The organism is Chloroflexota bacterium (assembly GCA_016875875.1).
Taxonomy (GTDB): domain Bacteria; phylum Chloroflexota; class Dehalococcoidia; order GIF9; family UBA5629; genus 9FT-COMBO-48-23.
Genome location: VGOP01000007.1, coordinates 57672 through 115342, shown reverse-complemented (window position 1 = coordinate 115342; position 57671 = coordinate 57672). Strand labels below are relative to the sequence as shown.

47 protein-coding genes, 2 tRNA genes and 1 pseudogene (2 of these 50 cut by a window edge) are annotated in these 57671 nt (G+C 48.2%); 31 read left to right on the top strand and 19 right to left on the bottom strand.

The window, feature by feature from the left end; genetic code table 11:
• On the bottom strand, positions 1-180 hold the 5' end (the start) of the coding sequence (locus FJ023_06660; GenBank protein MBM4447016.1) for a hypothetical protein. 735 nt of this gene lie to the left of the window's left edge; the window shows 180 of its 915 coding nt (coding positions 1-180); its start codon is at positions 178-180; its stop codon lies off the left edge, out of view.
• A 257-nt stretch (positions 181-437) separates the two neighbouring features.
• On the bottom strand, positions 438-965 hold the full coding sequence (locus FJ023_06655) for a hypothetical protein (protein MBM4447015.1): 528 nt from the start codon (positions 963-965) through the stop codon (positions 438-440).
• Positions 966-1151: 186 nt separating this feature from the next.
• Here FJ023_06655 and FJ023_06650 point away from each other — a divergent pair, with 186 nt between their 5' ends.
• The 3 genes from FJ023_06650 (at position 1152) to FJ023_06640 (ending at position 4089) form a co-directional block, all read left to right on the top strand.
• Positions 1152-1739: a hypothetical protein gene (locus FJ023_06650; GenBank protein MBM4447014.1), complete on the top strand. Its 588-nt coding sequence runs from the start codon at positions 1152-1154 to the stop codon at positions 1737-1739.
• A 133-nt stretch (positions 1740-1872) separates the two neighbouring features.
• Entirely contained in the window at positions 1873-3372 is a 1500-nt protein-coding gene (locus FJ023_06645) for a leucyl aminopeptidase (GenBank protein MBM4447013.1), read from the top strand.
• 21 nt (positions 3373-3393) lie between these two features.
• Positions 3394-4089 (top strand): MBL fold metallo-hydrolase, encoded by a 696-nt coding sequence (locus FJ023_06640; protein MBM4447012.1) that lies wholly within the window; start codon positions 3394-3396, stop codon positions 4087-4089.
• 28 nt (positions 4090-4117) lie between these two features.
• On the opposite strand, the gene rnc is transcribed toward FJ023_06640, so the two are convergent.
• Positions 4118-4810: a ribonuclease III gene (gene rnc, locus FJ023_06635; GenBank protein MBM4447011.1), complete on the bottom strand. Its 693-nt coding sequence runs from the start codon at positions 4808-4810 to the stop codon at positions 4118-4120.
• A 79-nt stretch (positions 4811-4889) separates the two neighbouring features.
• Between rnc and FJ023_06630 the strand changes: the two genes are divergently transcribed.
• The 3 genes from FJ023_06630 (at position 4890) to FJ023_06620 (ending at position 6237) form a co-directional block, all read left to right on the top strand.
• Positions 4890-4963 (top strand) — tRNA-Gln (locus FJ023_06630).
• Positions 4964-4985: 22 nt separating this feature from the next.
• Positions 4986-5062 (top strand) — tRNA-Glu (locus FJ023_06625).
• 368 nt (positions 5063-5430) lie between these two features.
• Positions 5431-6237, top strand: a complete 807-nt coding sequence (locus tag FJ023_06620) for a class I SAM-dependent methyltransferase (protein ID MBM4447010.1) — start codon at positions 5431-5433, stop codon at positions 6235-6237.
• Between the two features lie 1067 nt (positions 6238-7304).
• Here FJ023_06620 and FJ023_06615 read toward each other — a convergent pair.
• The 3 genes and pseudogenes from FJ023_06615 to FJ023_06605 form a co-directional block, all read right to left on the bottom strand.
• Positions 7305-7349, bottom strand: a pseudogene (locus FJ023_06615) (hypothetical protein).
• Positions 7350-8230: 881 nt separating this feature from the next.
• Positions 8231-11782 (bottom strand): hypothetical protein, encoded by a 3552-nt coding sequence (locus FJ023_06610; GenBank protein MBM4447009.1) that lies wholly within the window; start codon positions 11780-11782, stop codon positions 8231-8233.
• 27 nt (positions 11783-11809) lie between these two features.
• Positions 11810-12031 carry a helix-turn-helix domain-containing protein gene (locus tag FJ023_06605; protein MBM4447008.1) on the bottom strand — a complete coding sequence of 74 codons (222 nt, stop codon included), beginning with the start codon at positions 12029-12031 and terminating at the stop codon, positions 11810-11812.
• Positions 12032-12448: 417 nt separating this feature from the next.
• On the opposite strand from FJ023_06605, the gene FJ023_06600 reads away from it, so the two are divergent.
• From FJ023_06600 to FJ023_06535, 14 genes are all read left to right on the top strand, one after another.
• On the top strand, positions 12449-13810 hold the full coding sequence (locus FJ023_06600) for a hypothetical protein (GenBank protein MBM4447007.1): 1362 nt from the start codon (positions 12449-12451) through the stop codon (positions 13808-13810).
• A 482-nt stretch (positions 13811-14292) separates the two neighbouring features.
• Positions 14293-14718, top strand: coding sequence for a hypothetical protein (locus tag FJ023_06595; GenBank protein MBM4447006.1), 426 nt, complete (start codon positions 14293-14295; stop codon positions 14716-14718).
• A 204-nt stretch (positions 14719-14922) separates the two neighbouring features.
• Positions 14923-15363 carry a hypothetical protein gene (locus FJ023_06590; GenBank protein ID MBM4447005.1) on the top strand — a complete coding sequence of 147 codons (441 nt, stop codon included), beginning with the start codon at positions 14923-14925 and terminating at the stop codon, positions 15361-15363.
• A 266-nt stretch (positions 15364-15629) separates the two neighbouring features.
• Complete coding sequence (locus FJ023_06585) at positions 15630-16055, top strand: hypothetical protein (protein ID MBM4447004.1); 426 nt, start codon at positions 15630-15632, stop codon at positions 16053-16055.
• A 106-nt stretch (positions 16056-16161) separates the two neighbouring features.
• On the top strand, positions 16162-18555 hold the full coding sequence (locus FJ023_06580; protein ID MBM4447003.1) for a type II/IV secretion system protein: 2394 nt from the start codon (positions 16162-16164) through the stop codon (positions 18553-18555).
• A gap of 307 nt (positions 18556-18862) precedes the next feature.
• A complete protein-coding gene (locus FJ023_06575; GenBank protein ID MBM4447002.1) occupies positions 18863-20068 on the top strand; it encodes a type II secretion system F family protein in 1206 nt (401 codons plus the stop codon).
• 8 nt (positions 20069-20076) lie between these two features.
• Positions 20077-20514 (top strand): type II secretion system protein, encoded by a 438-nt coding sequence (locus tag FJ023_06570; protein ID MBM4447001.1) that lies wholly within the window; start codon positions 20077-20079, stop codon positions 20512-20514.
• A 204-nt stretch (positions 20515-20718) separates the two neighbouring features.
• Positions 20719-21231 carry a type II secretion system protein gene (locus tag FJ023_06565; protein MBM4447000.1) on the top strand — a complete coding sequence of 171 codons (513 nt, stop codon included), beginning with the start codon at positions 20719-20721 and terminating at the stop codon, positions 21229-21231.
• 30 nt (positions 21232-21261) lie between these two features.
• Positions 21262-21444 (top strand): hypothetical protein, encoded by a 183-nt coding sequence (locus FJ023_06560; GenBank protein ID MBM4446999.1) that lies wholly within the window; start codon positions 21262-21264, stop codon positions 21442-21444.
• A gap of 214 nt (positions 21445-21658) precedes the next feature.
• Entirely contained in the window at positions 21659-23323 is a 1665-nt protein-coding gene (locus FJ023_06555; GenBank protein MBM4446998.1) for a hypothetical protein, read from the top strand.
• Positions 23324-23641: 318 nt separating this feature from the next.
• The gene (locus FJ023_06550; GenBank protein ID MBM4446997.1) at positions 23642-23830 is read left to right on the top strand and encodes a hypothetical protein; all 189 of its coding nucleotides are present in this window, start codon (positions 23642-23644) and stop codon (positions 23828-23830) included.
• A complete protein-coding gene (locus tag FJ023_06545; protein MBM4446996.1) occupies positions 23823-24080 on the top strand; it encodes a type II toxin-antitoxin system RelE/ParE family toxin in 258 nt (85 codons plus the stop codon). Before FJ023_06550 ends, FJ023_06545 begins: the two co-directional genes overlap by 8 nt.
• A gap of 6 nt (positions 24081-24086) precedes the next feature.
• On the top strand, positions 24087-24653 hold the full coding sequence (locus tag FJ023_06540) for a hypothetical protein (protein MBM4446995.1): 567 nt from the start codon (positions 24087-24089) through the stop codon (positions 24651-24653).
• Between the two features lie 129 nt (positions 24654-24782).
• Positions 24783-26180 carry a hypothetical protein gene (locus FJ023_06535; protein ID MBM4446994.1) on the top strand — a complete coding sequence of 466 codons (1398 nt, stop codon included), beginning with the start codon at positions 24783-24785 and terminating at the stop codon, positions 26178-26180.
• Positions 26181-26458: 278 nt separating this feature from the next.
• Here FJ023_06535 and FJ023_06530 read toward each other — a convergent pair whose 3' ends face one another.
• Complete coding sequence (locus tag FJ023_06530) at positions 26459-26818, bottom strand: prepilin-type N-terminal cleavage/methylation domain-containing protein (GenBank protein MBM4446993.1); 360 nt, start codon at positions 26816-26818, stop codon at positions 26459-26461.
• Between the two features lie 432 nt (positions 26819-27250).
• Here FJ023_06530 and FJ023_06525 point away from each other — a divergent pair, with 432 nt between their 5' ends.
• Together FJ023_06525 and FJ023_06520 are read left to right on the top strand one after the other, a co-directional pair.
• Positions 27251-29740 carry a hypothetical protein gene (locus FJ023_06525; GenBank protein MBM4446992.1) on the top strand — a complete coding sequence of 830 codons (2490 nt, stop codon included), beginning with the start codon at positions 27251-27253 and terminating at the stop codon, positions 29738-29740.
• Between the two features lie 260 nt (positions 29741-30000).
• Entirely contained in the window at positions 30001-31203 is a 1203-nt protein-coding gene (locus FJ023_06520; GenBank protein ID MBM4446991.1) for a zinc-binding dehydrogenase, read from the top strand.
• A 320-nt stretch (positions 31204-31523) separates the two neighbouring features.
• Here the strand turns inward: FJ023_06520 and FJ023_06515 are convergent, their stop codons facing one another.
• The 12 genes from FJ023_06515 to FJ023_06460 all read right to left on the bottom strand — a co-directional run bounded on the left by FJ023_06515 (position 31524) and on the right by FJ023_06460 (position 48799).
• Complete coding sequence (locus FJ023_06515; protein ID MBM4446990.1) at positions 31524-32630, bottom strand: hypothetical protein; 1107 nt, start codon at positions 32628-32630, stop codon at positions 31524-31526.
• Between the two features lie 250 nt (positions 32631-32880).
• Positions 32881-34572 (bottom strand): long-chain fatty acid--CoA ligase, encoded by a 1692-nt coding sequence (locus FJ023_06510; GenBank protein ID MBM4446989.1) that lies wholly within the window; start codon positions 34570-34572, stop codon positions 32881-32883.
• 208 nt (positions 34573-34780) lie between these two features.
• A complete protein-coding gene (locus FJ023_06505; GenBank protein MBM4446988.1) occupies positions 34781-36637 on the bottom strand; it encodes an aldehyde ferredoxin oxidoreductase family protein in 1857 nt (618 codons plus the stop codon).
• A gap of 112 nt (positions 36638-36749) precedes the next feature.
• The gene (locus FJ023_06500; protein MBM4446987.1) at positions 36750-37916 is read right to left on the bottom strand and encodes an iron-containing alcohol dehydrogenase; all 1167 of its coding nucleotides are present in this window, start codon (positions 37914-37916) and stop codon (positions 36750-36752) included.
• A 102-nt stretch (positions 37917-38018) separates the two neighbouring features.
• Entirely contained in the window at positions 38019-38429 is a 411-nt protein-coding gene (locus tag FJ023_06495) for a hypothetical protein (GenBank protein MBM4446986.1), read from the bottom strand.
• A 139-nt stretch (positions 38430-38568) separates the two neighbouring features.
• Positions 38569-38937 carry an SCP2 sterol-binding domain-containing protein gene (locus FJ023_06490; protein MBM4446985.1) on the bottom strand — a complete coding sequence of 123 codons (369 nt, stop codon included), beginning with the start codon at positions 38935-38937 and terminating at the stop codon, positions 38569-38571.
• Between the two features lie 42 nt (positions 38938-38979).
• Positions 38980-41631 (bottom strand): FAD-dependent oxidoreductase, encoded by a 2652-nt coding sequence (locus FJ023_06485; GenBank protein ID MBM4446984.1) that lies wholly within the window; start codon positions 41629-41631, stop codon positions 38980-38982.
• 47 nt (positions 41632-41678) lie between these two features.
• Positions 41679-42497: an enoyl-CoA hydratase/isomerase family protein gene (locus FJ023_06480; protein ID MBM4446983.1), complete on the bottom strand. Its 819-nt coding sequence runs from the start codon at positions 42495-42497 to the stop codon at positions 41679-41681.
• Positions 42498-42945: 448 nt separating this feature from the next.
• Positions 42946-44019: a hypothetical protein gene (locus tag FJ023_06475; protein MBM4446982.1), complete on the bottom strand. Its 1074-nt coding sequence runs from the start codon at positions 44017-44019 to the stop codon at positions 42946-42948.
• A 32-nt stretch (positions 44020-44051) separates the two neighbouring features.
• Positions 44052-45293 (bottom strand): hypothetical protein, encoded by a 1242-nt coding sequence (locus tag FJ023_06470; protein ID MBM4446981.1) that lies wholly within the window; start codon positions 45291-45293, stop codon positions 44052-44054.
• 152 nt (positions 45294-45445) lie between these two features.
• Positions 45446-46375 carry a glycyl-radical enzyme activating protein gene (locus FJ023_06465; protein ID MBM4446980.1) on the bottom strand — a complete coding sequence of 310 codons (930 nt, stop codon included), beginning with the start codon at positions 46373-46375 and terminating at the stop codon, positions 45446-45448.
• A gap of 27 nt (positions 46376-46402) precedes the next feature.
• Positions 46403-48799: a hypothetical protein gene (locus FJ023_06460; protein MBM4446979.1), complete on the bottom strand. Its 2397-nt coding sequence runs from the start codon at positions 48797-48799 to the stop codon at positions 46403-46405.
• Positions 48800-49067: 268 nt separating this feature from the next.
• On the opposite strand from FJ023_06460, the gene FJ023_06455 reads away from it, so the two are divergent.
• The 9 genes from FJ023_06455 to FJ023_06415 form a co-directional block, all read left to right on the top strand.
• Entirely contained in the window at positions 49068-49580 is a 513-nt protein-coding gene (locus FJ023_06455; protein ID MBM4446978.1) for a MarR family transcriptional regulator, read from the top strand.
• A gap of 180 nt (positions 49581-49760) precedes the next feature.
• On the top strand, positions 49761-50903 hold the full coding sequence (locus FJ023_06450; protein ID MBM4446977.1) for a nitronate monooxygenase: 1143 nt from the start codon (positions 49761-49763) through the stop codon (positions 50901-50903).
• 43 nt (positions 50904-50946) lie between these two features.
• Positions 50947-52869 (top strand): hypothetical protein, encoded by a 1923-nt coding sequence (locus tag FJ023_06445; protein MBM4446976.1) that lies wholly within the window; start codon positions 50947-50949, stop codon positions 52867-52869.
• Between the two features lie 34 nt (positions 52870-52903).
• Positions 52904-53641, top strand: coding sequence for an enoyl-CoA hydratase/isomerase family protein (locus tag FJ023_06440; protein ID MBM4446975.1), 738 nt, complete (start codon positions 52904-52906; stop codon positions 53639-53641).
• Between the two features lie 247 nt (positions 53642-53888).
• Positions 53889-54629: a HesA/MoeB/ThiF family protein gene (locus FJ023_06435; protein ID MBM4446974.1), complete on the top strand. Its 741-nt coding sequence runs from the start codon at positions 53889-53891 to the stop codon at positions 54627-54629.
• 5 nt (positions 54630-54634) lie between these two features.
• Entirely contained in the window at positions 54635-54919 is a 285-nt protein-coding gene (locus tag FJ023_06430; GenBank protein MBM4446973.1) for a hypothetical protein, read from the top strand.
• Between the two features lie 14 nt (positions 54920-54933).
• On the top strand, positions 54934-55734 hold the full coding sequence (locus FJ023_06425; GenBank protein ID MBM4446972.1) for a prepilin peptidase: 801 nt from the start codon (positions 54934-54936) through the stop codon (positions 55732-55734).
• Between the two features lie 227 nt (positions 55735-55961).
• A complete protein-coding gene (locus FJ023_06420) occupies positions 55962-56837 on the top strand; it encodes an alpha/beta fold hydrolase (protein ID MBM4446971.1) in 876 nt (291 codons plus the stop codon).
• Positions 56838-56855: 18 nt separating this feature from the next.
• On the top strand, positions 56856-57671 hold the 5' portion of the coding sequence (locus FJ023_06415) for an NAD(P)-dependent oxidoreductase (GenBank protein MBM4446970.1). The gene runs 141 nt beyond the window's last position; 816 of the gene's 957 nt are visible here — the first part of the coding sequence; the start codon lies at positions 56856-56858; the stop codon falls past the right edge of the window.

Genomic DNA, 57671 nt, shown 5'->3' with positions numbered 1-57671 from the left:
GCGTATCGAATTGGGAACTATCCACAAAGGTTTCTCATCAGTTTTTTTCAGGCCAATATTAAATACGGTCTTTAGTATGTCACTTTTGAAATTACCGTCGACAGAAGTAAGCGGGTGACACTCATTTACCCTGGCGAGAACCTCACTGCTGTCAAAGCCTGGTACCGGGGTCCCGCTCACGGAATAGCCATCTTGGCATACGCTTAACACGGATGTGTACGCCGCGATTCTTACATCTCTTAAGGAGATTCCATGCCCGCTATGCATTTCGTTACGAAAACATATTATACTTCCGTAACATATATTTTAGAACAGACACACTCCCAAGTCAACAAGGTCTAAGCAGAACAGCAATCGCCAGGACGATGAGAGAGCCAGAAGTATTATGTGTGGTGATGGGGTTCCTCATCAAACGCACATCCTCAATGCATATACATCTAGTCGCTGAAAAGGAACTCGAACGCTCCGCGACAATAACCCTTTTCGTGCATCATACACTTCCAAATCGTCGGATAAGTGTTGAATTTAATTCCCAAATGCTCAAACCAGCATTCAATTCTATAAATTACACCACACTCATAGCCATCTAAAAGTTCCATTCGCTTCATGCCTTTGTAGGCAAAACACTCTTCGTTTTCCCACTCCCACCGTAAGACACTTCTCGGATGGACAGTTAAACTAAATTTACTGAAAACTGAAACCGGCAAGGTCATTTCCATGCCGTTAAGCATCAACTTCTTGATTTCGTCCAGGTTTTTTACCGGTTGCTCTATCCCTAGAATTTTTATCAGCCTTTCCACTTCAAACACAGACATAGATTTTATAGCAGCCCGATTTAGTTCATTGGCTTTGTCAATGCCGAATTCTTTTGCGGTTTGATAGAACCACATTCCATCGTGTGTCAGCCATCCCTTACCAAGTAGGTCTCGTATTTCCTCTTTTTTAATGCTTTTCATTGTTCTCATAGCTAATCTCCACTTAAACCAAACAGTTTCGTGAACCTAAGCGGTTTGCCTGCATGGGTACACAGGCAATTATAGCTCTCTCTTGCTCGGCATTTCCAATACAAGCAGGTATAAAGATTGATTGGAAACTAAGAGAACCACACAATAGCACGAATTCAAGAAATATCATATAATTCCTGAAGCTACATGGAGCAAAACCAACTTAACCAGGATTTGGCAAAACTCATAGAAAGTTTAGGTCAGCTTCCCGAAGCGGTGACTAATCCTGGTTTCGTAGTTGTTAGCGGTTTACCGGGAACAGGCAAAACCTTCTTCTGCCGCAAACTGGCTGAGAAACAACCTTTCTGTATCCTCGAGAGCGATGCAATACGTAAAGCTTTATTCCCCTCTCCTGATTACAGCATTGCCGAAAGTGCTCGCCTCTTCGCTGTATGTCATAGCCTTATCGAATGGCTGCTAAAAAATGGGATACCTGTCATCTTCGATGCTACCAACCTATCGGAACGCGACCGCGAGCATCTTTATCGCATTGGTGACAGAACTAGAGCTAGGCTGGTTTTGATACGTGTTGAAGCGCCGCCAGCGGTAGCCTACCAGCGTCTCCAAGCACGAAAAAACGGAGCTATTCCAGAGGATAAATCCGACGCTGACTGGGAGGTATACAGGAGGATGAAGTTGAGAACGGAAAAAATACTGCGCAACCACTTTGCAGTTGATACCTCACGGGATATCACCCCTGTGATTGACAAAATAATACACACGATAAATCGTTGAAATCGCAGAGACGGATGAATCAAAGGCAGGTATTCCTTTCAACGGTAGGATGGGATAAAATAGATGGCAGCCGAGCCCGTGAAAGTCTAAAAGTCCAGAATTAAGCAGAGTTTTGAATACTCAGGAGGCAAAGTTGGAAGTAAAGGTAATCACCGGCGATATCACAAGTGTTGAAGCTGATGCCATTGTGGTAAATCTTTTTGAAGGCGTAGAACATCCTGGGGGGGCAACAAGTGCTGTGGATAAGGCTCTGGATGGGGCTATCACTAAACTTATTGAGCAAGGTGAGATCAAGGGAAAACTTACTGAAATCAGCATTATCCACAGCCTCGGCAAGATTCCAGCGCGAATTGTGGCTGTTATTGGACTGGGCAAACAGTCCGAGTTGTCACTCGATAAGATTCGTGCTTTAGCTGCGGAATTCTGCCGCTCTTTAAGAAGACTAAATTGCCGACGAATAGCCACCGTCGTCCACGGTGCTGGCGCGGGTGGAAGCAAGACTGAGGCAAGCTCTCAAGCCATAACCGAGGGTAGTCTCCTCGGACTATACAGATTCCGCGAGCACATAACTAAAGAGCCTGAAAATCAAAATGTAGCAGAACTTCTAATTGTAGAAAGAGATGCGACCAAATTACCAGCCCTGGAACAGGGCTGCAAAAAGGGAAGGATGATTGCGGAAGCTACCAATTTGGCTCGAGATCTGATAAATGAGCCGGCCAATTACATGACACCGAGCGATATGGCAAAGGTGGCAAAAAAATTGGCGAAAGCCTATGGCCTTGAGTTAACTATATTAGACCGCGAACAGATGGAAAAAGAAGGAATGGGGTCACTTTTGGGAGTAGCTCGAGGAAGCCTCCAGCCGCCAAAGCTGATAATATTAAGTTACAGAGGTAATAAGACGTCCTCTGATACCTTGGGCTTTGTTGGTAAAGGTATAACCTTCGATTCTGGGGGTATATCTATCAAGCCATCCGAGAGTATGTGGGAGATGAAAGGCGATATGGCTGGAGCAGCTGCTGCTATGGCATCCGTTAGTGCCATCGCACAACTGAGGCCAAAGGTCAATGTCACTGCAATTATTCCAGCTACCGAAAACCTTCCGGGTGGTAATGCTCTAAAGCCGGGAGACATTTTGAAAGCCATAAACGGCAAGACTATAGAGGTGGTGAACACCGATGCTGAAGGAAGGCTAATTTTGGCCGATGCACTGGGCTATGCTGTGAAAAAAAAGTTTTCGTCTTTGGTCGATGTAGCCACGCTGACCGGCGCCTGCCATGTAGCCCTGGGAGATGTTTGTAGCGGAATATTCGGCAATTCCCAGGAGCTTATAGACAAGGTAGTTAAGGCCGGGACTGAAGCCGGAGAACGTCTGTGGCAAATGCCAATGTATGAAGAATACAAGGAGCAGAACAAAAGCGATGTAGCTGATATCAAAAATAGCGGCGGCCGATGGGGAGGCGCCATTACTGCAGCCCAATTTCTAGCTGAATTCGTCGGTGACACACCTTGGGTACATATCGATATTGCGGGTACTTACATGACCGATAAAGAACGGGGCTATTTGGTAAAAGGAGCCACGGGTGTCGGCGTGCGAACACTGGTCAATTTTGCACTGGCTTCGGCAAAATAGAATAGAAATAAGTAAACTCGAATATCTACCTACATATTGGTTTTTGAATCAAGTACAAGGAGGTGTACTGTGAAGGTAAAATGGCTTGGACATGCTTCTTTCCTGATTAGCTCTGAGACTGGCCTCAAGATTATTACCGACCCTTATCCTCAAGGTAGTGGACTCAGTTATGCTCCGGTCAGCGAAACTGCCGACATTGTTACAATGAGTCATGACCACTTTGACCACAACAACATCTCATCGGTGCCAGGCAAACCCGAAGTCATCACAGGGAGCGGAGTAAAGAATGTCAAAGGAATTCAATTCAAGAATATCGCTAGCCACCACGACGAATCCCAAGGAAAAGAACGTGGGGGCAACACGATATTCTGCTTTTCCGTGGATGGGATAAAACTCTGCCATCTAGGTGACCTAGGACATAGACTCAGCAAGGAACAAATCGATGAGATCGGTGATGTAGACATATTGTTCATCCCAATTGGCGGTGTTTTCACCATTGATGCCAAGATGGCAAGCACAGTGAGTGATGACCTGAAGTCCAAGGTCGTCATACCCATGCACTGCAAGACACCTAAATGTGACTGGCCGCTAAACACAATTGAGGACTTTCTGGCTGATAAGAAAAACGTAAAGAAGCTTAATTCCAGCGAGATAGAATTTAAGGTAGGCGAGCTGCCAGAGGCGACTGAAATTATAGTATTGCAGCCGGCACTATAATGCGGCGCTTTACACGAATTTGAAGGACTCAGTCAGTCGCTAATTGCCCCCAGGCTAGACGCGCAGCTTCCATCTCAGCAGCTCTTTTGCTTTTCCCTGAGCCTGCCGCCAACACTCTATCCCCAAGCACCACCTCAACAATGAAGCCTTTATCATGGTCTGGGCCCGAAGCCTCCACAATTCGATAAGTCGGAAGCTGCTTAAATTTAGCTTGCGTGAACTCCTGTAACAGAGCTTTGTAGTTTCGACCTATTCCCTCGGCCCTTACCCGTTCAAGATGACTACCAAGCTTACCCACAACGAAATCCCTAGCAGTATCCAGCCCCTGGTCGAGAAATATAGCGCCAATCAAGGCTTCAAAGGCATCGGCGAGGTTGGTTTGCCTTTCTCGCCCACCTGTTGCTTCTTCCCCTTTTCCTAGATGGAGGTAATCACCAAGGTTAAGCGTTAAAGCAAGCTGAGCCAAAGTCTCCTGCCGAATCAACAAAATGCGTATTTCAGTCAGTTCACCTTCGCCAAAATGTGGAAACTCGTGATATAGCTTCTCCGCAACAATGAAGCTCAATAGAGCATCGCCGAGGAACTCAAGGCGCTCGTTGTCGGGGAGATGAAAACCTGGATTTTCATTGATATAAGAGGAATGGACAAAAGCCTGTTGAAGTAGAGATGTATCCCGAAAGGTCATCCCGATATCCTGTTGCAGAGCCTGCCAATCAAACAAAGTCGCTCAACACCTTTTAGCTGAGTATAGCAGTCAGCTTGTCTTGCTGGCAACCCTTTGCTATAATCCCAAACAGGTTTGGGGATTCGTCTAGCGGTAGGACAGCGGACTCTGGATCCGTAAGGCCAGGTTCGAATCCTGGATCCCCAGCCAAGCTAATAAATCAGGGTTATACGGCGCATTCGTCTAGGGGTTTAGGACGCCGCCCTCTCAAGGCGGAGATCACCGGTTCGAATCCGGTATGCGCTACCAACTGCTTGCAAAAGTTTACAAATCGTTTGTAACTACTACTCACCACTCAAATTGACAGCGTTTTCAGCTGTGCTAAATAATTCTGAATGTTGTGCAATCTAGCTCCGTTCAACAAGAAGCCATAAGGTAAAATTTCAAGAACTAGCTAAATTATCACCCCGTCCAGAGACAGAGCGAAGAAATAAGAATGTGAAAAACTCTCTTGTCCTAGGAGAATTTCACCACTCGGCGGAGAAGACTTAATATGACGGGGACTAGTTTGCCCTAGCGATTTTGAACCCTACACCAGCGGATGGTAGACTCTGTTAGCAGGACTAAAGGGATTGAGTAGTGCTCTTTAGGTACCAGCAGTACTTGAGGAGGAAGATGTGAACTCGACTACTTACGACTCAATCGGTAGAAACTATAACCAAAACCGGACTGCTGATCATCGCGTTCTAGCGGTCATCAAAGAGTTGCTTGAGCTTCCATTAGGCTCAGCAATCGCCGATGTCGGTGCAGGGACGGGAAACTACAGCAATGCCCTCGCAGACCTTGGCTACAAACTCGAAGCTGTCGAACCATCGGGGAAAATGCGTAGGCAAGCAATTCCCAACCCGCGAGTACACTGGCTGTCCGGTTCAGCGGAAGCAATCCCACTTAAGAACAATTCAGTAGATGGAATTATCATAATCCTGGCTCTTCATCATTTCCCCGATATTCCACGTGCCGCAAGGGAAATGTATCGCATTTGCCCTAACGGGCCTATTGTGATATTTACCATGGACCCTCGAAAAAGCGAGCAATTCTGGTTTGATGATTACTTTCCAGAAATTGCCCAGCATGTTTTTAAGGTGTTCCCACCAATCGATGAAGTCGCTGGTATTATTTCTGGGACCGGTAAATGGCAAACACTAATCAAGAAGTTCCCTCTACCACCGGATTTGGCCGACAGGAATATGTGTTCAGCGTGGGCAAAGCCGGAAATGTATTTTGATGCTCAAATGAGGCAGAACACATCAGGTTTTGCCTTGGCCTCTCCCGCCGCCGTCGAACGCGGATTGAAACGACTTCAACACGACTTACAATCTGGACAATGGGACAGCAAGTACGGTCATTTAAGACGTCGAAAGTACTTCGACGCAGGCTTCAGATTCCTCAGATTCACAGAGCCAAGAAGCGGAAAGGAAAATTAGAAACTTTCTGTATTTGGGTTTATTAGCTAGACGCCGAACTACCAGCCCACCAGCTACGAACTAGCTACGAACCACAAGACAATATTGCCGTGTTTAGCACTGTGGTAACGAATCCGACATATACGTTAAAAGCAACTGCTGCAAGGCTGGAACGAGTTGTTTCTTCCCAAATAAGAGTTCGGAATCCTTCCAATGTGGGCTACCAAGTTGATAAAAAGTGGCTATTCAGTGACCTTTTGGAATGAGCTGTTATATATTTAATTAGCCTTCCATACCCTCCGATGCCAACCCAAGGCTACTCGCCTAGCAACGGCGGTTCTGGTACACCTACAAAACGAAAATTCAAAGTGAAAGTCAAGGAACCACCTGGCGGTAAACTCTGCGTTGGTACTGGTGTGATTCCGTCTAACACCGTCGACGGCGGGCCGCCTGAAGTATAGCTCACAGTATAAATTCCTTGAGGACAATTGCTAAAAGTCTCAGGTACCGAATAGCTAGAATCCACATATGGTCCGACTACAGTATAACTGACAGACCCTGACCATGGCTCACCATCAATAGCCGCCACAACTGTTACAATACCCTTAGCCTGTCCATAGAAATTCATGGTGAAGACTATGGTACCGCCAGAAGGCAGGTTCTGTGATGGAGAAGGTGTAATGCTGGCTAAAGTCGCTCCTATTGGGCCACCAGAGTTATAAACGAGTGTATAGAGTCCAGGAGGGCAATTGGCAAAGGTATCAGGCATGGTGGAACTAGCATCTGACTTTGACCCGGTTATGGAATAGTTTATTGGTCCTGAACCAATAGCTGTTCGCCATGGTGCACCATCAAGCGTGGCATTTACCATTACAACCCCAGCCACTTGCTGTCTGTGGAAGTTCAAGGTGAAGGTTATGGCACCACCAGTAGCCAAAGGCTGAACCGGTGATGGTGTAATACTGATTAACGTTGCACCAGTGGGACCACCATAATTATAGGTCAAAGTGTAAGTACCGGCAGGTTGGTTGCTGAAGCCCTGGGACACAGAAGAGCTAGAATCTACAATCGGCCCAGTTATGGTGTAGTTAACTGGTCCAGACCAAGCCACACCGTCCATCACAGCATTGACGATTATGGTGCCAGCGAGGTCCTTATGAAAGTTTAAAGTGAAGGTAACAGCACCACCGGATGAGACGGTCTGTGTCGGCGATGGCGTGATGCTGACTAACGTTGCCCCAGGAGGACCGCCATAATTATAGGTCAAAGTATAAGTCCCGGCAGGTGACTCACCAAAAGTCTGGGGCACAGAGAAGCCAGAAAATGCCTTTTGTCCGCTTATACCATAGTTGACTGTCCCTGACCAGGGTGAACCATCAACCAAAGCATTTACCGCTACGCCGCCCACAGTAGCTCGGGTCTTGAAGGACCAGAATGGAGACCAGCCTGAGGTTTGACTATCCCTGCTGGCACTGACCCGCCAATAATAGGTCTGGTCATAAACTAAATTGCCCGAAGGTACGGCATAGCTTAGCTCTGTCAGACGTGTTACGTCAATAACTATGCCCTGAAAGTTACTATCAGTTGCAACCTGCAAGTGATATGAACTGGCAGTCCCAGTACAGCTCCACGCTAGCATAGGCGTCAAGGAAGGAACTATGCTGCTATCTGCTGGTGTCTCTAATGTAACCGCCGGTGCCGGTTGCGGGGGAATACAACCCACAAAAACAACAAGTATTAATAAGACTATTGCGCGATAGCTCATGTTCAACTTCACAGCAGTACCTCCTTCAACTTTTCTAAATCAAGATTCGCTACTTCCGGATATCCCAGGCAAGATATAATTTGCTTCGCTTATCCAACTACAATCTTACATTAGCGGTAATTACTTGTCCACCCTAAAGCCCCACCTCGTTTTCTAATGTAGTTGTGAGATTAACGCTCCGCAACTATAGGAATGTAAAAACACAACTTATTATTGCACCCACTCCAGGTTACCGCCAAAGTTGCCACCTCAACGCTTTCTCAAGTACCGCCACCGCCCGATTAACCTGGCAATAGGATTCTGCTGCTTGCCAACAATGGGCTCCAGTTTACCATCAGCAGTAGCACTTGTAGCACTTGGCCTGATGGCATAGCGAGGCCTTACCATCGCAAATGCAATGATGGCAGCAACCAGGGCAAAACATACCGCAATCACTGCCCAAACCCAGGAAGGAACCGGCAATGGTTTTGTCGGTCCTGTTTCTGCAGGCTTCTCTTCAGCTATCACCGTGAAGATGCCTATTGGGCTCGCATCGCTGACCGCAGGTTCCATTGCCTTCACCTGCCAAAAATAGGTGGTATTCCAGTCGAGTTTGTCACCATAATCATAAGACGTTGTCGACACGGTATCTTTAACAACCACCTGTGTCATCGCAGCATCCTTAGCCAGCACGAATTCATACTTTGTGGTCCCTGGCATTGAAGACCAAGAGAAACCTGGAGAACGAGGAGCACCTCTTACACCATAAGGCGGGCTAAACAATGTAAGCGTCGGATATTTCGTCCTTACCGGCAGGCCAGCCATTACCGTGAAATACATTGTTGCTGACCACGGACTACGGACAATCTCACCAGTAGCGGCAGCTCTGGCTCTCACCCTCCAGTAGTAGGTATGTCCACTCTCGAGATTGCCCCAACTGGCGATGCTAGAGGCTGACGCTGCTAGTGGAACTAATCCACCAGCCGAAAAGTAGCATGCCGGCGCCAACTGGTCAGCCGGAATGATATCGTCATTTAGCAGCACTACCATGTTGAAATCGCTGTCTTTGGCTAGCTGCAGCTCATATACCGAGGCGTAGCTGAGCTGCCGCCACCCAAAGTTTACCTCATTGGCACGACCGCTCACCGGGTCAACAGGAATAAAGTCACCGCTCGGTGGCGTGGTTGTCCAAGGACCAAGCACAGCTACCATATCAACATATGTCCACAGGCAACCTGCTCTACTCGTCCAGTCGTATTGAGTGTCATCGATTGCCCATAGGCCGTTATAGTCATTGCTCGAGACTTTGAGGGCACTGGGTTCACGAGTGAAAAGAACGCTATTTGGTGGTGGGGGCAGACCCGCAGTCAGGTAATCCCATTCCAGAAGCGGCGGCACATGAGCTCTAGAGAAGAGAGTACGGTCAACGCCAGGAGGACTAGGAGTCGGTGGGGGAGCCGTGGGAATATTCCATGCGCCATAAAGGACACCGTTCCGCATGGCCAGCCCGTAGAAAGCGCTATTTGGCGGCCCCAGCACATCCCAGTCGGTGCTTTCATCAATTGTCCATCGATAGATTTTGCCGCTGTTACCTGTGATGTCATGGGTAGCAGTATACACAATCTTGTTCTGCTCAAACCTGTCATCTGCAATGACATGGGCATTTCCGACTATAGGCACATCAACCCGCTTGTCCAATGGCGGTTCAAACTTCACCAACGCCAGCGCGGAGAAATCGGCATAAGCCACCCTGCCAGAGCCAGCAGGTGGACCAGCCTCACCCACTATCACCCAGTCTGCGGTTCCTACACCGACATTCGCAGGATTCTTCAGCGGCACGGCGATGGTATGCCCAGAACCCATAAAGGTATCCACATCATGCGTTTTTGACCAGCTATTACCTATCCAATTGTACCGGTAAACCACCGCGTTGTTCAGGATGTACATAAATTCATCGCTAGCCAGTGCCAAGTCAGTCACGTTTGTTAAATGGCTGACAAGCCATGCTTGCCTCTCGTCCTCAGAAGAAACCACCCAGTCAGTGCCAACGTCGGCACCGACAATGACCCTGCTCCTAACTTCTTCATCATAAGCCGTTGATTTAACACGAAGAATCAGGTCATTATTTGTAGTGTTGATGCACAGTATCCGCTCCCAGGTTCTGCCCAGCGGGTCACTGGTGCTCCGCCAGATACTATCAAACCAGCCACCCACATCAGGATTTATGGAAGCCAGATATAGTACATTGTAATCTTCAGCAATTCCCTCCTCAGTAACCACGGGAACTTCTAGCACGGCAACATCGGAAAAGAAAGAGGTGTTAAAAGGAATAGGCAGGCTGAGTTGGGTATCTATAAGGCTGAGCTGGTTCCAGATATTGCCGATGTCGGTATCTACCGTCATATCAAACAGACTGAGGAGCTGTCCATAAGCGGGCGCATAAGGGCTGACTGAGAATGCAGATTCATCAAGCGCAACACTATTTAACCATGCCCGCGGCCACTGGGTTACGGCCCAAGCAGTACCCCCTGCCGTCGGATTTGCCGAGCTGGTGCCGCAGTACGCCCTTGTGCCATCAGGACTCCAGGCTAATTGGGCATTGGCAAAGTTGGAATTAGCACCGCCAGTCGGCGACTTAAGGTCATTTGACTGGTACCAGGTTGGCATACCCACAGTAGCGTTGGGGTTCGAGGTTCGCCAGATACGGACTTTGCCAGGGGAGATGGTAGATTGGGCAACTTCGCCCGCCAGAAGCACACCCTCGCCATAGGTACCGCGATAGGCAATGCTGGAAATCCTGCCCGTGTTCGGATCTCTTACCGAGGAAACAACGGTATCGTCAATCCGATAAATGTCGCCAATGTAAGTAATATTAAAGGCGTCAAGGCTCACATAATAGCGGCGCAGACTAGGAGTTTGCCCTGAGAAATCGGATGGCAACTCCAAGTCACCGGTTATAACTTGCCCAGCATTGGTGACAGTAATCAGCAAACCACCAGCCGGATAACCAACAGTGGTATTCCAAGTCGTAGTGTTGCCAACTGTATCATGAATGCCCAGATTGAGATGGGTGCCAGCAGCCGTCGATGAGACAACCACCAGGCTGCTATCACCAACATAGGTAGGCGAGAACTTCAGCGCCACCACATCAGACGGCGGCAAATTCTGGTCCACCCAACTAGGGACCCCCACTGCCACCTTCATCACCCACACCCTGCCATTGGCAGCACCAGTGCCATCACGAGTACCGATGGCAATATCACGCTGGCCGCCGTAGTCCATGGAAATATCAACACAGCTAATATACTCGCCGACACCCAGAGCAAGCCCGGTGATAGCCATATCCCAGGTAGCCCCTCCATTCTTGGAGACAAACACCCTCTGTGGCCCAAGAGGACCCCCTGGTACATCAGTAACAGCAACCAAAAAGTTCACATCATCCGGTGCTACAGCAATATTCCACACAGGCAAATTGGCACCAGCTGCAGTTAGATAACGGGTTAAGTCATCTAGCCAGGTAACGCCACCATCGGTCGACTTACGGAGTTTGCCATCGGGATATGTGCCTCCTGGTGGATCGCCAGGTATATCCACCGCATAAAAGGTCCTGTCATCAGAACCGATGGCGATGACATTTATCTCCGAAGGGCTAGCTATGACGTTATTGTCTAAGCCTGGCCTTGGTGTATCAACGATAGACCAACTCAGTATACTAGGCTCAACAGCCGAAACCAGCTTAACACTAACCAAAGGCATTAAGCTTAAGAGCAACGCTGCAATTAGCAATATACTCAGGCTAGCGATGTTCTTTGATTTTCGCATAAATACACCACTATAAAGAACAAACCCTTAGATAAGGTGCCTTCTCTTACCAGTCTTGGCATCATAGGTAGTTGTGAATAGAGCCAACTGCTCTTTACGAATGAACCACTGACCACCTATTTTCATCCCAGGCGGACTACCCAGCCTGAGAAGCCGCCGCAATGATTCCTCATGTATGCCTATCTGCCGGGCTGCTTCACGTACATTCACATAATTCTGTAAATCAATCATTGTTGTTGCTTTAAACAACTACAATTGTATCCTAACGCCCTGCCTTTGTCAAATAAAAGTACCTCCCTCTCCCTTGACAGGAGAGGGTCAGGGTGAGGATGAATTTCAATCCTAAATCCTAAGCACCAAATTCCAATGACCGAAACACCGTTTGACTGTCATCGCGAGGGGCGTCAGCCCCGTGGCGATCTCGGCACAAAGCCAACGTCGGTGACAGGCAAAGATTGCCACGCTTCGCTCGCAATGACAGCCAAGGGAAATAATTTTTGCATTTTCATCTGTCATTTTGATTTTAGATTTTTGCCCATACCCCCTAGGACTAATGTACTACCTCCGATGCGACTAAAGGTCCGTCTGAAGCTAGGTGGATATATTGCAACTTGCCAACATTTGGTTTAAACTGTTTCAATCGGAATCAAATAGCAGGAGAAGGCAATGGTCGAGGTCATTGACGTAATCGGAATAACAAAACAGGGCTCTAAGGCCATGGAGTTGGTCAAAGAGATTCTGGTAGGCAATATCAGCGAGATTAGTCCGACCATTAACTTAGCCACCAAGGACGGTTTCGCCTACCCCCAAGCAGAAAGCCTCCTAGGGTCGACAACTCGGGAAGCTGTAACAACTTTAGAATTCCTGGCTAATGAAGCTATTCTTGAGAGGCAGTCCCATCAAAATATTTCCTTTTGTCCCCGGTGCCAGTCTCCGAGTTTGAAACCCGTGCTTGGGTGTCCCAAGTGTGGCTCCGGAAACATAGCCAAGGGACGAGTCCTGGAACACTTCACCTGCTGCAACAACAGCCTAGAAGATGACTATGTGGATAGTGGTAAATACATCTGCCCTAAATGCAAACTGGAACTTAGATTCCTCGGCACTGACTATCAGAGTCTAGGCATCAATTACAAATGCCGTGAATGCGGTGGTATATCAAAAGAAGCTACACCCAGCTGGGAGTGCCTCCAATGCTCATTCTTCTTCTCTGGGGATGAGGCAAAAGAGACCAACCTCTATTCCTATCGCCTCAATGAGAAGATGAAACGCCGGCTTGTATTTGAGCTTAGCGAAAGACCACTATTCGTAGACTTTCTTAAGAACCAGGGCTATGAGGTGGTTGAAAGTGCCCAGGTCAACGGTACAACTAAATCAGGAGCTAAACATTTAATAGACATCCTGGCACAACGAAACGATGGTTTAATAACTTACACGCTCGGCATCGGCATACTAGTTGATAGCCAGGGACAGGAAGTAAGCTTAGCTGAGGTTTTCGCTTTCGATAACAAGGTATATGATTTGGGTATACACGACAAGGTTTTGCTGGTTATGCCCAAACTCAGCTCTGAAGCTGGACAATTTGCCCGGCAGCAAAGGATTAAAGTCATTGAGGAAAAAGACCTGGAAACCCTCCTTGATTCGCCTCCCACATCAACCCAAAAGAAATCAAGCGGCAAGCCTTTCATCTTCGAAACCAGAGCCCAGCTTTTACAACACTTAAAAAACTCCGGCTACAAATTCGAGGAAAAAGCCAAGATTTTAGGCAGGTCTGGAATCGAGCATACCTTTGATATGCTGGCTTTCCACAACGATGGCATCATAAACCACACCTTAGGCATAAGTATTCTAGTAGCCAAAGATGAGGTCAGCTTTGATGCCGCGTCTTCATTTGATACCAAAGCCTACGATGTAGGCATCCACGATAAACTTTTGCTCGCCTGCCCCAAGCTCAGCCATGCAGCCAAACAGTTTGCCCAATATCAAAGAATCAAAGTTATTGAAGTTAACAACCCAGCCAAACTAGCATAGAATATGCCTATATCAACCAGTGCTCGTGGCCCGCTCATTTTCCAAATCAAGACCTTCGCCAGTATAAATAGCGCAACTCTATGCCATCTTTATAATATCGTTGCCTGTTTAACTATCTGACTTTCATAGCGCTAATTCACCGCTCACGATTGCTACAAAATTGCCATATAGTACTAAAGTCCTATATGGCACGTATCGGTGAACTTGACAAATGTACGGCGACATGCTTACACTTGAGTCAAGTAATATAATTGCGTTCCATAAAGAGAGGATGGCTGAAAATATCGAGTTCGCATAAGAGGTGAAAGAGGAGCCGTAGGTGTCGGAGACTATCTGATATAGGCTCTTATCAGCAACGCAAGACTTCCGGCACAATAAGGAGGTGAGGAAATAGGGAACCACATAGAACCTAATAAAAAGCAAGACATTGACCATAGACTCTTTTCCCACATCAGGAATAGAGAGAAAGGAGATAAGTCGTAGTGGCAGGTACTTCATTGAAGGACTTAGTGTCCGAAATGGCAAGGGGGCTGGGAGGAACCTGGGTGGTAATGGTAGCCGACAGCGATGGCATGGTGCTTTCATCCTGGGAGTCACCCGAAAATAGAGTTTCCCCTGAAGCCTTCGGTGGGTTCATTCAAATAATTAACGCGTCTATCAATGCATTCAAGGCGTCGACTGTCGGATTCACCAAGCTCGATGATGTCACATACACCACGCAATTCAGCTATATGCTGGCTAAGCCAATAGCTGAGGGGGCTTGCTTTCTATTTGTGAGTGCCCCCAGGAGCGTGCCTCTAGGTATGATACGCATGGCGTGCACCAATTTTGCTCCTAGGTTGGAGCAGGCTCTACCAGGCCGGGAACCGTTGCCCCGAAGCGATGGCTTAGGAACAGTAGTGCCCTGAAGCCAAACAAGCAGCAACAAGACAAAATCTGTGCAACCTATACATCAGGGTTTATATAGTATGCGTCCTGAAATAGTCTTGTGCTCAAAATGAGGCGAAACAAGAACGGCGAAGGCGGATTCCGAGCAAACAGTTGACAGTCAGTTCACGTAACGCCTGAGAAAAATCCAACATCAGAAACAGACAGAACGGAGGTAACCCGTAGTGCCAGATGCCAACATGAAAGACATATTGTCCGAAATGGCAAGGGTACTGACATCAAGGGGACTGGGGGGAATCTGGATGATAACAGTGGTAGATACCGATGGCATGGTGCTTGCATCTTGGCAGTCGCCCGATAATAAAGTTTCCCCTGAAGGACTGGGCGGGTTCATCCAAATATTTAACGCCACAATGAATGTATTCAAACAGTCACCTGTCGGTTTCACCAGGTTCGATGATATAATATTCAGCACCACCCTTATTTATCAGTTGATTAAACCGATAGCTGACGCAACTTGCTTTATAGTAGTAAGTGCCCCAAGGAACATGCCTCTGGGTGAAATACGTACGCAGTGCAACATTTATGCTCCTAGAGTGGAACAGGCTCTACCGGGCCACGCACCATCGCCACGAAGTGATGGCCTGGGAACAATCGTGCCCTGAAACCAGACAAAACAGCAGCAAAACAAGCCTAGGCATCGGTCGGGTTGAGCCAGAAGTACCTCGTGTATTTTGTCCTTTCTCAGTATTTTCTCTTATTGACTATTGGCATTATCATCTTTTCGCTATCCCACATTTACAGCACTAATTCGCCGCTCATGATTCCTTACAAAAGTGCCATATAGTACTAAAGTGCTATGCAGAATTCATTGATGAGCTTGACAAACGTACTTTGACTTGCTTACACTGGAACTAAGAGGTAAAGTCTAATGCCAGATATTAGGATGAAGGAAATATTGTCCCAGATGGCAAGTGGACTGGCCGGAACCTGGGTGATGATGGTAGCAGATAATGATGGGATGGTGCTTTCATCCTGGGAGTCACCCGAGAATAAAATTCCTCCTGAAACGTATGGCCAATTCATCCAAACGATTCATATGGCAATTGATGCATTCAAACAGTCGACTTCCGGATTTGGCAAGCTCGATGATATCATATTCACTACCGCCTTCAGCTATCAGGTGATTAAGCCGATAGCCGATGGTGCCTGCTTCATGGTAGTGAATGCCCCAAAGACTGTTCCCCTGGGTATGACACGCATGGCCAGCAATAACTATGCCCCCAGACTGGAGCAGGCTCTACCAGGCGTGGAGCCATTACCCCGAAGGGATGGCTTGGGAACAACCGTGCCCTGAAACCAAATAGTCACCAAAAAGATAAACCCTGTGAAACCCATACCTTGGGGTTCATGGGGTTACATGTCTGAAATTCCCTTGTACTCAAGATGAGGCGAAATTAAAGATGGCAAAGGCGGATTCTGAGCAGGCACTTGAGAGCCAGCTAGCACAACACTTGAAGCACTATGGTTACGAAATAACCACAGATGCCAAAATCAAAGGGAGCTCGGGAACTGAGCATACCTTTGCCATGCTGGCTCATAAGGACGCTGGCTTTTTCAGCTATGATATTGTCATTGGCTTATCTGTCAGCCAGCGTGAAGAGGTGGGCTTAGGTGCTATATTCAATTTCGATGAAAAGGCTAATGATGTCAACATCCCTGACAAAATCTTCATTGCTATACCCAAACTCGGCGCCATGGCCGTCAATTTCGCCCAGCAACAGCGGATAAAGGTCTTTGACAACAATAGATTGGACGCTTTCCTGAATACAGCGCCACCACAATCAGCTAAACACCATAAGCCAGTTGAATTCAGCAGCAGAGCCCAACTCCTTAAATCTTTAACTGAGCATGGTTATAGACTCGAGGAAAACGCCAAAGTAAAAGGTATATCAGGAATTGAGCATACCTTTGATGTATTGGCTTACATTGACGATGGCCTTATCACACATCCAGTGAGCATAGATTTCCTGTCTGCAAACGATGAGGTAGACATGGAGCCTGTGTCTTTGCTTGACGCTAGAGCTCAGGACACTGGCATCATCCGCAGCGTGCTCGTGGCATCACCTAAGCTCAGCCATGAAGCCAAGCAATTAGCTGAAAGACAGCAGATAACAGTCTTCGAAGTTGCCAAAGCAACTCCACAGAAACCAACCCATGAACCCCACATGGCCAAAAACGCACCTGCACAGTCAAGCACAGAACCGACGACAGTCAAAGTAACCGAACCAGCACCGGCCCCAGTGACCAAACCAATACCCATTGAACCAGTGGTTACCGGACCACCTTCCGGCGTCGCCCGACTTAATGTACTGACGCAAGCTCCAACGCCAGAAGCACTTAATTTAATCCCTGAAAAACTGGCTAGAAAGTATAATGTAGTACCACTCGCAGTTGATGACAACACCTTACGTGTGGCCATGGCCAACCCTGACGATGTTTTAGCTATACAAGCCCTAGCCGCTAAGACCAAGAGAAGAATTGAGGCGGTGTTAGCCACACCTATAGATATACAGGAGGCCATTGATTTCAACTACAAAGCCTTTAGCGAAATAGCCAAACAGTTCGGCATGGTGGCACCATCCATCGAAGTAATACCTATAGATAGGTCCGCCGAAGTAGTAGCTGACGATTCCCCGGTAGCCAAGGCTCTAAGTCTGCTGGTCGAAGAGGGCGTGAAGTCCCGATCTTCTGACATCCATATCGAGCCTGAAATAGACAGGCTCCGTGTCCGCTATCGCATTGATGGCATTCTTCATGAGGTTACCTCCTTGCCCGTTGGCGCTCATGGTCCACTTATTTCCCGTATTAAGATCCTCGCCGGTATGAATATCGCTGACCCACGCCGTCCCCAGGATGGCCAGTTCTCAGTTGTCACCACAGGAAGAGATATTGATATCCGGGTAGCCACTATCAGCACTGTACACGGTGAAACGGCGGTGCTTCGCCTTCTGGACAAATCAATGGCAGTCATGTCTTTATCTCAGCTCGGTTTCCTGCCTGAGAGCCAGGAAAGATTCGAGCGCATGCTCATGGCACCTTATGGCATGGTCTTACTCAGCGGCCCTACCGGTGCCGGCAAAACCACCACCCTTTACGCCGCAGTCAACTCCTTGGATAAGGTGGGCCGCAATATCATCACCATTGAAGACCCTGTGGAGTACCGTTTCCGAGGCGTAAACCAAATACAAATAAATCCCAAGGCCGGTGTAACCTTTGCCAGTGGGCTGCGGGCTATCGTCCGCCTTGACCCTGACGTTATCCTAGTCGGTGAAATCCGGGATAGCGAGACGGCTGATATAGCCACTCAATCTGCTCTCACCGGGCATCTAGTGCTATCTTCAGTTCACGCTAACGACACTGTAGGCGTCCTCTTTCGACTTATTGACCTTGGTGTTGAACCCTTCCTGATATGCTCAGCAGTCATCTGCATTGTGGCACAAAGAATGGTTCGGCGTGTTTGTCCTAATTGCGCCCGCAAGACCAACGTGCCTATAGTGGAGCAAGCAGCTTATCACCGCGAAACAGGTGAGGAACGCAGCGAATTTGCTTCTGGCGCTGGCTGCAAAATGTGCACTTACACCGGCTATCTGGGCAGGACAGGCATTTTCGAAATCCTGACAGTGAGCGATGAAATCAAACGGGCAATTGTTACCGGGGCCCCCGCCGCTGAAATTCGGGCCAAGGCAATCGAAGAAGGAATGCTAACTCTAGCCAAAGACGGCATGCTTAAGGCTAGAGCCGGTATCACCACGCCTTACGAAGTGCTGCGCAATGCCTATTCCATAGGTGACTAAGGCCTTTAAATATACTGACGGGCCTAAACATGCAGTTGCCAGCCTTTAGCCTCGTAGATAATGTAAAGGGGGATATAGTAGGCAGGCATTCAGCACAAGATTCACCCCTGGCTGGGGTATGGGAAAAAGACGGGGATTAAGGGGATGAGGCTGTTGTCTGCCCACCTAGTACTAATTTACTACCCGAAAAGTGGCAAATTAGCTATCTCTCGGTGGACATTGCACTATCGATAATATATGATGAAGATAGCTAATAAATTAGTGGCGAGCTTTTAGCCTCGTCAGATAATGTAAAGGGTGAAGTAACATGGACTATGCCTATCTCGGCTATACCGGGGACAGACAAATAGTCAAGGGAAAGGTCTCAGCCGCGGATGAGAGAGCAGCTGTAGACATGCTGGCTAACATCGGCTACCGCGTGGTCAGCATTAAGCCTATCTCCACCTTTGTCCCCAAGCAATTGAGACTTTTCCAGGCAAAAGTCAAGCCGTCCGAGCTGGTTACCTTCTGCCGGCAACTGGCACTGCTTTTGGAATCAGGAGTTGGCATCATCCAGGCTCTGGAACTCCTCGAAGCTCAAACAACAGACAAAAGCCTTAAGGGGGTGCTTCTAACAGTAATCAACGACCTTCGTGGTGGCAAATCATTATCAATGGCTCTAGCTCAGCATCCTAATGTCTTTCCTTCCCTTTATTGCAAGCTGATTAACGTTGGCGAACAAACCGGTTCGCTCGAAACCGTGCTCAGAAGCCTGGCCGATTATGCCGAGCGTCAGGCCACGTCCGCCGGTAAAATAAAGCAGGCATTAATGTATCCCGCAGTTGTCTTGGCACTAGCTATAGTCGTGGGCGTTCTCCTGGTTGGCTTCCTCCTGAAACCAGTGATCGCCATGTTTGAAACATTAGGCGGCGATTTACCGTTGCCCACAAAGATGCTTGTAGGTGGAATGACCTTCATTGGAAGCTACGGCCTGTTTCTACTGGTGGGTATCATCGCTCTGCTCATAGTCGGCTTCTTATATGCTCGAACACCAAATGGGCGCTATACGCGGGACAGGCTTTTACTGAAAATACCCGTAATCGGACGCATACTTCAGGTAAGTGAGCTAGGACGTGTTTGTCGCAGCCTATCACTGCTATTTCGTGCTGGTTTGCCACTGCCTGAAGTTATGACCTTAACCACTTCAGCCACCAGCAATAGAGTGTTAGCTAGAGCTTTGGGTGTAGTAGAACATGGCATGCTCAGAGGCCAGGGCCTAGCTAAACCTATGAGCAGTGAACGGATTTTCCTGCCTCTAATGGTGGAAATGACCAAGGTAGGCGAGGAAACCGGTAATCTGGATGACTCACTGATTATAGTAGCTGAAAATTTTGAAATTGAAGCCGAAAGACGGACCCAGACCATGATTAGCATGATCGAGCCGGTGATGACCATAGCCATGGGGATTATGGTTGGCTTTCTCGCCTTAGCTGTATTCATGCCCATCTACGGCGCCCTGAACCTGGTGGGTTAGGAGGCAGGATGACCAGAAGTCAGCAGCGGGTGGCCTTGCCAGGCTTTTGCTCTGCTAAGAACGGCGTGCCAGGGCTAACTTTACTAGAGGTCCTGGTAGCTCTCGGTATTTTAGCTGCCGTGGCCGCCGTTTTCCTCCTTGGTATGTCCATTTCCTCCAAAGGAGTAATGGTCACCCATCAAAGCGTAACGGCTGAGAGCCTGGCTAAGTCACAGCTAGAAACTATCAAGAGATGGCCCTATGATGATGCCAATAACCCGCCGGATTACCAGACCGCAAAACTGACCGACATCCCCGATGGCTATGACATCGACATCGCCGCTATACGCCTAAATCCCAAAGGTGATGACCCTACCAACGACGATGGACTTCAGCAGATAACAGTCACCGTTACCCATGACACAGAAACAGCATTCATCATGGTTGGCTACAAGGCGAAACAATGAACACATACCCATCCCTGTCATTGCGAGTTTCCTCCCTGTCATTGCGAGCCAAGCGTGGCAATCTCATTGCCTTTTCCAGCCACCCCAAGATCGCCACGGGGCTGACGCCCCTCGCCATGACAGCTTTTTGTATGTTTTGGTTATTGGTACTTGAAGTTTTGAATTTGTTTAGAGTTTAGAAATTCGGATTTAGGATTTCCTAATATGTGGGGCACAAACATTAAACTGAAAATAACCGAGAAGGGCTTTACCCTGATCGAACTTTTGGTCGCCATGTCCATAGCCGCTTTAGTCGTCAGCGCTGCCTCAATGACCATTATCACCATGATGAGACTGAGCCCCAAGAGCACCGAATGGGCTATCGCCTTACGCCAGGTGCAGAACGCCGGCCACTTGATCTCCCGCGATGTCCTGATGTCACAGACTATAGTGGTCGACTCAGACCCGGGAACCCCCACATTCCTGACACTGACACAGCCGCAGATCACACCCCCCGACAAGACTATAGTCTACCAGTTACAAGATATGCCTGACGGCGGGCAAAGGCTTATGCGGGATGACACTGGCGGGCAGCCAGTCATGATAGCCCAATATCTTTCTGTGGCCAGCGCGGAATATTACTCCGACAACGGCACGCTGATCCTTACCATAGAAGCCACTTACGGCGAGGCAGCAGTCGAAAGAACATATGAAACCATGCAGAGAGTCCCCCCGTAGCTAGCATGAAGGAGATGAGGGATAAGATGTTTGGTAATAACCGACAGTCATTGCCAGCCGAAGCTGCGAGCCAAAGGCGTGGCAGGCAGCGTGGTAATCTCTGCCTGGCACCGACGTTGGCCTTGTGCCGAGATCGCCACGGGGCTAACGCCCCTCACCATGACAGAAGAGAAATGGGCGACCTTAAAAGGTCGGGGCTACATTGGTGGGTGAAAAACTCCCTCCCTGTCATTGCCAGTCCTTCCTTAGAAGGACGTGGCAATCTCATTGTGTTACCCCCACCTGAGATTCTAAGGAGGTAAATCATGAAATTACTGAAGAGAATAATAATGAAGACATGTAGGGACAGACCTTCAGGTCTGTCCGCAACCCATTTTTCACTCTCCCTCGATAGGACAGAGCGCTATGCGAGTAAAGGAGGGGCAAGATGAAATTGCTGAAACGAATATTGAAAAAAGAGTCCGGCCAGGTATTGCCCATGGCGCTGGTTTTGATGGTGCTAGGAGGTTTGCTCGTGGTACCCGTCCTCAGCCTTATGACCACCAATCTCACTGCCAACCGTGAGATTGTAGAGAACACCTTGGGGATTTATGCTGCTGATGCCGGCATAATGGATGCCTTTTGGAAAGTGGGAAATGGCATTGCCCTGTTCGCCAGTGACAATTCGTATGACCTGACTGAAGAGGTGAATGGGATGACAGTAACCGTGGAGCTACAGAACCTGGAGGTTGACTTGTACACCATCAGGTCCACCGCCAGGCTCAACGGCGAAATCAAGAGTGTCATCGAAGCCCAGGCGGTCGCCGGCTCCGATTTTTCCTGGCTGTTCGAACACGCCATTACCAGCTCGGGAAGCATAACCACCAAATCCAGCGATGTAATCTATGGCGGTATTCTCTACCAAGGGACATATGACAACAACGCCGATGTAAGAACCGGTGAGGTTAGGCAAGGAACAGTAACCTTTCCTACAGAGGCGCAGCTTTCAGCCTACTACTTGAGTAATTTTAGTGACAACGTGTGTGCTGACCCCGCGAACTATTGCCCTGACAACCCATATTCCTCCAGCACTTACACCGTCTCCGGGGGCACGTCATCCAATCCTGTAATTATTCCCTGGTTATACTGCACCGGTGACCTGAGCATTAACGGCAGCGGCTACGCCCAACTGAGCGGGACAATATATGTCAATGGAAAGTTCAACTTCTCAGACAAGGACGTTATTTTACTCCTTGACGGGCAGACTATCTACGCCACATACTACCAAGACCCATGCCCAACAACCCCGAATGCAAGTAACAGTGCAGTCTATTTTGGCCCTGATTGTGAGCTACACGGACCGGGCTGCGTTATTGGAGTAGGACATGTCGAATTCCAGCCCAAACTGGGACAGGGTAATTATTTGCTCGGCGCTGATGACGTGGATACAGGGACTACTACAGACTATCAGGATAGATTCCTTCTGTCTAAATTCGAATCCAAAAATATTGATAAGCTAAGCAGCATCCAGGTGAAGTGCTATATCGCCGACCCCGAAGCGCCACCAGCCCATGTCAAGGTGGCGCTCTATGCTGATAATAATGGGTCGCCCGGAACCCTGCTCGGCTCAGTCGATTGCGCTGATAATATCACCGTATCCAGCTGGAAGCCGGTCAGCGTCCCGGAAATCGCCATTACCAAAACCAACTACTGGCTGGCAGCCATATCCGATGCTGACATTATCTCCACCAAAACACTGACATCGACTAATAAATATGAGGTTGCTGATTTTACCGGTTTTACCTTTCCCAATCCTGCAGGAACCGGGTTTACAGACCAGACCGCAAATCAGTACATGCTCCGGGGCTTCACCGGCGGCCAGGAGTTCATCTTTCTCATGTCCGTGAAGTGCACCACTAATCTACAGCCCAGTGCCAACTTCTATGGCTCCATAGCCGGCAGTGCCAACGTCAACCTGCAGCCGGGCTGTACCCTCAACCTGGTAGGGGTACCTGAGGAGGGGCTTGACTTTCCAGGTGATAGCGGTAGCGGCGGCGGCTCCGGCGAGGGTGGCAATAGCCCGCCACTGCTCAAGTACAACATAATAAAGTAGCTCTCTGGGGTGGGAAATATCTGCCAATGGCGCTTTGTTTGCTGGCGACCTTAAAAGGCCGCGGCTACAGAATAGGAAATCCCAAATACTAAATCACAAATCACAAACAATATCGAAGCTCCAAATTCAAAACCCCGAGTGTTTTGGTCATTGATGTTTGCGATTTTGAATTTGTTTGGAGCTTGGAATTTGAAATTTGTGATTTAATCAACCATGTAGTGCCGGGCTTTACACCTCTGTTTTTTTCAAAGCAAAAATGTTACACTAGATTAGATTGACGAATGCACCAACAAATTTAAGGAACCCGAGGAGATAAACATGGCAAAAGTCAAAGACCTGAGCATTGACGAGCTGGAGCTTCTCATAGAACAGAAAATCTTAGAGTTCCTTGGAGACCCTGATTCCGGTTTAGAGCTCAAGCACGAATTTGGAGAGAAACTGGAGAAACGCCTGAAAACTACCTCCAAGAGAATTGCTCATGAAGAGGTAGTCAAAAGACTTGGTTAAGATTGTCTGGACTGAAGGTGCAATAAAAGACCTTGAAAAGATTGATAAGCTAACAGCCAGAAGGATTTTGAGGCGGATTGCTTGGCTAGCCAGTAATTTCGAGAAAGTTAGCGCGGAGCCTCTTGGCGGTGAGTTTAAAGGAATGCTTAAACTACGTATAGGAGATTGGAGAGCTGTTTATTCGGTGGAAGGCAAAACCATCGTGATTCAATTCATCGGTCACAGAGGAGAAATCTACAGAACTAAGTAGTTAGTAATGATTCAACCTGAACCAGAAAAGAAAAAAGGCGGCCTTGATAGGCTGCCCAAAGTGGGCCGAGTAAGCCAGCTGGTGCTGATTGTCGGCATTTTCCTGATTATCCTCATCCCCCTATGGTTGGTAAATCAGCAACAGCCACAAAGGCAAACTGAGTTGAAGGCCACCCTAGCCAACCTACAGAAAATACTAGCCGTAGAGCAAACACCGAAAGACAAGTTTGAGGCCCAGCTAGCGCAAATTACGGCAGAGATGGAGGCGGCTAAAGCCGTTTTCCCCACTACCACCCAGACATCCGAAATAGTCGACAGCCTGCTGGAACTGGCTGAGCTTAACGCCATATACGTCACGCAGACCCAGGTGTCAACTTCGAAAACTGCAACATTAACCGTTCAACTGGGCCTCAAAGGACAGATGCCTCATTTCCAGAACTTCCTGCTGGCTCTGGATGACAAGCTGCCAACATCCCAGATCCAGCACTTCACTTTCACATCCGCCGGAGAGGAAGGGGTAGAAGATAGAGCCACAGTCACAATTAACGTACTCTGTCATGAAAGCAGTAAGTAATAGCCATGATTACTCTAAAATTCCGTAGGGACAGGTCTTCAGACCTGTCCGTGGGGGTCCGATTTGGCGGACAGACCTAAAGGTCTGTCCCTACACGGCAAGAGGGAATGGGAAAAGGGATAAGCAGCTATGGTTACACTAGACATTGAAGATACCTCCATAAAAATGATGGTGGTCAAGGGAAAGCGGATGGAAGCGGCAGCAACCTTGCCGCTGGAGCCAGGCCTGGTCCATGATGGTGTCATCACCGATCCTGCCATCGTTGGCCGGCGTATCAGCGAGCTCATGGCAGCCCATGGCATTGCCGAAAGGAAGGTTGTGGTCAGCATCAGCGGCATCCACTCTATATACCACATAGTCAATCTGCCTCGGCTGCCCAAAGCCTTGCTAGCTGAGGCCGCCAAGCGAGAAATGGAAAGACTAATGCCGGTGTCCCTAAGCGAGCTTTATACATCCTGGCAGGCAATATCCATGTCGGACATAGAGACCACCCTGTGTCTCATCGGCCTACCCCGCAATACGGTTGATGCCATGTTAGCCACGTTGCGCCAGGCGGGACTTCAATCTGAAGCCATGGAGGCTAGACCTCTGGCCCTGGCCAGGGTTGCCGACGAAAGAGACTCCATAATAATAAACGCCCAGTCATATGGCTTTGACATCGTGGTCATGGTTGACGGCATATCCGAATTGCTCCGCAGTCTGCCCTTCCCGGCTGACGCGACTTCGCCACATGATAAGGTGGACGAGGTGAAAGAAGAGCTGGAAAAGACAGTTGCCTTCTATAACTCAAGCCACAAGGGAGGTGAAATCAGCCGCAACGTGGCAGCTTTTGTCACCGGTGAGCTAGGTGATATGCTGGCAGGGACACTGGAGTATCGAGTTAAGCCATTGCCCCAATTGTTATCATATACTGATAGTCTAATTACAAGTGAATATGCGGCTAATATCGGCCTGGCTCTCAGGCAGGCACGAGGTGATTTCAGCCAAGCCAGGGTAAACATAAATGTCACGCCTGAAGCTTATCTGCCCAAGCCATTACCCGCCATCCAAATCGTTTCCTGGACATTTATCCTTATAGCCATCGCCGTGCTCTTCTTCTTTGGCACATCAACGCTGCAGCAATACAGGGAGACCACGGCCTTGCAGACTCAGGTTAACAATGCCCAAACACAGGCCCAGGTTATACAAGGAACCGAGGCAGCAATCAAGACACTGCAGACACAAATTGCCGCAGCCAAAAAGGCCAGCGATGCCATCAAGCAGCCGCTGGATGACGCCAAAACACAACGAGCCAAGGTAAATAGTGATTTAAGCAAGGTAACCAGCCTACTGCCTGGCATCATCGAAGTGAAGTCAATCAGCTATACTAGCACCAGCCTCGCCATAATCGGCACATCCCCCGATGAGACAACAATCGTGGACTATGTCCGAGCCCTGAGTAACTCCGGTCAGTTCTCCCAGGTGCTGATATCGAACATGATTGAAACACAATACAACCAGTGGCAGTTCACCCTGACATTGAAATAGCCTAAGGCACACGTGGTAAAATGCAAAAATCAAACATCAAAATGTAAAATGCCAAGTCAAAATCCAAAGATGGGAACTATAACTTTTGCATTTTTATATGTCATTTTGATTTTTAACTTTTGAGTTTTGATGTAGCCCCGACCTTTTAAGGTCGTGCTCCCGAGGCTTAAGCCTCGCCGTTATGCTCATTAAACAAATAGGGCAGAAGTTTTACTTCTGCCCTATTATTGCTCTTAGTAAATGCTCAATCAGCAGATACGAGTCACCAAGTCAGCTTTCTATGGTGACGTACACGACACGCCAGTGACGCAACCACTCTGGGCAGTAACTATCCCGTCTGAACTGATGGCGTAGGTAGTACATCTAGTGTCTGTCAGTAGCAGATTGTTAGTCCGCAGCACAGCTGTGTCCGTACAGTCTGTACCTGGCGCGAGATTGCCAGTCGCCACCTCCACGATACAGGCTGTAGCCGCGGTCTGTACATTGTGCAACTCAGTGCAGTTTGCTTCAGTGCCGCCTCGGTTCACGAACTGGGTTACACCTATGGTAACCACACCTGCCAGAGTTGCCAGGATGCCAATGACCACCAAGAGCTCGATGAGAGTGAAGCCTTTCTGGCTTCTAATTAGCTTTCGCATTATCGTCTACCTCCTTTCTTTGCTATATTCTCTGGTTATAGCAATTGTATGTTATATCAGCAGCACCAAGATGTCAATGTAAATACATAGCCCTTTAGTCTGCACCGCAAATGGGAATTTAGTCCTAGTTGGTATGCCCGGCGCATAGGAAATTAGTACTAGGTGACGGGAGTAACAGGGGCTTCGCCCCTCTTGGACTCCCCCATTGTAGAGACAGATTCAGGGCTAAAGCCCTACAGCTGCATGTCAGGAAATCCTAAATCCGAATTTCTAAACTCTAAACAAATTCAAAACCACAAATACCAACGACCAAAACATACAAAGAACTGTCATTCTGATTTTTGACTTTTAACTTTTGCCTTAGTCTTCTCCTGCACGGCTGACATCAGTCCCAAGAACGTCTATAATGATAGCGCTACAGAAAGGCCAGAAATGCGAACCAGTATTTACAAGCGAGCCCTTGAGATATCCTGGCTCTGTGTTATCTTCCTCATTCCCCTCTTTTTCAACCCTCAAAGCAACAAGGTTTGGGTTTCAGCTAAAGCCCCGCTGCTCCAGTTTCTGGTTCTGGCTATGCTGGCTTTCTGGGTGGCTGACTGGATGCTCAGCCAAGCCAACCATAAGAGGCTAAAATGGCAAAATGTCTTCACCTCCCCGCTACACCTGGCTATATTGGTCTTTGGTTTGGTAGCAGCCCTGGCCACCGCTGCCTCCATAACCCCGGCTATAAGCTTCTGGGGAAGCTATCATAGAAAGGCGGGATTGCTCACCCTAACCTGCTGGATACTATTCTTCCTGATACTGGCACAGCAAATCCGCAATAGAGCACAGCTACTCAGAGCTGTTTATACATTGCTGCTTTCATCAGGTATAGTCTCCCTCGTGGGCATACTGCAATATTTCTTCCCGGACGTAATGTTAAAAGTGTTCCAAATCCCCCATACATTCAACGGCAGGGTATTCTCCACCATCGGCAACCCGCTTTTCCTCAGCAGCTTCCTGGCCATGGTCATCCCATTTAACCTGGCTCTCATAGTGCATTCGTGGAACAAGAGAAAGGAGGGAAACAATACTAGAATACTAATCGGCCTGGCCATTCTGCTAGCCATGCAGTTCTGGTGTCTCTGGCTAGCCCAATACTCCGTCACTATCCTCTTGTACATTATAGCTCCCATTATCTTTATAATACTGCTGGGGTGGACTAAGCGAAAAAGGCTCCTGCTCGGCCTTGGTGCTGCGTCATTACTCGCCTTAGGGATAATAGCAGCCATACTTCTGTCTCCGATGCTACTACCAGGCAATGGCGCCGAAACACCAGAAGCCCAAGGTTCGAAATTCGACATAACTGCTGAAGACATGGGACTTAAAACCCTTGATGTGAGAGCACAGTACTGGCACAGCGCCCTAAATATAATACTTGAATCCCCTGAAGTTCCGTTTTCCAACGACAGGTTGCATTTTCTGCGAAAGGTTATCGGTTATGGCCCGGAGACGTTCATCGTTACCTTCCAGCTCTTTTTCCCCAAAAAATTGATAAGCGAGGATACTTACATTTCACAGCTGGTAGACCGTCCTCATAACGACTATCTATACCTGGCAGCCACAATGGGGCTACTGGGGCTAATTAGCTTTCTGTCCATTCTGGCTGTCTTCTTCTACCTTTGTTTTCGCTATCTCCGCAGGGCAACAGCAGACAGCGATAAACTGCTCTTAATAGCCATGGCGGCTGGAATAGCCCAATATATGGCCGACATCTTTTTCAACCTGTCTACAATATCACCTGAGCTTGTGTTCTGGTTGATACTGGCCATGACGCCTGTAATCGGCGGATTCATCCGGATCAAAGGGCCAGCCAGAGCTGAGTTTGAAGGAATAGCCCAACCGAAAAGCAGCGCAGCCTCTTACGCCACCAGAACCAGAGCCTTTTTATCTCTTGGCTGCGCTGTAGCCTTGATAATTGTCGGCATCGGCATGGCTAGTAGGCCACTCCTGGCCGATACGTACTTGAAGAAAGGGCTAAAGCTACAAAGAGCACTCAATGAGCAAGCCATCTACGCTTTTGACAAGGCAACCAAGATACAACCTGAAGAAGCCACGTATTGGCATTTTCTCGGAGCCTACAGCGATTCTGTAGCCCGGCGGGTCAAAAAAGAACCTCTCAAGACGGAAATTTTATCCTTGGCCACGAAGTCTTTCAATAAGGCGTTGGAGTTGAACCCTTATATTGCCTACGAACACTATTACCTGGCCGATGTCTACACATACTGGACAGATAAAGGAGCTACTGATAAATGGACTGAAGCCTTATCGCTCTATGACGAAGCATCACAATTGTTTCCCAACAATGCGGTCATATTGAACAAATGGTCACTGGCACTAATCACCAAAGGAGATCTGGACGAAGCTCGAAAAAAACTTGACCATGCAGCATCCATTGACCCTGACTGGCCGGAAACCTCATTCCTATCCGGCCTTCTCCTAGCCAAGGAAGGGGAATATGACAAAGCTGCTCCCAAGATTATTGCCCCAATACAGGATAATTCAGCCAATCTCAATCGCTTCATCAAATTGTGCTACGACCTGGCACAATACGACATGGTGCCCCCGCTGCATGATGCCCTGCAGCTCTACGCACAGACGGTACCCAGCGAATGGATCCCTCATGCTATGCTCGGGGTCACCAGCTTGTTTATGGCTAGCCCCGATAAGAGCCTCGATGAATGCAACAGTGCTATGCTGTTGGTGCCAGGTGAAAATGTCAGCGACCTTTTCCTTACCATTTTACAGCTCTCCAGCATGAGTCCCGATTTCAAAAAACTACTCCCCGGCATAGCTACTGAATGGCGAGCCAAGCTTATGCAAAGCCCACAACGTGATGCGTTGCTTCCGGCACTAGACAAATTTGTACTTGACTCAGAATGAGGAAATAGCAAAGGTAACCGCGACCCTTTGAAATCGCTTGGGCAAGGCTGTCATGACAGGGGAGAATTGTCATTGCAAGGGGCGTATCATTTTTATCTGTCATTGCAAGGAGCGGAGCGACGTGGCAATCTCGGGGTGGCTGTAGGGACAGACCTTCAGGTCTGTCCGCCTGTCTGTCTCGGACAGGGCTAAAGCCCTGTCCCTACATGTTACCCCCCACCGAGATTGCCACACAATGCTCGCCATGACAGGGAGGACTTATGAAAGCTCTATATTTTGAAAACAAGCTAGCCAATATAGTCGCCTTGAAGATTGCCTCCAACTTTACCAAGAGTGCCGCCTTCGCACCGTTTTCCCATTTCAAATATGCCGAGGTAAAAGAGCCCGAGATACCCAATCCACGCTGGCTTAAAGTCAAAAACAAGGCTTGCGGTATCTGTGGTTCGGACATACATTTTATCTTTATGGACATGGACACAAAATGCTTTCCGGCAGCGACGCCTGGCATATCCAGAAAATATCTCGGCCATGAGATGGTCGGTGAGGTGGTTGAACTGGGGTCGGAAGCAGATGGTCTCGCAGTGGGTGACCGGGTAAGCCTTCGCATAGACTGGCCATCCTGTTTTCAGATGGAAATCGACCCCCCTTGCAGACAGTGTGCTGCAGGAAACTACATGCTCTGCGAAAACCTAGGGGAGAAACAACTGCCGACTGTAGATACAGGAGGCGGATTCTCACCTTATATGATAATGCACCGCTCTCAACCCTACAAAGTGCCAAATCCCCTAACTGACGACGAAGCCGTTCTCCTTGAGCCCACTGCTGTTGCTGTACATGGGGTGATGAAACAAACACCGAACCCGGGCAACAAGGTGCTGGTAATAGGCGGTGGCACCATAGGTTTACTAACCATAGCCGTGGCAAAGGCAATCCAACCTGATGCGGAAATCTACTGCCTGGCACGGTACCCATTTCAGGCGGAGATAGCAACAAAATTCGGGGCAAAAGGTGTGATATTGGACAATGAAGGCGCTTACAAGCATGCAGCAGACATCACCGGAGCCAGATATTTTGAAGGCTATTTTAAGAATCGCATTTTGCTCGGAGGATTTGACATCATCTACGATGCGGTTGGAAATGACAGGACTATACAGAACGCACTTCGCTTGGTTACAGGCAAGGGCACGGTAGTCATCCTGGGCATAAACTTCCAGCCGGGCAAGATAGACTATACGCCTATCTGGCATCAGGAGATAAAGGTAACCGGTATAAACTGCCACGCCACCGAATACGACGGGAAGACGTCCTTTGACATAGCCGCCAAGCTGCTCGGGACAAAAAAGATAAACACAAAAGAGATGATTACCCACAGATTCCCGTTGGAGAGATACCGGGAAGCGATAGACACATTCCTGTCAAAAGAGAAGACCAAAGCAATCAAAATCGTTATACAGCACTCCTGATGCAGTGCCAGGCTTTAGCCTCACATTACATTTAACGTGTAGCCCTGAGGTTTTAACCTCGAGAACTCGACCCTGTCTTCTCCCTTGACGGGAGAGGGTTAGGGTGAGAGTGAACCCATGTTACAGCCTTTCAAGCCCCCGACCTTTTAAGGTCGGGGCCACGAGGCTAAAGCCTCGTGGCCACATGGTTGCTGAAATCACAAATTTCAAACAAATTCAAAATCGCAAGCACCAATGACCAAAACACTACGGGTTTTGGATTTGGAAATTGGAACTTCGATATTGTTTAGGATTTGGATTTTAGAATTTAGGATTTATTACTAGAGCCCTTCAAGCCTGTGGGATACCCTGGATTCGGTTATCCCCAGTTTGGCCGCAATTTCCTTCTTTTCCAGCCCTTCTTCTGTCAACCTGTATATGTCTTGCGTCTGTTTCCCCTTCTCCCTCTTCCGCTCCGCTATTTCCCTTATGTCAACTAACTCCCCTGCCGCCGTTTCTATAAGTCCTTCTTTCTCCATGCCGCAGAACACCTTCTCACCCTCCTCTGTCCTGAGAATGATGGTGGACCATCCATCCGCAGAGCCATCGCTGCCGACCGAGATGTCAGCCAGTTCGCTGGCAAAGTCCTCGCAAACCAGGCAATGCTTGGGGACACAGCTCTTTACCTCGGTTATAGGAAAAGACAATTTCTTTCCACCGGAGTGTATGTTGAACTCATCGGCGACATTGAACTTTTCTATCTGGTTAATATTCAATCCTTTCCCGCTGACCTTCTCTGCGATGCAGCCGTAGTAGTAGTTCTCACGGCAAAACAAGCCTACAGTTAGTTTCACCGATGAGGCAAGCGGCAGGCCTCTATGCTTGAGATACCTGATGGATTGAATGTGACACGGCGAGCCGACAACGCAGATTTTGCTCAAACCATGTTCCACGACAGCCGCTCTGAGTCCATTTAGCACCGGAACCACACCGTATTTGGTGCCAGCCGAGGCTATAATCTCGTCTCTGGTCTTGGCTATCGAGGCTACTGGTGTCCATCCATCCTTTCCCACAACCAAAGCCCCGTCTATGATGCCTTGGTCTAACCCGTAAATTAACAAAGCGGTTACGATACCGCCATCCTGGCAGGCGCTTATTTTCTGCCCCTTCACTCGAGCTGCCAAAATACGCCTGTGTACACCTACACCCTCTTTTTCCCCTGAACCCAGAACGATGGCCTCGATTTCAGGCATCACACCCTGCCTCACCCTATAGCATGCATCAAAACATGTATTGCAGCTGACGCAGTCTAGTGTCTTCTTGGGACGTTTCGGCTTCCCCTCAAGGTATTTAATATGTGAGTTAGGGCAGGCTAACATACATGCCCCACAGACTGTACATATTCCGGCGTCTATTACCTTAGCTTCTAAATCCTCGTAACTTGGCATTTATTTAAGCACCTGCCTAAGAAACTAAACCTATGAGGTTGATTACAAATGTAGCAGCGAGGCTTTAGCCTCGCCTATACGACAACAGAGAATATGTAGGGACAGACCTTCAGGTCTGTCCGTTACCTCGGACAGGTCTAAAGACCTGTCCCTACGTAAACTTTGAGTTTTGACCTTCGCCTTTTTATAAGGGCCCACAACGGCAGCAGGGAAAGAGTGCACAATGACAACAAGTGATTACTAAACGCTGTTACGCTAATTCACCCTTAGCCTTCATCTTGGCTACCTCCTCCTCCCTCAATTGCCTCTTGAAAATCTTCTCAGTGACGGTGAGAGGTAACTCTTTCCTGAACTCTACAAACTTGGGCACAGCATAAGCTGGAAGCTTCTCTTTGCAGTGACCGATTATGTCCTCGGCGGTTACTTTCCCCTCGTAGTCCGGCTTCAATCTAACGAAGGCTTTTATTCTATCACTACCGGGACGTTCCGGGTCCGGAATTCCAATTGCCACCGCATCAGCGACCCCAGGGTGCCCATAAAGTACATCATCAACCAGCCTGGTATAGACCTTTAGTCCGGAAACATTGGCCATATCTTTAATGCGGTCAGTAATGTAGAAATAGCCATCTTCGTCCATTCTCACCACGTCGCCGGTAGGCAACCAGCCATCAGTCAAACCTTTGCCCGGTTCAGGCCAGTAACCCTTCATAATCTGTGGCCCGCGCACCCATAGCTCTCCCTCCTTAGCTGGAGCAGCCTCCTCGTTTGTCTCCAGGTCTACTATCTTGACTTCTGTATCCGGCATTGGCACCCCTATAGAACCAAGCTTTTCAGCAGACATGAAGCCGGTGAGTTTCGAAAAGGACGAGAGGTTAATATGTGTGCCCCCACCCGTCTCCGTCAGCCCATAAGCCTCCGTTATCGGCATACCAGTTTGCTGCTTGAATTTGTGAGCAATTTCCGGAGCCAAGGCTGCCGCACCAGACATAAACATTGTGGTTATCCTTCCCAGTCCCTTCGCAACCAACCTTGAGTATTGAGTAGGTACACAGGCACACAAAAAAGGACGATATTTTGTCAGCATCTGAAAAAGCATGTCAATATCTCTGGGGTCTGGAATCAAATATATCTTTAGCCCCCAATAAACGGCAAAGTGCATCATCATATGTCCGTACTGGTGAAAAAGCGGGATCGGCATCATTATAGACGTTTTCCCTCTAACCCCTACCCTTATGGGCTCCATATACCAAGCAATATGGGTCATGGCCACCGACCGGGTGTAATGCGTTAACATTACACCTTTGGGCAATCCCGTGGCTCCACCTGTAAAGACGAGGACTGCCAAGTCATCTATCGGGTCAATTTCAACCTGTGGAGGCTTTGGCTCGTGGCTGGCTATTAAATCGCGAAATTGATATATGCTAGGTACCTTCTTTAATTCCGGCTTCTCCAAAGAATAATCCATAAGCGAGGTTAGAATTATGTTCTTGATTTTGGTCTTGTCCTTTATTGAATTAACCAGTTCCAGAGACATCTCGGAACAAATTACTGTCTCAGCCCCAGAATCACCTATCTCGTATATCAAATCAGCCTCTTTATGCAACACGCTGCATGGAACATGCACCGCCCCGGCTTTCAGTATTCCGAAATCGCTGATGAGATACTGCGGGCAATTGGGCAGGATGGTGGCTACTTTACCGCCTTTCTTGATGCCCAAACCAACAAGCGCGGTGGCGAATCTGTCTGCCTCCTGCTTCAAATCTTTATAGCTCATCTCATACCCTAGATAGAAACAGGCAGCTTTATCAGGATACTCGGCTGCTGTAGCTTCCAAAAGGCTTTGGACAGTCATCCTGGGATAAGGTTGTTTTGTCTGCGGAAGCTTGTATGGTCCTAACTTGTAACTCTTGAACCAGGGTTTATCAGCCACAGAAACTATCATGTTACCCCCTTAGAGATTATCGAGCAATTCCCCCTTCACCATTACGAGGCACAGTACCCCATTCTGTCATCGCGAGGGACGAAGTCCCGTGGCGATCTCGGCTGAGGCAGACGCCGGTGCCATACGGAGATTGCCACGCTTCGCTCGCAATGACAAAAAAGAGAGGCTCACAATGACAGCCGGAGGTTAACAAACACTCTCACTCCATTCAGATTTTATCTATAGCGTAATCCAATCCCAGCTCCTTGAGCTTTTCTGGAGTTGGTCTGCCGCTCTTTTTATCCCAGCCCCTGAATTCATAGTAGGCGTCTAACATCTCATCAAGCTTCTCTACTTTTTGTCCCTCAGCGGCACCTTCAGGCAACGGCTCCTCTAATAATCGCTTGGGTAGCGTATCATCAGCTCTGGTCAAGCCTTCCCTTACGCTGAAAGCTCTGGCTAGATTGTAAATCCTCTCGCCAAGCTTCCTGAAATCGCTAACATCGAATTTCCAGCCGACACAGTTGGCTATCATGCTAACCCAGTCTTCCGTAGCCAATGCCATTCCCATAAATTTGCATGTCCCCATGGCATCAAAAACCGTGTTGGCGTCCTCCAGGTTTTTGACGATCAGGGTCTCTCTGGGGTCTTCTATCATAGGATCCTCGATTTTACTGTCCTCAACGCAAAGGAATGGGATATCTATGAAGGCCGGGCCTTCAACATAAGCCGTGATATGGTCGCCGCCACGGTTCGCTGTGGCAAATGCCAGGCCGCATATCTTAGCCGCCCTGGGGTCATATGCTGGCATCTCCAGGCCTTTGACATGCATGGCAAATCTTTCTGCGCCTTTGCCCAGCTTTTCTGCCACCCTCTTTGTCCCTTCAGCTAACAAATTCCCTATGCCTTCTCTCTTGGCTATCTTGTGTATCAGCTGAATAACAATGTCAGGGTCGCCGAATTTCAGTTCAAGCCCGCCGGTATCAGCTTTGGTCAGTATTCCTTTCTCATAGCACTCTATAGCAAAAGCTATTGTGCTCCCCGTAGTAATCACATCGAGCCCGTAGTCATCACACAAATTATGTGCCAGTGTTACTGCCTCCAGGCTTTCAAGCGCGCACATACCACCGAAAGCCCCTATGCTTTCGTACTCCGGCCCTTCTCCTTTGCAGGCATAGGGGCCGCTTTTGACCACGCTTACCCTGCAGCAGCTAATCGGGCAGGCATAGCAGTGCTTTCTATCCACAAGAAGCGTGCTTTCCAGTGTTATTCCGCTTATTTTCTCTATGTCTGGGAAGACTCCAGTTTGCCAGTTCCTGGTGGGAAATCCGCCCCTGACATTTATCAGGTCTGTGGCCATAGCTGTACCATAGGTCTCCAGGGTGATCTTCAGCATGCTTTCGTTAACCAGGTCATAATTTGTTTTAGAGATGTTGCTGAAAACATCTTTATTGGCCACCTTGATTTCCTTTGTCCCTCTTACCGCGATGGCCTTCAGGCGTTTCGAGCCCATAACAGTCCCCATGCCGCATCTTCCCGGTGCCCGGTGAAGGTCGTTGATAACGCAAGCATACCTAACCAGATTCTCTCCAGCTATGCCAATGCAAGCAACTTGGAAGTCCTCACCCAGTTCTTCTTTGATTAATCTGTTAGTTTCGGCAACATCTTTGCCCCACAGCTTGTTAGCATCTCTAAGTTCGGCTTTCCCATCATCGATTATCAGATAGACCGGCTTTGGCGAAATACCCTTGAAGATAATCCCATCAAAGCCCGTACTCTTGAAATGCACCCCCCAATTGCCGCCCGAGTTCGCCTCCCCCCAAAAGCCGGTGAGAGGAGATTTAGAGACTACACAATATCTTCCAGCGCTGGGAGATTCCGTACCAGTTAACGGCCCGGTCATAAATATGAGCTCATTATCTGGGCCTAACGGGTCAACGCCCTTTGGCACTTCTTCGAAAAGGTATTTAGTTGCCAAGCCGCTGCCACCCAGGAACATCTTACAGTCGTCCTCTTTCAGGCCTTCTTCCGATATTTTGGAACTAGATAAGTCAACCCTCAAAATTTTACCCATGTAACCGAACATTTTCCTGCCTCCTTATTTTTGTTGCTTCCTCATTGCCAGAAATATCTCTTATTCTGTCATTGCCAGGCGTCCCGTGTAAACGAGGGAACAGCCGTGGCAATCTCTACTCGCCTCAAAAATCTATGGATTTTCCTTCATAAGCATAGTGAAAGAGCTTCTCAGTTTCTGCCTCGTTAGGTACTCTGGCAGAGACAATTAGTGAACCATCGGCCATGGTGTTGTCTATCAGCTTCTGCATAGAATTATTAACCTTGTCCCATGGTATGCCTAGCTCCTTAAGGCTCAGCGGCTCCTTGATAGTTCGTGCCAGGTCACGTATTGCCTGAGCCAGAACCGATGCTGCCTTTTTCCCTTTAGGCACCGTCAATCTCAGAGAATAAGCTATCTCCGCCCAGAGTTCCTCGCGAGCATCCCCGATGAACTCAATGGTGTAGGGCAAAAACAGACCCACCGCTCTGCCATGAGGTGTATGGAAAACAGCGCCCAGAGAATGGCCTGTAGCATGTGCCAAGGATGCAAGTGAATTGATGAACCCGATACCAGCGATACAGGCAGCATTGTGCATCTTTTCCCTGGCTTCCATGTCATTGCCATCTTTAACGGCTCTGGGGAGATACTGGAAAATAAGCTGTATAGATTTTATGCAGAGGCCATCGGTGAAGTCGTTGTTCCAGGTACAGGTAAATCCCTCGACGGCATGGGTCAGCGCATCCATGCCTGTATTCGCAGTAATCCCAGGGGGCATACCCCGCGCAAGTTCTGGGTCTACGATAGCGATATCAGGGACAATCTCACGATTGATAAGGCTTAGCTTCCTCTGGTCAGCCGTGTCGGTCAACACTACCGCAAAGGTTGCCTCGGCACCTGTGCCTGAAGTTGTGGCAACACAAACAAGCTTGCATTTTGCGCCTAGACCCAAATCTGAAATAAATGGATTTATCTCCTCTGGCTTTATATCTGGCCTTTCATATTCCACCCGCATGGCCTTGGCTGCATCCATAACTGAGCCTCCACCCACCGCTACCACTAAGTCCGGTCCAGACTGGTTCATCAAGGCCACACCTTTCCTTACCGTCTGCAGTGATGGGTCAGGCTCAACCTCATCAAAGACAGTGGCCTTTATCCCCGCCTGAGAAAGCTGTTCCTTGACCCTATCAATTAAGCCCAAGCTTACTATGTTCTTATCCGTAACGATGAAAGCCGACTTTCCCTTCATTTCAGCCAGGCGACTCAGCGCATCTTGCCCAAAAACAACCTCTGGAGTTACAAAGTACCACATAGCTACCTCCTCTCCATAAATTAATTACGTTAACATATTACATTATGTCAACAGCCAATAGTTATAACCCGTCCAGGTTTAGCTTCACTGTAGGATAATTGCCTAATCAGGGAACACGGTCTCGAATGCGGTCATACAGCTGACCAGTTCCACGGCTGCTCTGGGCATCCTCATGATTTGGGCCATGTCACCTTTGACCTTAATCTTGCCGGTCATCATGGACTGGACAGGATCGACTTTTTTGTCCAGTATCGCCTTCATTGCGGTGAATGGGCCAAATATACGGTATTTGGGATTCTTCGCACCTTCGTCCTTGACTGCCAGGGCCTCGCGACACTCACCATGCCACAGGTCAACATACATAATATTTCTATGTTTGTACGCTGTATCAGGCTCCACGATAATGTACATGTCTCCTTCCCAGTTCTTAGCCGCCTCTTTGTACGGCTGGCTCTTGGCAATTGCTTGTTTCATAGCATCTGCCCATTCTTGTGACCCGAACAAAATAGCCATTCTAAACCTCCTCTGATAAATTTCGGCTCTCCATTATAACACTTATCTCAGTTCGTCGAGAAGTAATACACAGCCATTCTCACCCCCTTGCTGAAAACCTGTGATCTACATCTAAGAGTCTGTGATGACGCAAACTACCCTATTTCAGTACCGTTATGTTTGAAATCTTGAGCAATAATAAAGGATTACCCCCCGCTTTCAGCTTTCCGGTGAGCATAGCCACTATGGGGCTGAGTTTGCCACAACTGATATAGGCTAGGTTCTCAAATCTGGCTTCCATGTATGCAGTTGGCTTATCTATGGCATCATTATGCAGCTCCAGGTTGCCTTGATTGAGATGGAGGGTAACGGCCACACCTGACGTGGACTCCTTGATGACTACGCTTCCTTTCAGCTTCTCAATGCTCTTATATTTCTTGGGGTCCTTGAGGTTTGTGTCCATAGTCTCCTTGAGCATCTCACCAAGCCCATTGAGCTCCTCCCCCTTTTTTACCTTCACTTTTGCCATTTGCCACCTCCTTACGTTGTTAAAATGTCTTATAGCATAGAGTTACAATCTGATACGCAGGTTGTCCAACGGATAGCTCATGCAGGGATGGATATAGCTTGATTTTTCATCCACCCAACGCCGCTGTACTCTTGCCGGAGCGAAAACCTTGCCGGTAACAAGCCGAGTTCTGCAGGCGGTGCATTCTCCAGAACGACAGATGGCTGGAACCACCAGCCCAGCACGCTCGAGCGATATCATCAACGGCTCACCCGCCCTGGCTTTAATAGTCCGACCAGACCTTTCCTCAAAAACTTCAAATTCCGTCTTCAGTGAGATTCCTGGCCAGCCAGGTTCTGATGTAATATCCGCCGGCGGACCGTAAGCTTCCTTCTTTATACACCTTAAAGGCACCCCTAACGCTTTAAGTGCTCCCTCGCATAAAATGTGCATCTGAGCTGGGCCGCACAGGAAAAACTTCTTGCCGTCGACTGAGCCAACTAGAGAGGATATCATCTTCGCATCCAGTAGACCACAAAGCCCCGACCATCCTTTTGGAGGCTCGCTGATAACAAAGTTCACCTTTACATTTGGGTGCTTCTTGGCAATCTCTTTTAGCTCGTCTCCAAAGATTATATCTGCTGGGCTTCGGCTGCCATAGAGCAGATGGATATTTACAGGCAAGCTCTGTCGTGTCACTTCCCTAATGATGGACACGAAGGGGGTTATGCCACTGCCGCCAGCGAGAAAGACTAAGTCGGAAGGGTCAATCAACGGCTCGCAATAGAATTTTCCGTTTGGTGAGGTGGATTCGAAGGCATCCCCTGGCTTTACCTTGTCCAGCAGATAATGAGAGACAAAGCCCGGCTCCATTCGTCGTACGGTGATATCATAATACGGTTTTCCAGGAACGGATGAGATGCTGTAGGGACGAGAGGTTAAGACCCCATCAATATTGACAAATAGATTGATATACTGGCCTGGCCTAAAATATGGTAACGTTCCGTCTACTCGTCCCATCCGCAGGGTCTTGGTGCTTTGAGTCTCCTCTATAATCTCCTTGACTTTTAGAGAAACACGGTTGGGATGTAGTTTAGTCATAGTTCTTTCAGCCTGAGCCAGCAGGGTGCCTTTCAATTGAGGTGCACCTTCTGCCTGCTTTGCGAGCTGGCTCTGCAACTTCTCCATTACAGCTACATCACGCCCTCCCCGCTCCATGTCATCTAGCGCTTCCCTTGCCGCCAGATATCCAGAGACAATGCATGTCTCAAAGCCACCACCTATGTTCACCCAGGCACCAGCAAAATAGAGACCCTCCAGTGGCCCACGGTTAGGCAAATGCACTTGCCCTGTGCCCTGATAGTTTTCATCAAATCCGATGATGCTACCACCTGGATTTCCGGTGTACCTCACATTAGTCAGTGGTGTAGCGATTTCCATCACTTCAATATGGTCTCTCAGGCCGGGCGCTATCTTCTCTGCAAAACCAATGAACTTGTCTGCTAGCAGATTCTTCGTCTTCACATACTCAGATGGAGAGAGCTTTAGCCATGGTTCCGCATAGGCTATCATAGTGAGAACCACTGAGGCGGTACCGGGTGGAGAAAATTCCGCATCCACCACGTTATAAGCTGTAACCGCTGTCCCGTAGGGTTCAAGGGTGATGCTGTGCCTCATGCTCTCGTGCTGTTTGTCCAAGTCAGTTCCAATATTGACGAAGTTTTCATGCGTTGTAAGGCCCAGTTTTGCACAAGTGCAATCCAGACCCAGATAAATATTAAACGTAGATGCACCTCCAGACCATGCCCCCAGGCGCCTCAGGTACCAGTCGGGAACATTCTCCTTACCGATTAGTCCAAGGCATGTAATCAACGGGTTGGCATTGCATACTACGTATTTGCAAGCGATCTCAGTGCCATCTTCGGCCACCACACCCCTGACTTTATCACCAGAGGTGAGAATACGTTCTGCACCATTATTTAGCCACACATCTCCACCATACTCCTCAATGGTGTCAACGAAGGCCTGAGACAAGGCCTGTGATTTCCCTTTTATATGTGCTGGCCCAAATTTGAGATAGCTCACCGTGCCTAAAGCGTAGATGAGAAACGAGCACTTTGATGGAGGTTGGCAATAGTATCCACAAGTTTCACTTAGCACAGTGCGTGCCCTATCATCGGATACCAGCGGATTGAGCACTTCAGTCAATGTACGACCGTAATTAGCAAGTAGGGTAGAAAATTTTGAGGGCTCTTCCATGACTGCCTTCATTCCCACTCGATTTGCCCTCAATGCCTCTTCGGCAAAATCGAACATCGTAGCACTGAACTGCTTGATTCCTTCAGCGTCTTTAGGAAACTGGTTGCAGAGGGTTTCCTCGAAATTTTGACGCCCGATAGGCACGACGATGTCCACATCGGGCAGGACAACAGCACGATAAAAATCTGGAATGGGGATGAATTCCACCCTCGGAATAACCCCACATTCTTTCAATATTCGCCAAACAGGCCCTTTATTGCTCTCATTCCCCAGCCCAGAGAGCTCATGGAGCGCAATCTCGAACTCGAACCGCCCGCGGATGAATGATGAGGCATATCCTCCGGGAACATTATGCTTTTCTAGAAGCAATACCTTTTTCCCTGTCTTGGCCAAAAAGGTTGCCGAGGACAGACCTCCCAGACCGGCGCCAATGACTACGACATCATAATCTTTCACTTTTGTCTCCTTGCTTCGTTCATGCTAATCGCCTTCAACGACTTCTATCACCGACCCTTGAATTGCGGTTCACGCTTTTCCAGGAACGAGTTAACGCCCTCCAAGAAATCTTCTGTCCCAAAGAGGAAATTCTGGGCATATGTTTCAAAGTATAACTGCTGCTCAAGGTTGTTCAACAACCCGCTATGAACAGCACGCCTAATCTGCGCCAGCGTCAACGGCGGTGCTTTGGCCAGCCGCTTGGCCCAAATCATGGCCTCATCCATTAGTCTGTTATGTGGAACAACCTTATTGACCAGACCTATACGCTCTGCCTCTTCAGCATCAATAAGGTCACCTGTATACATCAACTCAAATGACTTGCCGGTACCGAGCATTCTGGGCATCAAGAACGTAGCCCCACAGTCTGGAATTAAGCCCCTAGACACAAAAACCATACCGAACCTGGCATTCTCAGAAGCAATTCTGATATCCGAAAGCAGAGCGATGGACACCCCGGCTCCTGCAGCCACACCGTTGATTGCTGCAATAACTGGCTTATCCAAGTCATATAGCTGCCTCGCAAAAGCACCAACAGCCTGAAGTTTTTCTTGTCTTTTCAATTTCGAGGCGAGTTCAGTAAGTGAAGCCAAAGTACTGACATCAGCCCCGGCGCAAAACCCTCGGCCCGCACCGGTGATAATCAACACCCTGATATCATCATCCTCTTGAATTTCACTGAGGAGCCTGGACAACCCCATTGCACCCATTTCCACAGTTATAGCGTTCAGTTTCTCTGGACGGTTGAAAGTTAGAATGGCAATGCCTTCTGATTTCTCTAATTTAAGTCCTTCATATTTCACAGGTAACCTCCTTCTCTCCAGAATGGAATCGCAAAACCAGCTTGTCTAGCGATTGGCAAGCGAATTTTGCTGGAAGGAGAAGCCCCCAGCCTCAGTCACAAGGCTTCTCCCTCCATCACCGTTGTCAAATTGTCACTATCAGCTAGAAGTACGCTTACTTCTTGAATTGCAGTGTGTTACCTATCTCCGAGAACAGCATTCAATTGAACTTTGCCAGTAGTCACACGGTAGCTACTGTAACCACCACCCTCTTTATCTTTCATAGTGCCAAGAGAGAGTGCATAAACTGCCATCGGGGCTATCGGATTACCAAATGTGCACAGCCTGGAAGGCTTTAGTGCCATCTGCCAGGACAGTCTCCTTCTCAGACTTGATTTTAATGTCCAAACTCCTTGAAGTTAAGGGCCTGTCTCTTCGCTGTAAGGACTTTCGCTGTGCTCATGATGACATTAGGCCTTTGCTAAACACACTCCTATTTCTTGAATTGTAAGGTATGAACGATCTCTGAAAACTTAGCTTCGTCGTACTTAGCCAGTAGCTCTACGGTGCCCACTGTGACCAATATCCACTTGTTATCCTTCTTCGCACCCAGGGCAAAACCTTTGGCTCCAAACCCTCTCAGTGTTACTTCAATCGCTGCCTCGGTGGCTTTAGTGCCATCAGCTAAAGTAGTCTCTTTCTCAGAGACAACTTTGAAGCCTGAGCCGCCAGCTGCCTCCAGTGAATTTTTGAGCGTCTCGGCAAAAGTGGCTCCCTCCTTAGCATCAACAAACAGAACTGGAACCTGAGATGGTGATGCCGCATAGAACACAAGGACATCAGACGGCTGCTGTGCCCAATCTTTGGGATATTTAACCGAGAAACCAAGCTCGGCATTGGTATATTCAGCAGCTTCAAAGGAGAGCTTTCCTGGCTCCACTGGTGGTGCTGGCGGTGCTGGTGGTGCCGGCGGTGTCGGTGGTGCGATCAGTGCCAGTTCCCACGTCGTAGTAGCAGCTGTTGCAACATTGGCGCCTGTAGCCCTTATATCGTAGACACCATTCGGTAGCGGCTTGATTTTGCTCAAGTCTGGTTTTACAGTGGGCAACCAATCGGTATTCAGCAGCCAGTTAAGCTTCGCTGTGGCCTCCACGGTCACTTCAAACTTACCGGCATCATCTGCTGTAGCGACGGCAATACCGACACTATCTTCACCGGGAGTCAGTCCTTTTACCTCAACACCGGGAGGTATAACCAGGTCTATAAAGACCAACTCATTTGCTGGCCAGCCCGAGCCACTGAACTTGACAGGGATGGCCAGTATGCTTAAGCAAGGTGGGAGCGCTGCTGCTGCCGCCTCAGGGAGACCGGCAGCCTTGGCGACCATCGGCAATAGTGGTTTCAGCATGGCCTGGTCAATCTTAACAGGCTGTACACTGATAGTCCCAGCGGGAAGTGTCGGCGAAGGTGCAGGCGGTGGCTTCCCGGCACAACCAGCCAATGGCACTACTAACAGAAACACAGCTAAAGTCACAACAATTACTTTGCTTAATTTAAACCGTCTCATACTTTTCCTCCTCTCACTTTACTCATTGTCATCTACCAGTTGGGATAAAGAGATACAGCGTCGGGTGCTTTTATCCAGTCAGTTATCGGAACGGTTTTCCCGCTCTGCACCCGGTAGAATCTGACAAAATCGTTTGATTTACGACTTGTTGGGCTGTAGGCACACCCTGGACCCATTACGCCTTCGGAATCGAATCCTGTCAGCTTCTGATAAGCCTCATACATCGCCTCACCGTCCATCTTGTCATAGCCGACATCTTTAAGGGCGATCTTCAAAGCTTGCTCGACATGCTTGGACATTAGTAGCCCACCCGGGAATAAAGCTTTCATCTCACTTATCGGAGCCTTCATATATCTGTTCCACGTCTCAACAACGTAGGGAATCTTACGGGCTTCATCCCCACGAACGAATGGGCTAACAACCACGGCACCTTCCGTAGCCTCAGGATGGACTTTAAGGCCAACATTCTCATCCAGTCCCCAGAAATCGCTAACAAACTGGATTTTCTTGGTCAGCCCTAACTTATAGGCATCCCGTAAAATCAGGCTCTGTGTTGGGTCAACACCACCTATGAAGCAATAATTGGCACCGGAATCCTTAATCCTGCTGAGCCAAACAGTGTGGTCAGCAGAGCCAGTGGGGAAAAACTCTGGATTCAGCAACTTTATCCCCATTTTCTCGGCATACTCCTTGCCACCACGCAGAGCTTCTCTGCCATATGCGCTATCCCAGGACATGTAACCCACCACAGGCACCCCTGGATTCCCCTTCGCCTCCCAGTCATTCAGCATCCAATCCAGAGAGGCAGCGAAGCCATCCTGGTAAGGTAAAGCAGCAAGAAAAACCCAGCCGATTTTGGCCTGAAACTCGCCATCAGCAGGGGTCATTGAAGGCACTTTATCCACTTTCATCAGTGGTTCTAACGCTTTTACGCCAGGAGTGAGCGGAATAAAAGCATAAACAACCTTGTGTTCAGTTCGATATCTCTTGTAGGCTGATGTCGTTCGAGCTGTATCATAGCGTGTATCTACAGTAATCACGTTTAACTTTACGCCATCAACACCGCCCTTTGCATTTATGTCCTCAAATCCTAAGTTCATAGCCTCAACAACAGGGAAAACAAGCCCAGCTCCAGGTCCAGTTAAATCGCTCAAGCTCAAAAAGGTGACGTATTTCTCTTTTGGCGCTGCGCTTGGAGCACACCCTGCTAAAGGCAATATGATTAAAACCGTCGCCGCAACAACTGCAAATAATAAATACCTTGTCATCTTCATTATTGACCTTTCACCTCCTTATAGTTTCTTGTTTCAGTCCTTCAATGTCGCCAGTAGTTTTTTCGATTCTCGCTCTTTCACCTCCTGCAAAATCTGTTTGTTATGCGTTAACGCACCACCGGAAGTCAATTTTTATCTTTACACTTGCAAGGCTAATAGCCAACGGTAACTTCCAGCCCTTTCGACTGTATAATATCTCCCAAGCTCTGCAACCTTTCTTGACTCGGAGAGACAGAGCCATCAAGCGGGTATTCCCTACCCACGAACCCATACTTTGGCCTACCCCACTCATGATAACCTAATAGCGAAATCTTTTCCACAGGCATGTTGGTCAGGAATACAGTCAACCGCTCCATATATTGCTCCGAATCCGTGAAGTCGGGAATGACTGGGATTCTTATCCAGACCTTGGCTCGTTTGGTATCAACAACCCGCTTAAGGTTTTTTAGAATAAGGCCATTTTTGACACCTGTGCCGCTGTTATGCATCTCCGAGTCTATGTGCTTAATATCATAGAGAACAAAATCTGTGTATTGCAGGACTTTATCTAGCACTTCCCAACTGGCATGACCACTGGTATCAATGGCCGTGCTGAGGCCTTTCTCTTTACATGCCTTCAGCAGTTCTAATGCAAATTCTGGCTGATACAAAGGTTCGCCGCCAGACAATGTCACACCACCACCTGAATTGCGATAAAACAGCTCATCTTTAACACACTCCTCTACCACCTCCTCCACATTCATATACTGACCTGTTATTTCTATTGCGCTAGGAAAACAAACCTCCACACATTTCAGGCACAAATCACATCTCGACCTATCCACCAGGACACTGGTTTTATCCAGAGTGATGGCGCCAGGGACACAAACTTCCAGACACTTACCACACTCATTGCATCTGGCATCTCTGACCATGAGTTCAGGGTATGGATTCATTGATTCTGGGTTAGAGCACCACTTACACCTCAGTGGGCAGCCTTTAAAGAACACCGTTGTTCTAATCCCGGGGCCATCGTGGATGCTATACCGCTGAATGCTGAACACCAGCCCCTTTCTGCCATTCGCCTCTTTTTCGGTGCGCAAGTGAGTCACATTCTTCCTTTCAAGAGGTTAGAGACATTGGGGTGTTCTGGCAATAATTGAATCCTGTATCCGTTTGTCCAGGTCTATAAAGTAGGCAGCAAAACCAGCTACCCGCACCATCAAATTGGGATATTTCTCTGGATGTTTTTGGGCATCCTCCAAGGTCTCTCTGCCTACTGTGGTAAACTGGATATGGTGAATTCCCAAGTCAGCGTAGGTCTTCAGATACTGGGCAAACAACTCGGCATTGTGTCCAGTGAGGTATTGGGGCATAAAAGTCTGGTTGAATAGATGATTCCAGCTTATCAGTGGGTCAACCTTTGAAACCGACTTAAGCACCGCAGTAGGCCCTCTTTTGTCCATACCGGCCATCGGTGAAATTGTTCCGTCATTAAAGGCGTCCCCAGCCTGCCTACCATCTGGTGTAGCCGCACAGACACGCCCGAAGCTCCACCAAGCTGTTGCCGCTGTGCCATCTACTGAAACAGGAGTTCCCCAGTTTGTCTTACACTTCCTGGTCTCCTCAGAGATTCGTCTTGCTACCTCCCGAGATATTAAATCAACGTCATCATCATCATTGCCGAACTTTGGAGCGTTAAGGCACGCTTGGTGAAGTTCTTCGTAGCCCTGCCAGTTGTTCTTTAATGCCTCGACTAATTTCTCCATAGACACCTTCTTCTCGTCATAAACCAAATGCTTTACAGCCGCCAGAGAATCAGCAACAGTGTTAAGGCCGAAGAGAGTTATGTCTCGGTAATCCGGCATGTAGTTCCATTCCCTAACATCCTGTGCCCTCTCAATGCAATCGTCTATCACTGCTGATAAGAACGGTCTCGGTGCGTACTCTTTATAGAGAGCGTCGGTGATATTGCCTATGAGAACTAGCCGATGCACAAGCCACCTGTAATTATCAATCGTGGCATCAAGCAATTCCTCCATCGAGCTTAGTTTTGCTGGATCTATAATCTTATCGCCTGTTCTTTTGTACAAGGCCAGAGGTTCTACACCCAAGGCAGCATTCAAGCACAAAGGAACAGGTATGCCACCAGCCCAGGCTGAAATATGGTTGAAGTTCTTCCCTGGAACAGTCGGTACCATACAATTGTTAATAGAATAGTTTCTGGCATCTTCAATGGGACAACCAAGACTCACCAATCTCAACAGATTCACCTTGTCATTGAAAATAGCCGGCTGGGGCATTCCTGAAGCCATTACCTCAATAGCCTTATCAACTAACTTCTTAGGCATTTCATCATGCCATCTCAATGCTAACGGAGGAACTATGGCCCTGACACTCTTGCAGGCATCCAGAACTATGTAGCTCATTTCGTTAGTAATATCCCGGCCCGCAGAATCAGTCCCACCGATAGTAACCGTTTGGAAACCTAGAGCACCACCACCGAAACCTGACCATATAGGCGCGTGCAAGAATCCTGTTTCCTGGAACTTTACGAATAAAAATTCAACAAGCTCTTGGGCTTGCTCTCTATTTAGCCTGCTCTCTTTCACATCTTTCTCATAGAAATGGTTCAAGCATTGATCAAGCCTTATTCCACTGCCCACCTGAGGTAGCTCGATAAAGTTAACCACAAGGTGAACAAACCAGTAACACTGCAACGCTTCCTGCAAAGTCCGTGCCGGGTTTTCTGGCACCCATTCGCAAGTCCTGGCTATTGTTTCCAGCTCTTGCTTTCTTATCAGGTCTTCCTCGGCTTCAGCTAGAGCTCTCGCCAGCTTTGCATATCTCTTAGCCCAATTAATCACAGCCCCTATAGCAATAATAGTGCTGTTCAAGAAATCCTTCTTCTTAACAAAATCCACTCCATTGATAGCCTCTGCCATGTACTCCTTATCAAGCCTTCTCTTTCTTTTCTTGGCTTCGTCAAGAACGGCTTTCAGACCTATCCGGAGAATCTTCTCGTAATTTGGCGTGGCACATTCCCAATTAAAAATCCAAAATATTTCAGCCAAATCTTCCGGGAGGTATTTTCTTAGTCTGTGGTGTATTGAAAAATCTCCCCAATAGCTACATATTTCTTTCAGCTCCTCTCGACCTTTATCGGTCAACATACTGCTGTAAACTGCCGCTGGCGCCGTCTCTCTCATTATCCATTTCCAGGCAAACTCAGGGTAGAAAGAAACAGAGTCTGAATTGGATGCATAGTTACCTACAATCGACTCACCTGGCCGAATATAAACGGTCATGTTTTCCAGGATATGTGCTAACGCCTTCGCTCTTCTCAGAGCCATCGGCTCCCCTTCAGTTTGCTTGTATGATTCTGTTAGCAACCTCGCCCTTTCCAGGTCTAAAGACCATTTCAAGCCAGGCCTTGTCGCTCTTGCTTCCTCGCTCAACTCCACCAGTGCAATCTGTTGAGCTTTTATGGGGGTATTCACCATAAGTGTCTGAGTTCTAGTGGTCATCGTGTCCTCCTTTAAATCTTTATTCGCCTCTGCCAGCAATAGCCGAAACAATTGTCAAACTGCAGTCCTCGTTTTCTAATATGTTCAGTCGCCATGAAAAACTAGCACGCATCAGTCAAACTGTGCCCAGTGCTTGACAATACCGTCATAAAATGATATGGTAACATGTGTTACAGTAACATATGCAACTATTTTACCTATTATATTTTAGCAATGTAGAAAAGTCAAGTCTTTGCTTATGCTTTAATACGGTGCATTTTGGTTGACGATGAGGAACACATTGGTAAGCGACTTTGAGGACAAGATAGAGAACCTGGCTAACGATATCAGAGAGCAAGTCAATCGCTTATCCATAGACAACTTCATCACATTCCTCCACACGGCCGATATAGTGGAGAGGTATGTAGATATTGAGATGCAGAAGGTTGGGATAAATCGAACACACTTATCCCTTTTAAATCACTTGATAGTGCTCGGCGGTAGAGCAACACCAACCGAGTTAAGCAAGAGGGTATTTCGCTCCAAGCATGCCATTACTAGGGCTGTTGATACCCTTGAGAAGGAGGGCTTGGTCAGAAGGGAAGGCATAGGTAAGGACCGCAGAAACAGAAAGGTTGCAATAACCACAAAAGGGCTAAATTTCGTGAGGAGAATGGTTCCCGTGAGGGAAGAGGTCGGCTCCAGAATCATGTCGCCATTGAACGAAACAGAGGCTAAGCAGCTAAGTGCCATTCTAAAGCGACTCAGGAGGCACATGGTGAGCCTCATGGCAGAAACTTAGAAACATGCTCACAGATTTAAAGGACTCCATTTAGATATCAACGTATTTTCGTGTCGTCCGGCAATAGCGAACACTTGCGCAGCAAAATAGTAGGTCCGACTTCTGTCCTAGAGTGCTTAGAATAAGCTACAAGAATAACTAAGAAAACAAGTTTATGTTAAAAAACAGAAAGGAGAAAAATTGAGCGCAAGAAAGATACTTCGCACTGAACTCTGCGACATGTTAGGTATTGAGTACCCAATTTTGCTTGCCGGCATGGGAGGTATAGCTGGTGAAGGACACGCAGCACAGCCAAAGCTCGTTGCTGCAGTATCCAACGCCGGTGGCATGGGTGTTCTAGGAGCTACTGGGCTGTCCTTAGACGAACTGCGTGCTCAGATTAGAGAAATTAAGAGCCTCACCAACAAACCCTTCGGAGTCGATGTATTACTTCCTGAGGATATTGTTACATCACCGCCACCGAATATGTCATTAGCGGAGATGAAAAGGAAATTTGTACCGAAAGAATACATTGATTTTGTGGAGAAGGTGGCAACAGAATGCGGTGTGCCTCTTACAGAGACCGAGCAAGAGCTTGTCTTCACAGTGGATCATTCCAAGAAACAGATAGGCGTGATGCTAGAAGAGAACGTCCCTCTCTATTGTTCAGGCCTTGGGATCCCAGAATGGCTTGTGCCTATGGCTCATGAAGGTGGGATGAGAGTACTTGGGTTGGCTGGTAACGTACGCGCAGCACTACGTCATAAGAAAGCAGGCGCTGACTTCATCGTGGCTCAGGGACATGAAGCGGGAGGCCACACTGGCAGAGTGGGTACCCTGGCCTTAGTTCCCCAAGTGGTGGACGCAGTGGCACCCACCCCTGTTTTAGCTGCTGGCGGAATAGGTGATGGTAGGGGGATTGTCGCCACTCTAGCACTTGGGGCTGCGGGGGTATGGGTAGGCACTGCCTTTCTCTTTGCCGAAGAGGCCAATGTTACGGATATCCATCGGAGGATGATGATAGAAGCCACCGAAGAGGATACCAGAATTAGCAGGGTGTGGACAGGCAAAACTTTACGCCAGATGAAGAACCCAATACAGGAGGCTTTTGATGAGTCAGGATTGCGTCCTCTGCCCATGGTAGTGCAGGTGCTACTCATGATTGATCTTATTAATAGCCTAGCAAAGGCGAAAAGGCATGACCTTTTATGTGCACCAACAGGACAGATAGTAGGTATGCTTAAGGAGGCAAAGCCCGCCAAAGAGATACTCGATGAAATGGTGGTCGGAGCTATAAAACTTCTGAGTCAAACTCTCCCCGGCAAGGTTACTATAAAAGCATAAACTTGGTTTATCCGGATATAATACCCACCAAGGAGGAACTTAAATGAGCCAGCTTCAGAAGCTATTTGAACCTATCAACATAGGGAAAATGAATCTGAAGAACAGAATAGTAATGCCGGCCATGATGCTTGGCTTGGGCGAAAATGACATGGTGGGCAACCGGTTCAAGGATTTTTACACTGAGAGGGCGCGCGGCGGCGTGGGCCTTATAGTCATTGGCCTCGCAACTACTATGTATCCTGGCCCTTTTTTCCAGAACGGTATCGCCATATACAAAGATGAATTCATACCCAGTCTGCATGAGTTCGCCGACATAATGCATAAATGTGGGACAAAAATAGCCATACAAATATCTGCCCTCGGGATTCTGCCTGGGGAAAATGGCAACCTAGAATTAGTTGGCCCCTCGGATGTTACGGTGGAGAGGCATCTCAATGCTCCTAGACCAAGACCGTTAACCATTGGCGAGATCAGACAGGTCGTGAAAAGCTACGGAGATGCCGCCCAACGTGCACGAGAAGCAGGGTTCGATGCAATCGAGGTTAACGCAATCGCGGGTACGAGCCTTATTAGTCACTTTCTGTCTAATCACACTAACAAGAGGACTGATACCTATGGTGGCAACATAGAAAAGCGGGCTCGATTACTTTTCGAGTGTATAGAAAGCATCAAGCAAAGGGTGGGCAGAGACTATCCACTTTTGTGCCGGGTTTCGGGAGCCGATTTCATAGACGGTGGCAATACGCTGGAGGACACCAAAGTAGTTGCCCCGATGATAGAGAAAGCAGGTATCCACGCCATCAACGTATCCACAGGGTGGCACGAATCACCGGTCCCCTTCATACAAATGTCCGTTCCGCAAGCAAACTGGATCTACCTTGCAGAGGAAGTTAAGAAAGCAGTCAACATCCCGATTATAGGTGGCACCAGGATCTCGGACCCTCATTTGGCAGAGCAGATTCTAGCAGATAACAAGGTTGATTTAGTATACATCGCTCGGGCACTTATTGCTGACCCCGAGTGGCTAAACAAGTCTAGGGAAGGTCGATTTGATGAAATAAGACAGTGCACCGCTTGCTGTACTTGTTTTGATAAGGCGATCGAGCGAGGTGGCATCACATGCGCTATCAATGCAAGAGCGGGAAGAGAAGCAGAATACAGTATTGAACCAACTAAGGAGCCCAAGAAGGTGTTTATCATTGGTGGTGGTCCAGCAGGCATGGAAGCAGCTAGAGTAGCCGCCTTGAGAGATCATCACGTTACGCTCGCTGATAGCAAAGACCAGCTAGGCGGCCAACTTTTGGTAGCTACTATACCACCTCACAAAGAAGAACTAGGCAATATCACTAAGTATCTATCGAAGCAGATGGATAAGTTAGGAGTGGATGTCAGGCTAGGAGAAGAAGTAAACGGAAAGGCCATTACAAATGCCAAGCCAGACGTGGTGATAATAGCCACTGGGGCAAAACCGATAGTTCCTGACATCCCGGGGGTAAAAGGAAAGAATGTGGTCCTAGCCACAGATGTCCTGAAGGGTGACCGGAGGGTTGGGCAGAACGTACTCATAGTTGGTGGTGGAATGGTAGGTTGCGAGACCGCTGAATTCATGGTGGTAAAAGGTAAGAAGGTGACCATCATCGAGATGTTGGAGCGGATAGGAGCTGATATAGAACGAGCCAACAGGTGGGTAATTATGAGAAGGCTACGCAGTCTTGGGGTCAGAATGGAGCGGAATGCCAAGGTCGAGGAGATAACAGAAAATGGTGTTAGAATCAGCCGAGATGGGAATAGTGAGTTTTTTGAGGGAGATAGCGTAGTACTTGCAGTGGGAATGGAATCAAACCGAAAGCTTGCGCAAGAATTAGAGGGAAGAGCTTCCAGACTACATATGGTCGGAGACAGCGCCAAGCCAGGCAAAATAGCTCAAGCCATCGAAAACGGGTTTCAAGTAGCACAGACACTCTAGACTATTACCAACGAATACTTACCGAGGAGGGACAATGCTTAAGACTGAAAAGGTGTTGCTGAAAATAGAAAACACAATAGCGACGGTTACAATGAACCGTCCGGAAAAGCTGAATGCCCTCGACGGAGAGTTATGGATGGGATTAGAGGAAGCAGCTAAAGCTATAGTGCACGAACCTAGTGTCAGGGTTGCTATTCTCACAGGAGCTGGACGTGCTTTTTGTGCAGGACTGGACGTAAAAGCACTAGCTTCTCCCAAGGAAATGTTTGCTGGGCTGGCATTCCGTGATGCCTTTGATGGGATACAATATTTCAGAGGGGTTTTCAGTATGTATGAGTCCCTCCCTGTGCCGGCGATAGCAGCAATAAACGGGCACTGTATAGGTGGAGGCATGGAAATCGCACTGGCCTGTGATATCAGACTTGCCTCTGAAAACGCCGTTTTCTCAATACCTGAAGTTACTTACGGCATTATCCCGGACTGTGGCGGCACCCAACGGCTACCCCGTGTAATCGGCCCCGGCAGAGCCAGAGAACTTATATTCACTGGGCGGAAAATAGACGCTGCTGAGGCTCACCGCATAGGCCTAGTAGACCATGTTTATCCACGCGACCAGCTAATGACCGAGGCAAGAAAAGTGGCTGAGGAAATAGCTGCATTACCTGCGGCTGCTGTTCAAGCCGCCAAGAGAGCCCTCAATGTAGCTATGTCCTGTGGCCTGGATATCGGCCTGAATTATGAGAGTGCCATCTCCAGCAAACTATACAAATAAAGCCTCGACTCCTCCTGATGCTAAATTTGGCTGGTTTTGTTATGATATATCACACTATACTCGAAAGTGTTCTGCTTTGCACGACAAATCATCTGAGCATTAAAGACGTTCCAGGAGAGGTAGCACGGCTGGCCAAGATATCACCAAGCACATCACCGAATCTGCAGAGACATATCTAGCTCCAGATGGCAAGGAATATTCTGTCATCAGCTTGAAGGTAGTGACCTCTATTGCCCATACAGAAGGAATCTCGGCTATAGACGTGCAAATTGCGTCGCTAAAGCAGGGCATTATCCCCTGGCGCTACCTTCGTAACATAGGCACAATTGGCTTGGATGGGCAGATAAAGCTTTTGCAGTCAACTGTGGCTGTTGTTGGAGCAGGTGGGTTAGGTGGCACGATAATTGAACTCCTGGCCAGACAAGGGACAGGACATATAATCATTATTGACAATGACCGTTTTGCCGAACAGAATTTAAACAGACAGTTGATGTCCACCGAACAGAATTTGGATGAATACAAAGCCATTATCGCTACGAGAAGGGTTAAGGAAATCAACTCAGCAATTGCTGTCACCACGTTCTTAGAAAGGCTTACCACGGAAAACGCTGCCAAGCTACTTAAGAATGCTCAGGTAGTGGTTGATGGGCTGGATAATCTGCCGTCACGTTTCGCAGTTGAAGAGGCTTGCCGAGGTCGAGGAATTCCCTATGTCTACGGGACAATTGCTGGCTTCAGTGGCCAACTGATGACTATCTACCCTGAAGATGCAGGGCTGTCTTGCATCTATGGCTCCTCCGACAGCCTACCTGAGCAGGGCATAGAAGTGAAAATCGGTAATCCATCAGCTACACCGGCAATAATTGCCGCATGGCAGGTGCAGGAAATAGTCAAGATAATTACCGGAATAGGCAAACCTATTCGCAACCATCTTCTCATACTGGATACGATTGAAGGTATTGCTGACAGGATTGAATTGAGCGGGTAGCAAAAATGTCACCCATCACAGTAAGGTTTTATAGCCTCTGGCGTCAATATCTGGGTATAGACAGCATCTCTTTAGATGCTGACAATTTGGAAGAGGCTCTAGCCCAGGTCGAAGAGAAGTTTGGCCATCGACTTCGAGATCAACTCAAAGCCGATGGGATTCAAGTGACCGGGAAGATACAAGATTACTCGCTTATGCTGCTTAATGGTACTAGCCTACGCTGTTTGAAACAGACAGACTTGAGAGATGGGGATCAGTTGCAGATTTTCCCTCCCGCCACTGGTGGATAAGAGCCAAAGTGCTAATGGCTGTTTTGTGGTCAGCTTTATTCTTCTTGCTCGGTGCTGCTGCGGGCAGCTTCATAAATGTAGTCGCCGACCGGCTACCAGCAGGTAAGTCAATTATTTCACCGCCATCGCATTGTGCTGAATGCCAGTACAAAATTCCCTCCATGGATAATATTCCGATATTCAGCTATCTCTGGCTTAGAGGTCACTGCCGCAATTGTAGTGCAACCATCCCCAGGCGTTTGTTCTTGGTGGAATTAGGCACAGCGATTTTATTTAGCTTCCTATACCGGTATTATGGCCTCAGCTGGGAACTGGCGATGGTTACTTTCTACTGCTGCTTGTTCATCGTCCTCTTACTCATTGACCTGGAGCACAACATATTACCCAATAAGATAGTTTATCCGGGAATGATTATTGCCTTAGGTATAGCTGCGCTAGGCTCCATATTCGGCTTTGAGCCGAGTGTTATCGCTGGCATGGGCTTTCGGCTTTGGATTGTTGATGCGGCTATCGGCGGCAGCATTGGTTTTGGTCTGCTACTTCTTGTAGTCCTCATTTCCCGAGGAGGCATGGGGTGGGGAGATGTCAAGCTTGTGGGACTGATAGGCCTTGTCATCGGTTTTCCATTGGTTCTTTTAGCCATGTTTTTAGCCATGGTTAGCGGTGGCTTAACAGCTGCAATTCTCCTATTGCTCAAATTGAAAAGCCGAAAAGATGCCATACCTTTCGGCCCTTTTCTATCCTTAGCCGCCATGGCAACTCTATTCTGGGGAAGCAACCTGCTTAACTGGATTGCTCACTTGGTTAACTCTTAGCTAATCACCAGTCATTTCAAGAAACACCCATAATTAGGCAAATCACTGGCTAGCTTACAGAGAAGCATCTCTCAACACGACTCATACTAAAGTATGACCTTGCCTCACCAAAAGGTGTGACAAAGACGTCGATACTTTTCTTTGTGCAAAACCAGCCACACTCTCGATCACAAAATGAATCCAGTAGTATAAACTTAAATGCAGCTACTTAACAGCAAGGTTTAAACATGTTCAACAGAAACGATAAAGAGAAAACGACTGCCATCAAAGAGTACCCAATTGTTTTTGGCAGTCACGGATTGAAACTCAAAGGGAAAATCCTTCTCCCCAAAGACGCAACTGCGGATGAACCGGTGCCCGGTGCCGTCTTATGTCATGGCTTCGGTGCTGCTTATCGGGTTATGGAGCCATGTGCTCAAACAATGGCAGCTCAGGGAATAGCTACTTTCATTTTCGATTTCCGCGGCCATGGTGCCAGCGAAGGTGCTGTCGATGGAAAGATGGCCGAAGACGTTATTGATGCCTGGAATTCTTTATCTCAACTTCCCGAAGTAGACAGCAAACGAATGGGGCTTATCGGACACAGCCTGGGAGCTATGTCAGTAATTATGGCTGCAGGAAGGGTCAACAATCCACGGGCTCTCATTGCCTTAGCCTGTCCACCAGAGATAAGCAACCAACTCCCAAACGATGAGCGAGGCAATATCGGACGATGGGGGCAAGATTCTAAAGCTATTGTCGAATACCCCAAACATGGAGCTTTTCCGTGGCTAAATGGTATCGCCATCTTACTCTGCAGAATCTGGATGTACCTAGGTGGTTTCAAGGTCCGGGTTGACTGGCAAAAATTTCTTGAAGCCTTCCCACAAATGAAGATGTCCGAGATACTACAAAAGTTGGAGAACTGCTCTAAACTCTTCGTGTTTTGTCAGGGCGACAAGGTGACACCTTATCAAAAATTTGCGTTTATCTATGAAACGGCTTGTCGGCCTAAGAAACTACTTTTGACTAAAGGTGGCTTCCACACTACTCCACTTCTGCGTGGGAACCTACGCTCCCAATGGACAAGCTGGGCAGTAAAAACTCTGACAAACATCGAATAAAACCTAAAGGAGAATAAAATGCGAGTACTTATCACAGGGGGGGCTGGCCGGTTGGGCATAACCGTCTGCAAAACTTTTTTACACGACGGTTTCCGAGTGCGTGTGTTCGACTTGGACACTCCAAGAAACAGAAAGAGCGTTAAGAGACTTCACGGCAAGGCTGAGGTCATCTGGGGAGATATCACACATCCTGATTCTGTTCAGAAGGCGCTGGAGGGGATTGATGCGGTAGTCCATATGGCTGGCATCTTGCCACCGGTGGCATACGAAAGACCTGAACTAGCCACTAAGGTTAACGTAGACGGGACAAAAATAATTGTTGACTCAATAAAGGAAATGGGTCACCACATTCCTCTCGTGTTTACTTCTTCAGTAGCTGCTTTTGGCCCTACACCCAGCGCTACTCAGCCTCTCTGCCCAGAAAAAATTAAGCCTAATCCCAAGGGGGCATACGGCGAGACCAAGCTTCAAGCAGAAAAAATCTTCCAGGAATCAGGCATTGATTATGTAATCTTGCGCCTTACCGCAACCATGTACCTAAGCTTCTCAATAAACGACCTCAAACGAATGTTCACCGTTCCGCTGAACAATCGCGTTGAATACTGCCACCCCAACGACACCGCATCAGCAATATTAAACGCCGTCAAAAATTTTACCCAGGTAAAGGGAAAAATTCTAGTCATTAGCGGCGGGCCTGAGCAAAGGATGCTATACAAGGACATGATCCACGCCATGATGGGAATTATGGGGTTACCGCTACCACCAAGTCGCAAGTTCACCACAGAGCCTTATTACCTTGACTGGTATGATACGACCAAATCTCAGGAACTTCTC

What these genes read in the sequence shown, in the direction of transcription:
- FJ023_06655 (MBM4447015.1), bottom strand. Translation starts at nt 965, where the DNA reads ATGAGAACAATGAAAAGCATTAAAAAAGAGGAAATACGAGACCTACTT.
- FJ023_06650 (MBM4447014.1), top strand. Translation starts at nt 1,152, where the DNA reads ATGGAGCAAAACCAACTTAACCAGGATTTGGCAAAACTCATAGAAAGT.
- FJ023_06610 (MBM4447009.1), bottom strand. Translation starts at nt 11,782, where the DNA reads ATGCGAAAATCAAAGAACATCGCTAGCCTGAGTATATTGCTAATTGCA.
- FJ023_06600 (MBM4447007.1), top strand. Translation starts at nt 12,449, where the DNA reads ATGGTCGAGGTCATTGACGTAATCGGAATAACAAAACAGGGCTCTAAG.
- FJ023_06585 (MBM4447004.1), top strand. Translation starts at nt 15,630, where the DNA reads ATGCCAGATATTAGGATGAAGGAAATATTGTCCCAGATGGCAAGTGGA.
- FJ023_06580 (MBM4447003.1), top strand. Translation starts at nt 16,162, where the DNA reads ATGGCAAAGGCGGATTCTGAGCAGGCACTTGAGAGCCAGCTAGCACAA.
- FJ023_06575 (MBM4447002.1), top strand. Translation starts at nt 18,863, where the DNA reads ATGGACTATGCCTATCTCGGCTATACCGGGGACAGACAAATAGTCAAG.
- FJ023_06570 (MBM4447001.1), top strand. Translation starts at nt 20,077, where the DNA reads ATGACCAGAAGTCAGCAGCGGGTGGCCTTGCCAGGCTTTTGCTCTGCT.
- FJ023_06565 (MBM4447000.1), top strand. Translation starts at nt 20,719, where the DNA reads ATGTGGGGCACAAACATTAAACTGAAAATAACCGAGAAGGGCTTTACC.
- FJ023_06555 (MBM4446998.1), top strand. Translation starts at nt 21,659, where the DNA reads ATGAAATTGCTGAAACGAATATTGAAAAAAGAGTCCGGCCAGGTATTG.
- FJ023_06550 (MBM4446997.1), top strand. Translation starts at nt 23,642, where the DNA reads ATGGCAAAAGTCAAAGACCTGAGCATTGACGAGCTGGAGCTTCTCATA.
- FJ023_06540 (MBM4446995.1), top strand. Translation starts at nt 24,087, where the DNA reads ATGATTCAACCTGAACCAGAAAAGAAAAAAGGCGGCCTTGATAGGCTG.
- FJ023_06535 (MBM4446994.1), top strand. Translation starts at nt 24,783, where the DNA reads ATGGTTACACTAGACATTGAAGATACCTCCATAAAAATGATGGTGGTC.
- FJ023_06530 (MBM4446993.1), bottom strand. Translation starts at nt 26,818, where the DNA reads ATGCGAAAGCTAATTAGAAGCCAGAAAGGCTTCACTCTCATCGAGCTC.
- FJ023_06525 (MBM4446992.1), top strand. Translation starts at nt 27,251, where the DNA reads ATGCGAACCAGTATTTACAAGCGAGCCCTTGAGATATCCTGGCTCTGT.
- FJ023_06520 (MBM4446991.1), top strand. Translation starts at nt 30,001, where the DNA reads ATGAAAGCTCTATATTTTGAAAACAAGCTAGCCAATATAGTCGCCTTG.
- FJ023_06515 (MBM4446990.1), bottom strand. Translation starts at nt 32,630, where the DNA reads ATGCCAAGTTACGAGGATTTAGAAGCTAAGGTAATAGACGCCGGAATA.
- FJ023_06510 (MBM4446989.1), bottom strand. Translation starts at nt 34,572, where the DNA reads ATGATAGTTTCTGTGGCTGATAAACCCTGGTTCAAGAGTTACAAGTTA.
- FJ023_06505 (MBM4446988.1), bottom strand. Translation starts at nt 36,637, where the DNA reads ATGTTCGGTTACATGGGTAAAATTTTGAGGGTTGACTTATCTAGTTCC.
- FJ023_06500 (MBM4446987.1), bottom strand. Translation starts at nt 37,916, where the DNA reads ATGTGGTACTTTGTAACTCCAGAGGTTGTTTTTGGGCAAGATGCGCTG.
- FJ023_06495 (MBM4446986.1), bottom strand. Translation starts at nt 38,429, where the DNA reads ATGGCTATTTTGTTCGGGTCACAAGAATGGGCAGATGCTATGAAACAA.
- FJ023_06490 (MBM4446985.1), bottom strand. Translation starts at nt 38,937, where the DNA reads ATGGCAAAAGTGAAGGTAAAAAAGGGGGAGGAGCTCAATGGGCTTGGT.
- FJ023_06475 (MBM4446982.1), bottom strand. Translation starts at nt 44,019, where the DNA reads ATGAGACGGTTTAAATTAAGCAAAGTAATTGTTGTGACTTTAGCTGTG.
- FJ023_06470 (MBM4446981.1), bottom strand. Translation starts at nt 45,293, where the DNA reads ATGAAGATGACAAGGTATTTATTATTTGCAGTTGTTGCGGCGACGGTT.
- FJ023_06460 (MBM4446979.1), bottom strand. Translation starts at nt 48,799, where the DNA reads ATGACCACTAGAACTCAGACACTTATGGTGAATACCCCCATAAAAGCT.
- FJ023_06455 (MBM4446978.1), top strand. Translation starts at nt 49,068, where the DNA reads ATGAGGAACACATTGGTAAGCGACTTTGAGGACAAGATAGAGAACCTG.
- FJ023_06445 (MBM4446976.1), top strand. Translation starts at nt 50,947, where the DNA reads ATGAGCCAGCTTCAGAAGCTATTTGAACCTATCAACATAGGGAAAATG.
- FJ023_06440 (MBM4446975.1), top strand. Translation starts at nt 52,904, where the DNA reads ATGCTTAAGACTGAAAAGGTGTTGCTGAAAATAGAAAACACAATAGCG.
- FJ023_06430 (MBM4446973.1), top strand. Translation starts at nt 54,635, where the DNA reads ATGTCACCCATCACAGTAAGGTTTTATAGCCTCTGGCGTCAATATCTG.
- FJ023_06425 (MBM4446972.1), top strand. Translation starts at nt 54,934, where the DNA reads ATGGCTGTTTTGTGGTCAGCTTTATTCTTCTTGCTCGGTGCTGCTGCG.
- FJ023_06420 (MBM4446971.1), top strand. Translation starts at nt 55,962, where the DNA reads ATGTTCAACAGAAACGATAAAGAGAAAACGACTGCCATCAAAGAGTAC.